Below are 57,671 nucleotides of genomic sequence, written 5' to 3' on the forward strand. Positions count from 1 at the left end.
CCTCAGACGATGACCCGGCAGTAGACGCGCTCGCCGCGATGCACGGCCCCCGCTGACAGCTCGACGAACGCGGAGAGAACGGGAACCGGCTCCTCCGAGGGTCCGCCCTCCTCGTCGATCGCCCAGACACGCGCAGCGGCGGCGACAGCGTCGGCATCCAGCTCCGCGAGCGCGTCACGCAACTCGTCGGTGACGGTGAGCACCAGGGTGTCCCCGTCGTCGCTCATGGCGACGAGAGACCCGTGGCGCGCGCCCGACGCCACCTCTTCGTACGGGCGAGCGGTGAGCGCGGCCTCGAGCCTTCCGAGCGCGACGACCGGCTCGACGCCCTTCAGCTGCAGGACCGGGGTCCCGCTCGCCGCCACCTGAATCCGCGGTCGGGGGGCCACGTCCGGGGAGGCGCCGCACGGGTCCTCGTTCGCATCGATCGTGTCGGGATCCAGGTCGACCAGATCGTCGAGTGCGGCGGTGGCGTGCCGATCCGAGGGCGCGGTGAAGTAGTCGAGGATGGCGGACATGGCGAGATCGTCGCATACACCTACGACGACGCCCCGTGGTCGTTCCGTCAGTCGCAACTATCCGAGATATTGATACTCACAATTTTCCTACCGCGTGGTCAGTTCTTCGTGTTACTCTTCGTTTCGCATACTTTCCATCGTCGCGAGAAAGCGAATTCATCTCTGCGTCACTGCGTTTCGCCTTCTCCGGCGCGTCCTGCCATCACCGGTCGCACAAGGAGCTCACCTTGAATCGAAAGACGATCACCCGCGGCATCTGCGCCGCCGCGTCCATCACCGCCGCCGCGGCGCTGGCACTCCCCGGCGTGGCCTCCGCCGCGGAAGCCGCCGTGCCTGCGCCCACCATCACGGCGAGTGCCGACGGCGACGTCATCAACATGACGGTCACCCAGAAGAGCGTCGGCCAGAACGCCCTCTGCCTGCCGATCGTCCTCGACGCGCAGGACGCACTGCCGCTCGCGGCGACACCCACGGACCAGTGGCCCGGCTTCATGGACCTCCTCGGCAAGGTCTACTACATCGGGAACCCGACCACGGACGCCGCACCCAAGTCGACCAGCAGCACCGGCCCGGTCGAGGGCGGCGTCAACACCGGCCTGCTCAAGCCGATCACGCCCGGCGCATATGCCGTGGTCGGCGCATGCTTCGACGCCACCAGCCAGGACGAGGTCCTGTCCTACGACTACACGGTCGTCTTCTCTCCCGGAGGATTCGGCAGCGTCGACCAGGCACTCGACCTCGGGAGCAGCACCCTCACGATGGACGGCGGAAGCAGCGTCGTCGCCGACCTGCTCACGAGCGGCACCGGCAGCAGCATCCTCTTCTCCAACAGCTGAGCCTTCATCCGCCCCGGCGACACGCCGTCTCTACACGGTGCGCCGCCGGGGCGGCTGCAACTGTCTCGAGGCCGCGCCGGTGTAGTGCGAATACCCCTGCGGTGGTGACGAGTACAGCCCCTCGGGTCAGCTACGACGCAGGCCTAGGTGACCCGCCGACGCCGTGCGTCCACACGCCGACAGCAGGACTTGTGGGCGCGGCGGGAGCGTTACCCGTCTCCGCGCGCCTCCCGCCAAGCGGCGCTCTGCCGATCGGCGATGTCGACGAGCCGGTCAAGACCGAAGTTGACGTCCAGCAGATGGGTGTCGAACAGGGGAAGTTCGTTGACGGCCTGCGGGACGACCATCTCGACCCGGTAGCGGTGGAAGCCGTTCGTGTCGGTGCATCGCCCGATTCCGCGCCCAGGGCCCGTGGTCCAGGTCGACGCCGACGTCGGCAACCCCTGAGGGAGTGTCGTGTAGTCCATCAGCAGCGAGATGATGCCGAACGAGTAAGGGGCGCTCGGTACGGTCGCGCCGACGGGCTCCGCGTTGCCGCTCAGCACGGCCGGATCCGTACAGGCCACCTGATAGTCGGGCCCGGTTGGCAGGCCGGCCACACTGCTGAGAACATCGAGTGAGCTGTTCCCGAACAGGGACGGAAGCCCGATCAATTCGGTGGAATAGGCAGTCACACAGCCATATTCATCAGGCTGAGTACACAGTGGAACCGACGCGAAATCGCCGCCGGTGGTACTCCCACGCGCGGTCGTGACGTTGCCCCCCATGAGGAACGCCCCCACCAACCGCTCGCGCAGTTCGGGATCCGGGTCGACGTGCTCTCGAATCAGCTTGCGGAGCATCATCGTGCCCTGCGAGTGCCCGATGAAGACCACCCCGCGTCCGTTGTTGTCGTTGGCGAGATAGTCGTCCCACGCGGCGAGGACGTCGCCGTAGCCGACGTCGAGCGGACCATCCACCCCGGCGATCACAGGGGGCAGCCCCACCAGCGGCACCTGTCGATACACAGGTGCGAACACCCGGCAGGTGTCGGCGAATCGCGCCGCCTGGAACCGCGCGATCGACTCGACCTCCGGGGACGCGACGGGGTCCGCGTTGAGGGACACCTGATTGCTGACCGTCGGATAGACGTAGAAGCAGTCGACGGGCTTGTCGGCCTCGGCGAGGCGTGGACGGGCCGCCGTCGTCTCGCCGGTGAACAGGTCGGTGGTGTCGGACGGCAGGTCGCACGGATCGGAGACGAGATCCGGACTGCACAGCCAGCGGGTCGTCTCGCCAGGCCCCGCCGCCGCGATTCCCGGCGCCCCGGCACCGACGATCATTGCCGCCGCCACGGCGAAGAGAGCGGCGATCCGGGTCCGCTGCCGCGTTCCTCCGCACACACTCCCCACATTGCGTCTGCGAACCGTCACAGTGCCTCCCCAATCAGTTGCGCACGCCGTCCCGACCCCTCGAAAGGCACACACTACAAATAATCGGCACTGCTGACTATCTATTCTTTTGATAAATTCTTCGCCTGAGCGATCTGCACGAGAGAAGGCGATGTGAGCGAACCGCTTGTTCCGGATTCAATTGCGGTGCACCCTGGGTGCGTGCTGCTCAGGCTCGGGCAGGTCGCCTTCCGGCTGACCGAGCGCCGTCTGTCGGAGCTCGGTCTGCGCACTCGTCACTACACCTTGCTGAAGATCCTCGAGGCCGAGGGCCCGCTGTCCCAGCTTCAGCTCAGCACCCGTTCGCGGATCGACGCCACCACAATCGTGTCCGCCGTCGACGACCTCGAAGGCGCCGGACTCGCCACCCGAACGCGGGACGAGACCGACCGCCGACGGTGGTTGGTGGCTCTGACCGAGGCGGGCCGGTCGACCACCGATCGTGCCGACGCGCTGATCGAGCAATTGGGAACCGAGATGTTCGCCGACCTCGAGCCCGGTCAGAGCCGTGAACTCGGAACACTCCTCGGAATGCTCAACAGCGGCACAGCGCTCGCGAAGCTGGCCGACGACCCGACCCGGTGAGCCCACCGATCGTGTTCCCGCTCAGTGCATGCCCCGCAGCCGCTGCGTCAACCGGTGCGCCTGCCGCAGCAGCAGTTCGCCGAGTTCACCGCGCCGCTCGGGCGGGAAGCGGGACTCGACCCCCGTCAGGCTGAGTGCCCACGCGGGTTGGTCGGCGGAGTCGAACACGGCGGCGCCCATCCCCCAGCTGCCTTCGACGAGCAGTCCGGGGTTGAGGCAGTAGCCCGTCAGCCGGGTCGCGTCGATGCGGTCGCGGATGCCCGCAATGCTGTGCTCGGCTCCCCAGTGCTCGGTGAGCTCTCGCCTGCCGAGGTAGTCGTCGATCTCGCGGTCCGGCAGGTGCGACAGGATCACCAACCCGGCGGACGCGACACCGAGCGGGAGCCGCAGTCCGACGTGCAGGACGTGGGAGCGCAGCGGAAAGCTGCCCTCCTCGCTTGCGATACACACCGTCTCGTCGCCGCGGCGCGCGGACAGGAACGCACTCTCGCCGGTGTCACGGGCCAACTCGCGCAGTACGTCGCGGGCCGCGTCGGAGATGTCGTACCTCGTCGAGGCCTGCGCACCGAGCAGGTACAGCTCCGGGCCGAGCGACCAGCGCCCCGTCTTGTTGTCACGGTCGACGAGGCCTTCCTCGGCCAGGGACGCCAGCAGCCGGTGGGCGGTGGGCCGGGCCAGTCCGGTGGCGCGCGCCAGGTCCGACGTCGAGGCTCCGGCCGGCTCGGCGGCAGACACGGCCCGCAGCAGGGCACCCACCCGGCGGATCACCTGAGGTTTGGCGTCGGTCTCCATGCGCCCGATCATACGTCCATCCAGTGAACACTTGGGCGTCCACTTTTCATCATCCGAACAGAATCCGCTCGAAGGTCCGTCGCCCTTGAACCTTGATTACCTGCTCGTTTAACTGGTCCGCAGAGACAATCCGCGGTGTCCGTTCGATGGACATGGCAGGGAGGAAGGAATCGGATGGGAACGACCGTGTTCGCCACACCGACCGAGGCCGTCGCCGACATCGGCACCGGCGCCTCGATCGCAGTCGGAGGCTTCGGCCTGTGCGGAATCCCCGACGCCCTGATCGCCGCGCTCGCCGCGTCCGGCGTCGGCAACCTGGAGGTGTACTCCAACAACTGCGGCGTGGACGACCACGGCCTCGGAATCCTGCTCGGCGCCAAGCAGATCAGCCGTGTCACCGCCTCGTACGTCGGCGAGAACAAGGAGTTCGCGCGGCAGTACCTCTCCGGTGAGCTCGAGGTCGAGCTGACGCCGCAGGGCACCCTCGCCGAGCGACTCCGAGCGGGCGGCGCGGGCATCCCCGCGTTCTTCACCCCCGCCGGTGTCGGCACCCGGGTCGCCGACGGCGGACTCCCGTGGCGCTACCACGCCGACGGGTCCGTCGCACTCGCGTCGCCGCCGAAGGAGACCCGCGAGTTCGGCGACAAGCGATACGTGATGGAGCTCGGCATCAACGCCGACTTCGCCCTCGTCCACGCCGTCCGCGGCGACACCGCGGGCAACCTGGTCTTCGACAAGACCGCCCTGAACTTCAACCCCCTCGCGGCGATGGCGGGCAAGATCACCATCGCGCAGGTGGAGGAACTGGTTCCGGCCGGCGAGCTCGATCCGGCCCAGGTGCACCTTCCGGGCGTGTTCGTCCAGCGGATCGTTCACACCGGACCCCAGAACAAGCGCATCGAGAAGCGCACCGTCACAGCTACCCAGGGAGTGTCGGCATGACCGGTTGGACCCGCGACCAGATGGCGGCCCGCGCGGCCGCGGAAATGATCGACGGCGAGTACGTCAACCTCGGCATCGGCCTGCCGACGCTGATCCCCGGCTACCTCACCGACGACGTGAAGGTGACGCTGCACTCGGAGAACGGCATCCTCGGCACCGGCCCCTACCCCACCGAGGACGCCGTGGACGCCGACCTCATCAACGCGGGCAAGGAGACCGTCACCGTCAATCCCGGTGCAGCGTACTTCGATTCGGCGCTGTCGTTCGGCATGATCCGCGGCGGCCACATCGACACCGCCGTCCTCGGCGGCATGCAGGTCTCCGCCACCGGCGATCTCGCCAACTGGATGGTGCCGGGCAAGATGGTCAAGGGCATGGGCGGCGCGATGGACCTCGTGCACGGCGCCAACCGCGTCATCGTGGTCATGGAGCACAACGACCGGGACGGCGGCGCGAAGATCGTCGAGTCCTGCAGCCTCCCGCTGACCGGTCAGGGCGTCGTGAACCGGATCATCACCAACCTCGCGGTGATCGACGTCGTCGGTGACGGCACCCTCGCACTCGTCGAGCTGGCGCCCGGCGTGACGGTCGACGACGTCGTCGCCGCAACCGGCGCCCCGCTCGACGTCCGACTCCCCGAACTCGTCTGAAAGGTCGAACACATGACGAACAACGTCTCCGTCATCGTTGCCGGAGCCCGCACCCCGATGGGACGCCTGCAAGGATCGTTGAAGGACTTCTCGGGATCCGATCTCGGCGGGGTCGCGATCAAGGGCGCACTGGACAAGGCCGGGGTTGGCCCCGAGCAGGTCGACTACGTCATCATGGGCCAGGTCCTCACCGCTGGCGCCGGACAGATCCCCGCCCGGCAGGCCGCGGTCGCCGCGGGCATCCCGATGAGCGTGCCCGCGCTGACCATCAACAAGGTGTGCCTGTCCGGCGTCAACGCCATCGCGATGGCCGACCAGATGATCCGCGCAGGCGAGTTCGACATCGTCGTCGCCGGCGGCCAGGAGTCGATGACCCAGGCCCCGCACATGCTCGAGAAGTCCCGCGCCGGCTTCAAGTACGGCGACGTGGCCCTGCGCGATCACATGGCGTACGACGGCCTCCACGACATCTTCACCGACCAGGCGATGGGCAACCTGACCGAATCCGCCAATGCCGGTGAGCGGTTCGTCTCCCGCGCCGAGCAGGACGCGTTCGCGGCCGCGTCGCACCAGCGCGCGGCTCGCGCCTGGAAGGACGGCCTCTTCGACGACGAGGTCGTGCCCGTCTCCATCCCGCAGCGCAAGGGCGACCCCATCCTCTTCGCCACCGACGAGGGCATCCGCGCCGACACCACCGCCGAATCCCTCGGCACGCTGCGCCCGGCGTTCTCGAAGGACGGCACCGTGACCGCCGGTTCGGCGTCGCAGATCTCCGATGGTGCGGCAGCGGTCGTGGTGATGAGCAAGGCCAAGGCACAGGAACTCGGCCTCGAGTGGATCGCCGAGATCGGCGCCTCCGGGCAGGTCGCCGGACCGGACTCGACTCTGCAGTCCCAGCCCGCGAACGCCATCGCGAAGGCGTGCGCGCGGGAGGGTATCGACCCGACCGACCTCGACCTCGTCGAGATCAACGAGGCGTTCGCCGCGGTCGGAATCGTCTCGGCCCGCGAACTCGGCATCGACGCGGAGAAGGTGAACGTCAACGGCGGCGCCATCGCCCTCGGCCACCCCCTCGGCATGTCGGGGGCCCGCATCGCGCTGCACCTCGCGCTGGAACTGCAGCGTCGCGGCGGCGGCGTCGGTGCGGCTGCCCTGTGCGGCGGCGGCGGACAGGGTGACGCCCTGATCATCCGGGTCCCGAAGAGCTAGCTCTCGAAAGGGCAAGGAACACAGGGAAAGACCCCCCGTGTCGGCGTGGAGGACGACGCGACACCGGGGGTCTTTCGCGTACTCGGGTTCAGAACCGCGTTGCTGGGGACGGTCCTACCCCTGAACCCGAGGGATCGGGTGACATGCCCTAGGTGACCTTCTCGGTGACCGCCTTCTCGGTGATGGCCTCCGCGGCGACGGCGACGTCGTCGGCGTCGGTGGTGACGACCGCCCCGCCGAGCTCGGGTGCCTCGACGGAGTAGGCGGATTCGCCGTGCACCGCGACGTCGAGGCCGTCACGCTCGACCTCGTGGTCGACGCGCAGGCCGGTGACCTTGTCGATGCCCTTGGCGATGAGCCAGGTGACGGCGAACGAGTAGGCGAGGACCGCAACCACAGCCACCGTCTGCTTGCCGAGGAGACCGAGTCCGCCGCCGTAGAACAGGCCCGCGACACCGTTCGGGGCCGCCTCGGTGGCGAGGAATCCGATCAGCAGGGTGCCGAGCACACCGCCGACGAGGTGGATGCCGACGACGTCGAGTGCATCGTCGTAGCCGAGCTTGAACTTCAGCGAGATCGCCACGCAGCACACCGCACCGGCGACGGCGCCGATGACGAGAGCGCCGATCGGGGAGACCGCACCACAGGCGGGGGTGATGGCGACGAGTGCCGCGATCAGGCCGGAGGCCGCACCGAGCGTGGTGGAGTGGCCGGTGCGGATCCGCTCGACGAGCAGCCAGGCGCAGATGCCTGCACACGACGCCGCGAGGGTGTTCAGCACGACCACCGATGCACTGTTGCTCGCCGCGAGCGCGGAGCCACCGTTGAAGCCGAGCCAGCCGAAGAGCAGGATGCCTGCGCCGAGCATGGTCAGCGGAAGACTGTGCGGTCGAGGCGGGTTCGCGAAGTTGTGCCGCTTGCCGAGCACCAGGATCAGCGCGAGGGCGGCGATGCCTGCGTTGATGTGGACGGCGGTGCCGCCTGCGAAGTCGATGGCGCCGAGGGTGTTCGCGATCCAGCCGCCGATGACGGAGCCGTCGGAGCTGTCGAACGCGAAGACCCAATGGGCAACCGGGAAGTAGACGAGGGTGAGCCAGATCGCTGTGAAGCCCATCCACGCGCCGAACTTGAGGCGGTCCGCGACGGCACCGGAGATGAGGGCGACGGTGATGGCGGCGAACAGCATCTGGAACGCCGCGAAGAGGGCGGGCGGCAGTCCGGGTTCGGCCGGGGCCTCGAGAAGTTGGCCGAGGCCGAGATATTCGAGCGGGTCGCCGAGCAGTCCGGCGCCGCCGAGCGAGTCACCGAAGACCGCGGAGTAGCCGAAGAGCACCCACAGGACGCCGACCAGTGCGAACGCACCGAAGGTCATCATCATCATGTTGAGGGTGCTGCGGACACTCACCATGCCGCCGTAGAAGAGCGCCAGACCCGGAACCATCAACGCCACCAGGCCGGTGGCGGCGAGGATCCAGGCGGTATTGGCCGCGGCAAGAGCCTGATCCATGCGGTCCACCTTTACGTTCGAAGGAGCCACCGCTCGATCGGCGGTGGGTGCGACGCCCGTCTTACGGAGGGAATCGTCGTCACCCGAGAGTGGACTGCCGCCTCACAGCACGCAAGCGGTGTGCGTGAACTCTGAGTTAACGCGGATCGGGTTGCAGCACTTGGCAACCCGACGGAATCATGACACCGGAAGTGGTAACGCAAGCGTCACACGAGCGTTGCATCTCCGGCACACGAAAGAGCCTGTGTCAGGCGTCGTCCAGCCACCGCGCGACCGGGATGGCCGCGCGTTCCGACGCAACCTCCGCGAGCGCCGCCCGGAAGGCACGGACCGCGGGATGTGCGGCCCGTCCGTCGCGCACGGCGGTGTGCAACGTCCGATGCGGGTCGCCGGGCAGGCCGATCAGCTGGACGCCGCCCTGATGCCGTCCGGCGATCAGCGCGGGAATGAAGGCGACGGCGTGCCCCGAGCTCACGAGGTGTGCCTGCAGGAGCGGATCGGAGTTCTCGAACGCGATCGGAGGCTCGAAACCTGCGGTACGACAGACGGCCCGCCCCCAGGCCCCGGTCGGAGAGTCCGCCGGGTCCAGGGCCCACGGCGCCGCACGCAGATCCGCCAACACATTCGGCGCCGACGCCCACGGTCCGGTGGCGGGGACGGCCAGGCACAGCCGGTCGCGGACGAGATCGGCTCGGTCGACGCCGACCCGGATCTCATCGGGCAGACCCGGATACTCCTCCCCGAGAATGACGTCGAACTGATGCGACAGGAGCGCACTGTAGGCGGGCCCGACCTCGCGATGACTGATCTCGACCCGCAGCTGCGGATGCCGCTCCGCCAGCAGGGTCAGTGCTGGCGGGGCCAACTCGACGACGACGGATTGGAACGACGCGACGCGCAGCGTGCCCCGGATCTGGGGCTGCGCGGCGGCAAGCTCGGATTCGGCCTGTTCGAGGCGGGCCAGCACGGCCTCGGCGTGCGCGACGAGACCGACGGCGTCGTCGGTGAGGCGCACTCCCCGGCCAACGCGCTCGAACAGCGTCACGCCCGTCTCCCGTTCGAGCAGCGACAACTGCTGCGACACCGCGGACGGCGTGTACGACAGTGCCTGGGCGACCTCGGCGAGCGTGCCGCGGCGGTGGAGTTCGCACAGCATCCGCAACCGCATGACGTTCAGCACGGCGTCCCACCTATTGATTAGTTCTACTGACCGAAATAGCGAAGAACAATTCGCTGGACTGATGATACGACGGTGGCAATGCTGAATGGGTGACCGTCCTCCCCCGCCCCACGACGACCGGCGCGAACACGCCCGCGGTGGCACTTGTCCTCGGATCGTGCGTCTCGCTGCAGTTCGGGGCGGCGACGGCCGCCCACCTCTTTCCCGTGATGGGATCGTGGGCGGTCACAGCGCTACGACTGACGATCGCGGCGGCGATCCTCCTCGTCGTGGTCCGTCCTCGCGCGGACAGGTGGACACGTCACCAGTGGCGGTCCGTGCTCGTCCTCGGCTGCGCCCTCGCCGGGATGAACGGGTTCTTCTACGCCTCCATCGCCCGCATTCCCCTCGCGGTCGCGGTCTCGATCGAGTTCCTCGGCCCACTCCTGCTCGCCGCGGTCCTCTCCCGACGCCGGCGCGACCTCGCGTGCGTGGCGCTGGCACTGGCGGGCATGACGCTCCTCGGACTCGAGAACGCCCTGACCGCATCGTCCCTGGACCCGGTCGGCATCGCCTTCGCTCTCGTCGCGGCGGTGTTCTGGGCGCTGTACGTGCTCGCGACGGCGAAGGTGGGCGAGACCGTGCCGGGCCACGGGGGTCTCGCGGTCGCACTGGCGGTCGCGGCGGTCTGCGTGCTCCCCGTCGGCGCGTCGGGTGCCGCGAGTGCGCTGACCGACCCGCGACTGCTCGCGATCGCGGCGGCCACCGCCGTCCTGGCGTCGGTGATTCCGTACACGCTCGAACTCGCCGCCCTGCGCCGCCTGCCCCGTCACGTCTTCGGGGTGCTCCTCAGCTTCGAGCCGATCATGGCGCTCGTCGCCGGATGGCTGCTCCTCGACCAGTCCGTCGGGCTCACCCGCCTCGCTGCCATCGCACTCGTCGTGGTTGCGAGCATCGGCATCACCGCGTCGGCGAGCGAACCCGCGCGGTTGCTCACTCCACACCCGGAGGAGCACCGTGTTCCGGCCCGGCAGTGACGGCCGCGCGCACCTGCGCAGGCCCTCCGCCCCAGGTAGCGGGGCCGCGCCATTGTCTGCCCTGCAAAGGTGCCCACACCTCACCCGCGTGGGATGAGGCCAGCGTCCTCCCGGACGCCCTAGCGTCGGAACCGGTAACCGACGGCACCGACGGAAGGGGTTCTCGTTGACCGCGAATCGACCCGGGCCATCCACCACGACGGTCGACGCGAAGCGACTGTGGGCGGGTGGGGCCGCAACGGCCCTGGTCGCGGCGCTCGCTGCGCTCGTGGGACTGCTCCTCGTCCGCGACGTCCTCGACGTTCCGGTCATCACGCCCGCGACCGGGATCGGGGACTCCCAGGCCGCGAACCTCGCCGGGCACGCGGTGGTCGCTGCCCTGATCGCCACCGCACTGCTCCACGTCCTGCTGCTCACCACGCCCCGGGCGACCAGCTTCTTCGGCTGGATCGGTGTGCTCGCGACCATCGCCGTCGCACTGCTGCCGTTCGCGGCCGCGGGGACGGCCGCGTCCCGGCTCTGCAGCGCGGCCATCTATTTCGTCGTCGGAATCGCCATCGTGACATTGCTGAGCGGTGTCGCGAGGTCCGCCCGAACCAACTGAACGAGGAGAACGATGACCGACCAGAAACCCGCTGTCGCGAGCATCGAGGCACAGCACGCCGAGTCGACGCGCGCCTTGCCGTTCTCGGACACCCAGGACTTCGAGGACGCGCAGCGCGGCCTGATCGCCTCACTCGAGCCGGGCATCGTTCGCAACGATGCAGGCGAGACCGTCTGGAACAGCGACGCTTTCGCGTTCCTCTCCGAGGAGTGCCCCGACACCGTCCACCCGAGCCTGTGGCGTCAGTCGCAACTGTGCGCCATGCAGGGCCTGTACGAGGTCGCCGACGGCATCTATCAGATCCGTGGACTCGACCTGTCCAACATGACCCTCGTCGAGGGCGACACGGGCGTGGTCGTGATCGATCCGTTGATCTCCGAGGAGACGGCCGCTGCGGGCCTGGCCCTGTACCGCGAGCACCGCGGGGACCGTCCGGTGACGGGCGTGATCTATTCGCACTGCCACATCGACCATTTCGGCGGCGTCAAGGGTGTCACGACCCAGGAGGACGTCGACTCGGGTCGCTGCCCCGTCCTGGCACCGACCGGTTTCGTCGAGCACGCGGTCGCCGAGAACGTCTACGCCGGAACGGCGATGGGGCGGCGGGCCGCCTACATGTACGGGGCGGCACTGCCGCGGGGGCCGCGCGGTTCCATCGGCGCAGGTCTCGGCCCGACGACGTCGACCGGAACCCCGACGCTGATCAACCCGACCCTCGACATCGACCACACCGGGCAGACGGAGATCGTCGACGGCATCACCATCGAGTTCCAGCTGACGCCGGGCACCGAGGCACCGTCCGAGATGAACTTCTACTTCCCCGATCTGCGGGCGCTGTGCATGGCGGAGAACGCCACTCACACCCTGCACAATCTGCTGACGCTGCGCGGTGCGCTGGTCCGCGACCCGCACGTGTGGGCGAAGTACCTGACCGAGTCGATCCACAGGTATGCCGGGCGCTCGGACGTGCTGTTCGCGTCGCACCACTGGCCGACGTGGGGGACGGAACGGCTCACCGAGTTCCTCTCGGTGCAGCGCGACCTCTACGGATACCTGCACGACCAGACGCTGCGGGCACTGAACAAGGGCGCCACCGGAATCGAGATCGCCGAGGACATCCAGCTGCCGCCCGGCGTCGAGCAGGTGTGGCACACGCACGGCTACTACGGCTCGGTCAGCCACAACGTGAAGGCCATCTACCAGCGCTACATGGGGTGGTTCGACGGCAACCCGGCGCACCTGTGGGAGCATCCGCCCGCCGAGTCCGCGGCGCGTCACGTCGAGTTCATGGGCGGCGTCGACACGGTCCTCGAGAAGGCCCGAAAGTCGTTCGACGAGGGCGACTTCCGCTGGGTGACGCAGGTGGTGAACTACGTGATCTTCGCCGAGCCCGACAACGCGGAAGCCAAGGCACTGCAAGCGGACGCGTTCGAGCAGCTCGGGTACGGGTCGGAGAACGGCACCTGGCGGAACTTCTTCCTGATGGGCGCCTACGAACTGCGCAACGGACCGGTCGGGACGCCGACGGCGACCGCGTCCCCCGACATCGCGAATGCGCTGAGTGTCGAGCAGCTCTTCGACGCCATCGCACTGCGCGTCGACGGGCCGAAGGCGTGGTCCGCGGACATCGCCATCGACTGGAAGGTGAGCGATTCCGACGTCGTGCACCGCACCCATCTGCGCAATGGGCTTCTCGTCCACTTCGATGTGACCGGTGACCTCGCGAGCCCCGACGCGACCTTCACGCTGTCGAACGCCGCCCTGCACTCCGCGCTGATCGGCGGTGGTGACATGGCCGCGATGATCGCCGACGGCACGATCACCGTGGGCGGCGACCCAGCGGTGCTGGTCGAGATGGTCGGTTACCTCGACGAGCCCGACCCGGACTTCGCAATCGTCACCCCGTAGCCCGACCGTTCTCGCCGCCGCCGCGACGCACAACACGGCGGCGGCGAGAACGGGAATAGTGGGGCCCGTGCGCGTACTCGTGGTGGACGACGACCCCGGCGTGGCGGAAACGGTCTGCCGCATGCTGGTCGCGGAGGGCTGGGTCGTCGACGTCGCGCACGACGGGCGTGCCGGTTTCGAGAAGGCGAGTACGGAACACTTCGACGTCGTGATCCTCGACATCATGATGCCCGGGCTCAACGGGTACGAGGTGGTGCGGGAACTCAGGACAACGGGCGTCTGGACTCCGGTGTTGATGCTGACCGCGAAGGACGGGGAGTACGACCAGGCGGACGCCTTCGACTTCGGCGCCGACGACTACCTGACGAAACCCTTCTCGTTCGTGGTGCTGACGGCGCGACTGCGTGCGCTGGTACGTCGGGGGGCGCCGGCCCGACCGACCGTGCTGACGGCCGGATCGTTGACCGTCGACCCCGCGTCTCATGTCGCGATGCGCGGCGACACCGAATTGACCCTGACACCACGAGAGTTCGGGGTCCTCGTGTACCTGACGCGACGCAAGGGCGAGGTCGTGACGAAGGCGGAGATCCTGCAGGCGGTGTGGGACGTCAACTACCGGGGCGACGAGAACGTCGTCGAGGTGTACATCAGCTATCTGAGGCGCCGGATCGACACCCCGTTCGGCTGCAAGGCCATCGAGACGATCCGTGGTGTCGGCTACCGGCTCGCGGCCGACGGCGGCGGCTGATCCGCCCACGTCTGCAGCGGCAGGTCGAACCCGACCGCCGCGCCGCCGCTCGAGGCGCCCGCCACGGTGACGTGACCGTCGTGCGCACGGACGATCTCGGTGACGATCGCCAGACCGAGACCCGACCCGCCGCGCGCCCGATCGCGGGTGGCGTCGAGGCGAACGAACCGCTCCAGGACGCGTTCCCGGTCGGACTCGTCGATTCCCGGTCCGTCGTCGGAGACGACGACGCTCACCCGTCCGTCCCGGACGGTCATCGTGACGTCGATGCTGCCGTCGGCGTGCCTGACCGCGTTGTCGGTGATGTTCCGCAGGGCGCGCGCCAACTTCTCCTCGTCGCCGCGAACACGCGCCGCGACGATGTGCGCGGTCACCACCCGCCCGCCGAGCGCTTCCAGGCGGGCGACATCCGCGGCGACCACCTCGTCGAGATCGACGTCCGCCACGCGCAGCGGCACGCCGTTCTCGTCGGCGCGGGCCAGGAACAGCAGGTCCGCGACCATGCCCTGCAACCGGAGCGCCTCCGGCATCATCACCGTCTCGACGGTCTCCGGGTCGATCGGGCGGTGCATCGTCCGCGACAGGTCGAGCAGACCGACGAGGGTGGTCAGCGGACTGTTGAGCTCGTGCGACGCGTCGTTCACGAACCGCATCTGCTCGCTGCGCGCGGTGTCGATCCGGTCGAGCATCGCGTTCATCGTGACGGCCAGCGTTGCGATCTCGTCACCGGTGTCCGGCACCGGGACCCGCTGGTTCAGGTCGCCGCCGGAGATCTCGTCGACCTGCCTGCGAATGTCCCTCACCGGTGTCAGCGCGCGGCCGATGACGTAGTAGGCAAGCAACGCGGTCCCCAGCACGACGAATGGGATCACCACGGCACTGAGCGCGCCGAGGAACAGGACACGCGAGTAGAGCCGGGTCTCGTCGGCGCCGACCTCCACCGTGACCGGGCCCGCGTCCGGCGTCGAGACACCGATGAACGAGACCCGGTACCGGGTTCCGTCCGGAGCGGCGCGCACGCCTGCGATCCGGTCCGAACCGCCCGGCAGCAGTGCAGGACCCAACGCCCCCGACGGGTACCGCTGACCGCTGACGATCACGCGGCCGTCACCATCGACGACCTGGACGACGTCCACGTGCCTGCCTGGCGTCAGCACCGACTCGTGAAGGGCTCCGATACCGTCCGAACGCGCGACGTCCTCGATCTGCCTCGCCCGGGCCGTGGTCGCGACGTCGGCCGAGTACCCCGCCGAGCGGTAGAGCGCGACGAGCACCGCACCCGCGGCAAAGGTCACGGTGACCGCGACGAGCAGCGTCGCCAGCAGCGTCAGGCGGACACGTACCGGTCGAGCCCACCGCCGGACCCGACCCGTCAACGTCGAGATTCGGGGTCGCACGACAACGACAGTAGCCAGGACGACCTGCCCGGCGAACAGCTACTCAGCGTCCGCTAAGCATGGCGGGGCCAGCATGGTTCAAGGCGCGCACCGCGTCCCGAGAGCCCGAGCCGAAAGAGTCCGATGCCGACGATGCCCGACCGTGTCCACTCCGCATACGAGGCCGAGATGTACGACGCCCGCACCGCGAGCACCGACGCGGCGAAGTGGGATCACCTCGAACTGGCCCACCTGATGACCGAGGCGTTCCCGTGGCCCCACGTCCGCACACACCTGGCGATGCTCGGGCTCGCGCTGCGTCTACGCGACGGCCGCGAGGTCACCGCGCAGGTCGGAGCCGTGGTCGCCGTCGTCACCTCACGCGGCGGGCACGGAGCACGGTGTCGTGCGAGTGGTGCGTCCCGGCAGGCGCAGGCGCGGTCCGCGCCCGGGTCTCGTTGATCTCCACCGTCCACTCGTCGCCGAGGAGGTCGGCGATGTCGGCGGGCGCGTAGAAGTCGGCGGGGTCGAAGTCGAGTTCCTCGCGCGGTGGCAGGTCCCCGAAATCGTGATGGCCGATCAGCAGGGTTCCACCCGGAGCCACCGCCGCGAGCAGTCCGCGGACAGTCGCGTGATCGTGCTGCCTGACGACCGGAAAGTACTGCGCGGAGACGAGATCGAACGATCCCGAGGTGGGTGCGGACGCCGTCAGGTCGGCCTGCCTCCACTCGACGCGGCCGTCGACGTCCAGCGCCGCAGCGCGGTCGAGGGCGACCTGGGACACGTCGAGTGCCGTCACCCGCCAGCCCTGTTCGGCCAGCCACAGCGCGTCGCCGCCCTCACCGCACCCGACATCCAGTGCGCGTCCGGGCGTCATGCCGGCCACCTCGGTGACGAGCACCCCGTTGACTGCACCGCTGAACAGCTGTTCCGTGCCTGCGTACCTCTCGTCCCAGAACCGGGCGTCCATCTTCATCCGTCACTCCTCTGTGGATCTCCCCGACAACCTTGCCGCGAGTGCGGCACTACGGCAATGAACCTTGCTCAATCAGCAAGAGCGGTTCCGAAGCGAATCGCCACCCGCCGTCCGGCACGTGCCGGACACTGGAAGTGCGCGTGCAGTGGCGGGGTACGGCGACGCGACCGGAGGTTCAGCCGATGGAGCCCACGACCGAGCAGTTCGACGCGGTGATCGTCGGAGCCAGGTGTGCGGGCTCGGCCACGGCCATCGCCCTGGCCCAGCGTGGACTCCACGTCCTCGCGATCGACTCGGCGCGATTCCCCTCGGACACCCTCTCGACCCATCTGCTGTGGCCGACGACCCTGGCGGAGATCCAGGCGATCGGCGCCCTGCCCGCCGTCGAGGCCATCGGCGCCCCGCGGATGCCGATCGCGCAGGCCGCCCTAGATGACATCGTCTGGGAGACCGGCTATTCCGCGGTGTCCGGCATCGACTACGCGATGTGCGTGCGCCGCACGCGCCTCGACGCCGTCACCCTCGGGGTCGCGATCGACGCGGGCGCCGTTGTGCGGCAGCAGTGCACCGCCACCGCGCTCGTCCGTACGGGCGGCCGCGTCGCCGGACTCCGCTACACCGATTCCGACGACCGGGAGCACGAGGTGCGCGCACCGATCGTCATCGGCGCGGACGGACGAAAGAGCTTCGTGGCGAAGGCAGTCGGCGCCGACGTCCCCCTCCTGGCGCAGCCGAGCGGGCGCGCCTGCTACTTCGCCTACTGGACGGACCCGCACGCGGATCTGCGCCACATCGCGAGCCAGTGGCGAGTGGACGGACTCCTCGGCACCGCCTTCCCCTGCGACGACGGCAAGGTGCTGTCGCTGCTGCAGCCACCGATCGACCTGATCCCCGAATTCCGCGGACGCAAGGTGCGCGAGGCGTACCTCGCGGGCGTCGACGCCCTGCCCGGTCTCGCGAAGCGGCTCGCCGGATGCGAACTCGTCTCGCAGGTACGGTCGTGCACCGGAATCGAGTCCTACTTCCGCCGGTCCAGCGGCCCGGGTTGGGCGCTGGCCGGCGACGCAGGCCACTTCAAGGATCCCGTCACCGCGCAGGGCATCCGGGACGCCTACCGCTACGGCCGACTCCTCGGTGAGGCACTCGCGCCGGTCCTCGGATCCCGCACGGGCGTCATCCCCGACAAGGTCGACGCGGCGACCGCGCGCTGGGCGACGCAGCGGGAGCGGGACTGCATCGAGATCTACCAGTGGACGAATGTCCTCGCGGCAGGCCAACCCCCGTCCCCCATCGAGTACGAGCTGTACTACCGCGCGCAGTCCCGCCCCGACTACGCGGCGACCCTCGCCGACATCTACAACCGCGTCGCCGCGCCGTCCGAGATGACCCCGCCCCGGACCATCACTGCCGCGGTCGCGAGCGCCCTGCGGCGTCCCGGTGTCGCGGGGCGGGACGTCGCAGGCGACGTTCGCGACCAGGTGGGCCGGGTGGGCCGGGACCTGTTGCAGCGCCGCAGATTCCTTTCCACCCGGTGATCACCTGATCGCCGGGTCGCATCAGCCCGGGATCTGCCGGGCCAGGTCGTTCCGGTCGAAACCCGAGAACTGCCGGGTGTCCGAGCAGTACCCGCAGTTCTGGCCGAAGAACTCCGCGCGGGCATTGGGGTCGTCGAGCAGCCAGTACCTCAGCCAGGCCGTGCTCGGGCCGCGCATCGCGCCGCCGGTGATGCCGGTACCGAAGTGGCTGGCGCCGCGCAGTTCCAGGTACTCGGCGGGTACGTGGTCGGCGTCGCGGTACATCGCGCGCACCACCGACGGCCAGACGACGAGGTCGACCTGACCCGCGAGATAGAGCACCGGCTCGTCGATGAGGTCGACGTCGTTGAGCGGTCCGGGCTGGATGGCGACGACGGTGTCGACCCGGTCGTCGATGGCGGCGTTGATCGCGCCGGACCCACCCTGCGAGTGCCCTGCCGCACCGATGCGGTCCAGATCGACCTTGCCGTAGAACACGCTCCCGGGGTCGGCCGCCTCGGCCGCGACCAGATCGATGCCGGACCGCATGGTGATCGCGAAGTTGCTCGTCGGGGTGTTGGCCGCGACCACGATGAATCCGTGGCTCGCGTAGTGACGCAGCAGCGAGGTGTAGGCGCCGGGAACGACGCCGGTCCCGTTGCCCCAGAACACAACCGGATGCTTCTCTCCGCGGGCACCGAGCTCACGCGGGTAGTACAGGGTGTGCACGACCCCGATCGAGACCTCCGGGGTGTACGGTCCCGCATCGGCCCAGCGATGCCCCACCTCGGGGATCGCGGACGACTGGGCTGTGGCCGTGCCCACCGGCACGGTCATCCCGAGTACCGCGCACACGGCGGCGGCGATAGCGGTCCTGCGGAGCATCACACGCGCTTTCGGCATTGCTGGTTCACCTTTCGGTTCGAGGGTCATTCGGTCAGGCTTGCGTGCATCCGCGCCGAGTCCGCACCGACGCGCCGAGCGGCGAGGTGGATGAACACAGCGGTCAGCGCGAGCATCAGCGGCACCAGGTACATCGCGGAGTTCAGGCCGTCGCCGGCGAACGCCGTGACATCCTGCACCCCTGCGCTTTCCGCTGCTCGCTCGGCGAAGAGGTCGGAGAGCCCGCCGACGACAACGGGTCCGGCAAACCCGCCGAGGAGATACATCGCGGCGAAGAACAGGGCGGTCGCCGTCGCTCGCAGTCGCGGCACGACGACGTCGTGGATCGCCGGGTACACGCTGATGTAGAAGCCGTAGGCGAGCAGCCAGCCGAACGCGAACAGGGCGGTGAACGCGGCGACGCTCCCACCGTTCTGCATCAACGCGAACACGGTCAGCGGCGCCGCGGCTGCGGTCGTGACGACCCCGATGGTGAGCCGAGCCCGCGGCGACGTGGCCGAGGCGCGGTCCGCGTAACGGGCACCGAGCAGCAGACCGAACAACCCGGTCAGCCCCACGATCACGCCGGTGAGGACGGCAGCGGACGTCAGCTTCAGCTCGTACTGCCGCATCAGGAGCGGGACGGTGAACGAGTTGACCGCGTAGGCCGCGAAGTTGAAGGTCAGCCCGGCGAGGATCAGCCACCGCAGTGTGGGGATCGACAGCAGGTGCCGGATCGGGTTCGGAACCGGACCGGAGTCGGTTGTCGAGACCTGTTCCGCGGCCCCGCGTTCGGGGTCACGCATGCGGAGCATCACCAGCGCGAGGACGACGCCGGGGACCGCGGCGAAGAAGAACGGCGCCCGCCACGAGTCGAAGGTCTCGGCGATCCGTCCGACGGTGAAGTACGCCAGCATGAGACCGACCGGAAGCCCGAGCATGAAGATGCCGACCGCCCGCGAGCGGCGATCCGCGGGATAGAGGTCGCCGATCATCGAGTTCGCGGCGGGCGTGAAAGCGGCCTCCCCCACCCCGACGCCCAGCCGGGCGAGGATGAACAGCACGTAGTTGCCTGCGGCGCCGGTCGCCGCAGTCAGACCACTCCACACGAGCAGGCCGACGCCGATGATCCCCGGGCGGTTCCCCCGGTCGGCGAGCCTGCCGAGTGGGAGTCCGGCGATTGCGTAGACGACGGTGAACGCCGACGTGACGAGGCCCAGTTGCAGATCGCTGAGCGCGAATTCGGTCTTGATGGGTTCGGCGACGACCGAGGGGATCGCGCGGTCGAAGAAGTTGAGGAGATTGGCGAGGAACAGCGCGACCAGCGCGCCGGACAGGATGGTGGTGCGGCCGGTGGCCGGGGCATGGGTGATCGTCGCGGGTCGCGTCATGGGGAACCTCGGTGTCGACGGGTCGGGGAGACTTGGAGGGAACTGCGGGTCAGCGGAGTTGGTCGGCGACGTACGCGCCGATCGCCTGCATGCCGAGCGCGGTCGGGTGCAGCGGCGCTGCGGATTCCGCCGGAACGGCACCGGCGTAGTGCGCCCGGCTCGGATCGGCGCAGATGTCGTGCCCGGCCGTGACGGTCCGGATGTCGACGAAGGTCATTGCGCGGGAACGCACCTGCTCCGCCATCGCGTCGTTGACGGAATCCATCACGCGCTGCAGGTAGTCGGCGTCGCGCGGCCACATCGGCTGCCGGTCGGGGCATCCGCCGGGGCGGGTGTAGGTGCCGTAGCCGACGACGACGATCTCGGCATTCGGGGCGTGCGCCCGGATCTCGTCCAGGGTCTCGCCCCACTGCGGAGCGGCGCGGTCGACGAGTCCGCGCATCTGGTCGACGCCACCTGTGGTGAACGTGTCGGCGCACGAGGTGCCCGACGGTTCGGGCAGCGGGTTGAGGCACCGCAGCGCCGTCGTGAACAGGTTGACGTCGTTCGCGCCGATCGTGACGGTGACGAGGTCGGTGTCGGCGGTGAGCGCGTCGACCTGCCGTGGGACGGCGCCGGTGAACGTGGTCTGCGCGACGTCCGCGATGTGGCTGCTCCGCGCGGACGAGCACGTCACGTCCGTGAGGCGGGCGCCGAGGGACTGCGCGACGACGGACGGGTAGTTGTGCAGCGACCGCAGGCAGCCCGGGGTCGCGGGGTCCTGGTCCGGGATCAGCGGCCCTGCTGCGGCCGAGTCGCCGAGCGCGACGTAGTCGAGTGTCCCGGCGGGCTGCGCCACGGAACCGCCTGCCGAGGCGGCGAGCAGGCAGCCTGCGGCTGCGACGACGACTGCCGTTCGGGTCCTGAGGTGCACGAGACTCGTCTCCTTCGGTTCGGTGACGCCGGATGCACGGATTTGTCTGATCCCGAGTGGCGTGGATTACATACTGGCCAGAAAGCAGCAGGTGGTCGTTGTGCGTCCGAATCGACAATCAAGGGGATTTTGTGTCCACAGACAAACCGATCGTCGTGGGTGGTCGCCCCCTCGCGGATCATCTGGCCCAACGCACCCACGCGATCACCACCGCCACCGTCGAGGCGGTGTGGACGCAGGTGCCCTACTACCGGTCACTGCCCGATGAAGCGGTGCGCGGCGACGTAACCGCGATCATTCGGCGCAACCTCGAGGTGTTCGTCGCCAGCCTGCGGTCCCTGAGCCCGCCCGGCGTCAGCGAGTTGACCGAGGTCCGGGAATCGGCGCGGCGACGCGCCGAGGAACTGGTGCCGCTGGCCGAGGTGCTCCGCGCGTACCACCTCGGGGTCGAGCATTGGTGGACGGCGATCGGCGACCTGGCCGGGCCCGAGGACACCGGCGACGTGGCCCGCGCGGGCACCCTGCTCCACTCGCACCTGCTCGCCGCGACGACAGCCGTGCTCGCCGGCTACGGATCCGACCGGGCGCTGCCCGGCGACGACGACTCCGCACGGCGCGCCCTGTTCGTGGCGTTGACGTCGGGCGCGGACCCGACGGTGGCCGCGCAACGCGCGGGCGCCGAACTACCGAGGCTCTACTGGGTGGTGGCGCTGCACGTGGAGCCGCACCCGGACGAGCAGTCCGCTGCCGTCGACGCCGTCGTCGCCGAGCGCCGCAAGGTGCGGCGCCTGCAACGCGAACTCGACACCCTCGGCCGCGACGAGGCGCTGAGCAACCTGTCGGGCAGCGGCGGTGGTGTACTCATCCCGATCCTCGCGGGCGAACCCGGCGCCGGAGACTGGCAGGACAGCGCGCAGTACACACAGCTCAGCCGGAGCCTGCGGGACATGGAGCGGGCCATCGGCGCCGCCGTCCTGGCCGGTGTGGCGGTGGCGGCGCCTGCCGACGTCCCGCAGGCCTACGTGCACGCCCAGGAGGTCCTCGACGTCGCGCTCCGCTACGGCCACCGCTCGGGCACGATGCAGTTGCGGGACGTCGCACTCGAGTACCAGCTCACCCGGCCGACCACCGCGTCCCCGGTCCTCGCGAACCTGTTGTCGCCCCTCGACTCCCACCCGGCTGTGCTGGAGACGCTCGAGGCGTACCTCGATGCGGGATGCGACCGCGCGGCCGTGGCGTCGACACTGCACGTGCACCCGAACACCGTGGTCTACCGTTTGCGGAAGGTGGCCGCGCTGACCGCGTTGGACGTCGCGTCGGCACCGGACGTGGTGCGACTCGTTGCGGCGCTGGCAGCGCGGCGGGCGACGTACCCGGGGCCGCCCACCTGAAACGCCCGCTACCAGACCAGCGTGTGCCCGGGAATCCGGACACGTCCGAAGAAGCGCGGCGTGCCGTCGGGACCGCGGTCGTTGTATCCGTTCACGACCTCGGCGAGCCGATCCGCGAGGGCCTGCAGTTCCGGGCTCACCGACTCCACACCGCCGTCGTCCACCCATCCCCAGGACTGCGGAACGCCCTCGATGGTGACGACGATCGCGCACTCGCCGTCGGCGGCCACATCGAAGGTGACGCCGTCCGGTGCGTCCCGGATCAGGTCGCGGACGGCGACCCCCGGCACCGCCGACACCGGGCGCACGGTCCGGGAAAGCGTGATGTCGGTTCGGATGGCATCCACGATGGGATCGATCCGCACGTGCCTGCCGAGTCCGGCTCGGCGCGCACCGGACGGGCCGGAACCTGCCGTCCCAGGGGTCTTCGCGAGCAGTCGGTCGAGCATCCGCTGGGCGGCATCTCGTTCCTCGGCGCCGGTCCTCGGATGCTCGATCAGCGAACGCAGGCGGCCGATCGTCGCGAGCGAGTTCATCGGCGCAGCGTATCGGCCGCGCCACGACCCAACCGCTGCGACACGGCGCTGAACAGGGTCTCGGCGCGGGCTCGCCGCGCGTCGGTCCGGCAAATCCGTTCACCAACTCGCAAACTTGACGTGAGAGAACCACGCGAACAGCCGGCGAGGTCACGACTTCGCCGGCACGAGGCCCGCCGACCATGAGAGACACTGGTCAGGGGACTCGGTAGCCACGAGAGAAGGAACCACCGGCGTTGCACCTGCAATCACCTTCGGATCGCTCCCAACAGATCCCGGCCGCGTACCTTCGGTCGCCACTGGCTCCTGCACCCCGCACCCTCGTCGACATCGTCACCGCGACCGCGACCGCGTATCCCGACGCCCCGGCCATCGACGACGGTGACACCACCCTCAGCTACGCCGAACTGCTCGACGAGATCCAGAGGGGCGCGCAGTGGCTGGGTGACCTCGGAGTCGGCGCAGGCGACCGCGTCGGCATCCGCATGCCGTCCGGCTCCCACGCCCTCTACACCGCGATTCTGTCCGTGCTCGCCGCAGGCGCGGCCTACGTCCCGGTCGACGCCGACGACCCCGACGAACGCGCCGACCTGGTCTTCGGGGAAGCCCAGGTCGCGGCCGTCCTCACCGGCAAGGGCGTCGAAGCGGGCACCGCACCCGCCCGCGAGAACACCCCACACCCCCCGGCCCTCGACGACGACGCCTGGATCATCTTCACGTCCGGGTCCACCGGGACGCCGAAGGGTGTCGCCGTCACCCACCGCAACGCCGCCGCGTTCGTCGACGCCGAGGCCCGCATGTTCCTGCAAGGCGAACCGCTCGGCCCAGGCGACCGCGTCCTCGCAGGCCTGTCCGTCGCGTTCGACGCGTCCTGCGAGGAGATGTGGCTTGCGTGGAGGCACGGCGCCTGCCTCGTTCCCGCCCCGCGCTCGCTGGTCCGGAGCGGCATGGACCTCGGCCCGTGGCTGGTGTCCCGCGACATCACCGTCGTCTCCACCGTCCCGACACTGGCTGCGCTGTGGCCCGCCGAAGCCCTCGAGGACGTGCGGCTGCTGATCTTCGGCGGCGAGGCCTGCCCGCCCGAACTGGTGGAGCGGCTCGCGACGCCGGGCCGGGAGGTGTGGAACACGTACGGTCCGACCGAGGCCACGGTCGTGGCATGCGCCGCCGAGATGGACGGCACGTCCGCCGTCAGCATCGGACTCCCCCTCGACGGCTGGGACCTCGCCGTCGTCGACGGCGACGGCAACCCGGTCCGGGTCGGTGAGGTCGGCGAACTCGTCATCGGCGGTGTCGGGCTGGCCCGCTACCTGGATCCGGCGAAGGATGCCGAAAAGTACGCGCCGATGCCGTCGCTCGGCTGGGAGCGCGCCTACCGCAGCGGCGACCTGGTGCGCCTCGAACTCGAGGGACTGCTGTTCCAGGGTCGCGCCGACGACCAGGTCAAGATCGGCGGGCGACGCATCGAGCTGGGTGAGGTCGACAACGCGTTGCAGAACCTGCCCGGCGTCGCCGGTGCCGCCGCCGCGGTCCGGAAGACCTCGACGGGCCACTCGATCCTCGTCGGCTATCTCGCCAGCACCGACCCCGACTTCGACCTCGCGGCCGCACGCACCCACCTCGCCGAGCAACTGCCCGCCGCCCTCGTCCCACGCCTGGCATTGATGGCCGAGCTGCCGACCCGAACGTCCGGGAAGGTCGACCGGGCGGCGTTGCCGTGGCCGCTGCCGGGCGCCGACGACTCCGCCGTGGAGTCCGGACTCGACGGAACCGCCGCCTGGGTCGCGGGCCTGTGGTCGTCGATCCTCGGTGCACAGATCACCGGCGCCGACGACGACTTCTTCGCCGCGGGCGGCGGATCGCTGTCGGCCGCGCAACTCGTGACGGCGTTGCGTGAGCGATTCCCCGAGGTCACCGTCGCCGAACTGTACGACCACCCCCGACTGGGTTCGCTCGCCGAACACCTCGACTCCCTCGCCCCCACCGACGCCGTCGAGATCCGCACCGTCGAGCCGACACCGCGGTCGGCGCAGTGGAAGCAGATTCTGTGGACGATCCCGCTGACCACCCTGACCGGGCTGCAGTGGGTGACGTGGCTGGCCGTCGTGAACAACGTCCTCGCCTGGTTCACCGACGTGCCCTGGGCACCCGCGGTGTCGTGGTGGTGGGTGCTCCTCGGCGTGCTCCTGTTCATCACACCGATCGGCCGGATGGGCATCGCCGTCGCGGGCTGCCGGATCCTGTTGCGCGGCCTGCAACCCGGCACCTACCCGCGCGGCGGGCGCGAACATCTGCGGCTGTGGGTCGCGCACCGGCTCACCGAGGCCAGCGGTGCCGCCAACCTGTCGGGCGCGCCGTGGATGATCTACTACGCCCGCGCGCTCGGCGCCACGATCGGCCGCGGCGTCGACCTGCACACCCTGCCTCCCGTCACCGGGATGCTCGAACTCGGCGAAGGGTGCTCCGTCGAACCGGAGGTCGACCTGTCCGGGCACTGGATCGACGGCGACGTCATCCACATCGGCGGCATCCGCATCGGCGACGGCGCCGCCATCGGCTCCCGCTCGACCCTCTTCCCCGGAGCGAAGATCGGCAAGAACGCCGAGGTCGCTCCCGGATCCGCCGTCATCGGGCGCGTGAAGGCCGGCCAGAGTTGGGCCGGCTCACCGGCGGTCAAGGTCGGCAAGGCCGAGCATCCGTGGCCGACGCAGCGGCCGCAGCAGGCCAGCCAGTGGGTTCCCGTGTACGGCCTGACGTCGCTGGCCATCGCGTCCCTGCCGATCATCGCCCTCGCCGCGGGCATCGCCGTGATCGGCGGCGCGGTCGCGGACGCCCCCGACCTCGGCGCCGCGATCCCCCAGGCCCTGCTCTGGCTGCCGGTCGCCACGCTGCTCGCCCTCTTCGTGTTCGCCGCCCTCACCGTCGCCGCGGTCCGCGCCCTCGGCATCGGACTCACCGAGGGCTACCACCCCGTCCGCAGCCGCGTCGGCTGGCAGGTGTGGGCGACCGAACGACTCCTCGACTCCGCGCGCACCTTCCTGTTCCCGCTCTACGCCAGCCTCCTCACCCCGGTCTGGCTGCGACTGCTCGGCGCGAACATCGGCAAGGACGTCGAGGCGTCGACCGTCCTGCTCCTGCCGAAGTTCACCACCGTCGCCGACGGCGCGTTCCTCGCCGACGACACCATGGTCGCGTCCTACGAACTGGGCGGCGGATGGCTCCACATCCAGGAGGCCAAGGTCGGCAAGCGCGCCTTCCTCGGCAACTCCGGCATGGCGGGACCCGGGCGTCGCGTCCCGAAGAACGGCCTCGTCGCGGTGCTGTCGGCGGCACCGACCAAGGCGAAGTCCGGCTCGTCCTGGCTGGGCAGTCCGCCGGTGAAGTTGCGGCGCGCGGCCAGCGACGGCGACGCCGAGCGCACCTTCGCACCGCCGATGCGGCTCAAGGTCGCGAGGGCCGCCGTCGAGACGTGCCGCCTGCTGCCGGTCATGGTGACGTTCGGCATCGGATTGGGCGTGCTGTTCGCGCTGCAGGCGCTCGCGGGCGCCGTCGGATACTGGGCGGCGGCCCTCCTCAGCGGTGTCGTACTGCTGGTCGCCGGCGCCGTCGCCGGTGTGATCTCGGTCGCGGCGAAGTGGCTGACGGTCGGCCGGATCGGCCGCACCGAGCACCCGCTGTGGAGTTCGTTCGTGTGGCGCAACGAGGTGTCGGACGCCTTCGTCGAAACCGTTGCGGCGCCGTGGTTCGCACGGGCCGCGACCGGCACCGCAGTCCTGAACGTGTGGCTGCGAGGAATGGGCGCGACCATCGGCCGCGGCGTGTGGTGCGAGTCGTACTGGCTACCCGAGGCCGACCTGGTGTCCCTCGGCGACGGCGCCACGGTCGAACGCGGATGTGTCGTGCAAACACACCTTTTCCATGATCGGATCATGGCCATGGACACCGTCACCCTCGGCGCGGGCGCGACCCTCGGGCCGCACTGCGTCGCGCTGCCCGCATCCGGAATCGGCGATGGCGCGACGGTCGGCCCGGCCTCACTGGTCATGCGCGGTGACGTGGTGCCGCCGAGCACCCGCTGGCAGGGCAACCCGATCGGCCCGTGGACGGGTGCCTGAGATGAAACCGGGCAAGATGGCTGTCCCCGGCGGCGGCAAGTCCGCCGCCACCGGCGGTACTGCAAAAGCCGTTGCCACCGGGGGCTCAGGCAACAAGTTCTACGAGGAGCCGATCGACCCGTACATGCCGAAGGCGGGCAACCGGGGTTACCGCGTCTCGCGCTACGAACTGGACCTGACGTACAAGGTCGCCAGCAACCGACTGTCGGGGAAGGCGATCATCACGGCGGCAACGACGCAGACGCGCAACAAGTTCGCCTTCGACCTGTCGCAGACACTGGCCGTGTCCAAGGTGACGGTCAACGGTTCCCGCGCCGCCAAGTACACGCACCAGAACGGCAAGCTCACCATCACGCCCGCCCAGAAGATCCCGTCGGGCGGAGCGCTGTCGGTGACGGTCCAGTACTCGGGCACCCCGAAGCCGGTCCGCGGGCCGTGGGGCGAGGTCGGCTGGGAGGAACTGAGCGAGGGCGCTCTCGTCGCGAGCCAGCCCAATGGTGCGGCGTCCTGGTTCCCGTGCGACGACCATCCGAGCTCCAAGGCGAGTTATCAGATTTCGGTGACCACCGATTCTCCCTACCATGTGGTCGCCAATGGCGCGTTGGTGCGCAAGCAGATTCGCGCCAGCCACACGACCTGGGTGTACGAGCAGAGCGAACCGATGGCGACGTATCTGGCGACCGTCCAGATCGGCCACTACGAACGGCGCCGGGTCGCCAACAACACGTCGGTGCCGATGCACGCCGTGCTGCCGCAGCGTCTGCGCACCCGATTCGACCACGACTTCGGGCGTCAGCCGAAGATGATGGAGACGTTCATCCGACTGTTCGGACCGTATCCGTTCGCCGATTACACCGTCGTCGTCACCGATGACGAACTCGAGATTCCTGTCGAGTCACAGGGAATCTCCGTGTTCGGCGCGAACCATTGCGACGGCAGGCGCGGATCGGAGCGGCTCGTCGCTCACGAACTGGCCCACCAATGGTTCGGCAACAGCCTCACGCTCGGCGCGTGGCGCGACATCTGGCTGCACGAGGGATTCGCCTGTTACGCGGAGTGGCTGTGGGCGGAGAACTCCGGCGGACCCACCGCCCGGGAGATCGCTGCCGCGGTGCATCGGACACAGTCGGGGCTGCCGTACGACCTCGTGCTCGGCGATCCGGGACCGACGCTGATGTTCGACGACCGGGTCTACAAGCGGGGTGCGCTCACCGTGCACGCGCTGCGCACGGAACTCGGCGACGACAACTTCTTCGCGCTGCTCCACAGGTGGACCGCCAAGCACCGGTACGGAACCGTCACGACCGAGGACTTCACGGACCTGGCGGCGCACTTCGCCGATCACTCGCTGCGGCCGCTGTGGGACGGCTGGCTGTTCGACAGGAACCTGCCCGCGCTTCGGGACGGCGCCTGAAGCTACCCGCGCACGGCCGCGCGACCTCGGATCAGGCCGCGCAGACGAAGTACGGGTACCGCTCCCCCGGCTCCTCGTGGGCGAACCGGACGCGGACCCGGGCACCGGACCGCGCGGGCGGGCGCCCTTCGATCCACGCATACGTCCACGGTCCGTCGTCGAGTTCGACGATCGCGATGGTGCAGGGCACCTCGACCGCGGCCGGGCCGCGTCGTGGGCGGCTGGTGACGACCGTGCTCGAGACGATCGACCCGACGCCGCACGACGGGACGCGGGACAGCGAGGTTCCGCCGCAGTCCGAGCAGTGAGCGCTGCCCGGAGCGGACAGCGCGCTGCAGTCGTCGCAACTGCGGAGCATCAGACGGTCCGCCGCGACGTGGGGAAGAACGGCGACATGTGAGCCTTCGATCATCGAACGCACCTCTGCCTGGAGCACTGGAACTGTCATGTTCCATGTTCCCGATCCATGCACCGATCGACGACGGCAGAAGTACCCGTTCGCATACCTGTTTTTCCCGACAGGGCACCGTACCCGAATCACCTCCGGTGGCCATTTCTAGTGGTCGGAGCGCTTTCGCTGCTTCTGCTCGGCGACCCAGGCCGCGAGCTGACTGCGCGACCGGAACCCGAGTTTGGTCAGCGCGTGCTCCACATGACCCTCGACCGTCCGGGGCGAGATGACCAGTCGCTCCGCGATGGCCCGGTTGGTGAGACCGTCGGCAACGAGGTCCGCGACCTGCCGTTCGCGGCGCGTCAGGTCGTCGGCCGGCGCTGCCACGTCGACGGTGGCCTCCCGGAGCGCGTACGCGACCGAATCCTCGGTGCTCGACTCCAGTCCGCGCCGGAACGCCGCCGCGTACGCGGCCACGCCGAGCGCGCGGGTCGTCCGCTCGACACAGTCGTCGTGGAAGGCGCGCATCGCCAGGACGTTCACGGTGCCGCTGCCCACGGCGTTCCACATCGACTGAGCCGATCCCAGCAGCACCGCCGCTCGCTGAGGCTCCCCGTCCGCCTCTGCGACCCAGGCCAGCGCCTCGACCGCCACCGTTGTCCCCAGGAGGTCGCCGATATCCCTTTCGAGGCGCACGACCTGGTCGAGGAGTGTCCGCGCCCGGTCGCGATCGGTTCGTACGAGCGCCAAGCCGAGCACGAGGAGGCAGTACGCGCGGTAGACCGAGTCGTCGTGCGCCTCCGCGATGGCCAGCGCCTCCTCCTGGTATCGCACCGCCCGGGCGACGTCGCCCAGGATCCCGGCCGCCAGACCGATACCGAGCAGCGCCGACACCAGCCGCAGCGGATCGCTGGCACGGAAGACGTCGAGGCAGGCGGCGAACCGGTCCAGCGCTCCGCTCACGTCACCGGAGAACAACGCGAAGTATCCTTCGGCGTGCGCGAACTGCGCGTCGATGACCGGATCGCCCACAGCTGCGGCGACGGCACGCGCCTCGTCGAGGCTGGCGCCCGCCGCATCCGTTCTGCCCTCGTTGCTGGACAGCAGGATGTACGCGCACAGCGCACGCGCCCGCACGGCAGTCGCCTCGCCACCCTGATGGGCAAGCGCCCGCTCCAACCAGTACCGGCCCTCCTCCAACTGCCCGCGAGACAACGCGTAGGGCCACATCGCGGTCGCGATCCGCAAGCCGGACTCGGCCTCCATCGGATCGGCGAGGCAGAACTCCATCGCCGCCCGCAGATTGGGGCGTTCACTGTGCAGCCGGGCGAGCCATTCGGCCTGCCCCGGACCGAGCAGTTCCTGCTCGACCGGCACCACGAACGCCTCGTACCAATCGCGGTGGCGGCGGCGCAGGCGGGGACCGTCACCGGTCAGCTCGAGCTTCTCCCGCCCGTAATCGCGGAGTGTCTCGAGCATCCGGTAGCCCACTCCGCCTGCCTCCTCGTCCCGGATCAGGATGGACTTGTCCACCAGGGACGTCACCACGTCGAGCAGTTCGTGAGATGCGAGCGTCTCGGCGCAGATCGCCTCGGCCGCATCCAGTTCGAACCGCCCGCTGAACACAGCCAACCGACTCCACGCCGCCTGCTCCCGCGGGGTGCACAGGTCGTGGCTCCAGTCGATGCACAACCGCAGGGTCTGTTGCCGCGTCGGCACTTCCCTGCCACCCGCACTGAGCAGCATGAACATGTCCGCGAGGCGCTGAACGATCTGATCCGGGGACATCGCCCGCAGCCTTGCCGCGGCCAGTTCGATCGGGAGTGGCAGACCGTCGAGGCGCTGACAGATCCGGGTCACCGCGGCGCGGTTGGTGTCGTTGAGGTCGAAACCGGGGACCACCGCGCCCGCACGCTCCTCGAACAGCGTCACCGCCTCGGAATGAATCAGGCCACGACGGCGAGGGTGATCCGGATCGGGCACACCGAGCGGCGGCACGCGGAGCACCGTTTCCCCGGTCACCCCGAGCGGTTCGCGGCTGGTGGCGAGGATGTGCAGATTCCGGCAGCTCCGCAACAGGCGGCCGGCAAGTTCGGCGACGGCGGCGACGAGGTGCTCGCAGTTGTCGAGCACGAGCATCAGGCTTCGATCCCCGATGTGGTCGACGACGGAATCATGCTGCCCCGGCATTATCTCCCGGATCCCGAGTGCGGCCGCGACCGCGTTCTCGACGAGGTCCGGTGCCGACAACCCGCCGAACTCGACGAGCCACACCCCGTCCGCGAACGCGCGTTGCGACTCGTGCGCCACTCGCAGCGCCAAACGTGTCTTGCCGACACCACCGATGCCTGTGAGGGTGACCAGCCGGGAGGAGGCGAGGCAGCGCCGCGCTTCGGTCACCTCGCGGCGCCGACCGACGAAACTGGTCAGCTCGTGGGGTAGGTTTCCGACGCTCCGCGCCGCGGACGATGCGACCACGGCACCTCACTCTCACGTTCCCCACCTGCAACGCTACGCCCGGCAATGTGGCCGCGTGGTCGCCGAAAGGTCGCGATCAGCCCACGATCCGGGCGCTCGTCCTAACGATCCGGATTCCCTCTGTCACTGCCTGTTTCCGGGAGATGCGCCCGGCTGTTACCGATCACCAGCACCAGACTCGCGGCGGCCACGGCCGCTCCGAACAGGAACATCACCGGATACCCCACCGCGGGCCAGTTCTCGACGACCAGCGCGAGGATCGCCGGAATCGCGAACCCGATGTACGTCAGCGAATAGAACACCGCGGTCAGCCCGGCGAGGTCGTCCGGTCGCGCAATGCGCTGGATCTCCTGCAGACCGGACACCAGCGCCATGCCGTACCCGCAGCCGAGGACCGCGGCCGCGAGCACAGCCAGCGGCACGGTCAACCGGCCGGCGGCGACAGCGCCCAGCGCCATGCCGACCACCAGGAAGGACAGTGCGACGATCACGGCACGAGCGCTGCGTGGGGTGTCGATGCGCCGTCCGAGCGCCTGGATCGCGAACCCGCAACCCAACGCGACAACGCACAGGAGTGCGGAGAACGCGATGGGACGGCCGCCGCTGTGGTCCGCCATCAGCGCGGGCATGACGGCATACGCACAGCTCGCCGCACCGAACACCCACGGCGCCACCGGGGCGATGACCAGCCAGAACCTGCGGTGGGACGCGGCCGGGATCTTCAGGTCGTCGATCAGCCGCGCCCGCTCACCCACAGGGGTCGCCGGGCGCGATTCGGGTGCCGCGACCAGCGCGATCCCGGCGCCGATGGTGATCGTGATGTGCAGTGCGTACGCCAGTCCGCTCGGCCACGGCGCCCACTGTGCGAGCACACCCGCAGTTCCCGCACCGATCGCGAACCCGGCCGTCAGGCTCATCGCCGCACGTCTGGCGCCCGCGCCGGGCCCGGCGGCGGTGTCCCACGGCGGCACCGACAGTTCCTTGAGCCAGCTGCCACCGACCGCCATGCCGAGCCCGAGCGCGATCCCGCTGAGGATGCGTCCGACCACGAGCAGCAGCGCGCTGTCCGCCCCGAACGCCAGCACGAGCGAACCCGCGGCCGCGATGACGGGCGCAGGGAGCATGACCGGACGGCGACCCAGCCGGTCCGACAGGGGTCCGCCCAGCAACAGTGCCGGCACGATGCCGAGCACGTACGCGAACAGGAAGGCGTCGACGACAACCGGCGAGAACCCGTGGTCGAGCCGGTACATGACGAGCAGCGGCGTGAACTCGTTGCCGCCCCAGGCCACAGCGAACATGGCCGCCGAGACCAGCGCCCACGGCGCGATCCGCGACCGCGACGGGGCCGGGGCATCGACGGCGGTGTCGAACCGGACGCTCATCGCGCACCGTCCTCGATTGCGATGGGGAGTCCATGGACACGGCGCATGTGGGCGTCGTCCGATGCTGTGAAGGCGTCGGCGTCGCCTGCCTCGATCAGGTCGGCGAGACGGATGTGGTCGTCGATGATCGACTGCAACTGCCGGGGGTCGCGGACCAGGGACTTCGCCGTCATCCGGCGCTGACGCTCGCGCAGACCGATGTAGAAGCTCACCAGCAGCGGGTTCCCGCCCGCACGGACGATCAGCCCGTGGAAGTCGGCGTCGAGGCCGCTGAACTCGGCGACATCGGCGTTCGCTGCAGCCGTTCGCTGGGAGTCGAGGTTGGCGCGCAGCGCTTCGACCAGGTCGGTGCGCAGGTGTGCCGGGCCGCGAACGACCGCGTGCGCGGCATCGGATTCGAGGAGCAGACGCGCCGCGAGAACATGCTCGGTCTCGCCGTCGGCGACCGGGACGACGAGCGCGCCGCGCTTCGGGAACAGCCTCATCCAGCCTTCGGCCTCGAGACGCAGAAAGGCCTCGCGGACAGGGGTGCGGCTCGTCCCCATCTCGGACGCGATCTCGCCCTCGCTGATCAGCTCCCCGCCGGGGAGGGTCGCGGACAGGATCCGCTCCTTGACCTCCAAGTAGACCTGCTCGGACGCGGAACGCAACTTAGACACAAGATGTATTTATACGCTAGGCGAACGACTTCCCGGAGGCTGGGTGGGTCACGGTCAGGGGACCCAGTACTTGGCGGCGAGCTCCTCGATCACCGGGTCGCCGTCCTGAGCGCGGTCGAGGACGGCGAGATCGTCGTCGAGCGAAATGAGGCGCGGATCGTCTTCCGCACCCTCCCACGGCCCACCGCCGTCCTCGGCGATCTGGCGCAACAACTTCTCACGGACCCGGTCACGCAGTGATTCGGCCATGATTGAGCATGGTCCGTTCTCGTGCCTGTGTCGAGAGTGGTGGCGCGGTGGCGCGTTACTCGTCGCGCTTGCCGAAGACGCGCCGCGCCACCGGGATCAGCATGACGAGCGCGCCGATCAGCACGATCAGCGAGAAGATCTGCATGGCCATCGAATTCCTCCTCGGATTCGCACGGTCGAGGGTCAGCCGGGTGCGAGGACCGAACCCCACGGGGTGTTGCGGACGACGGTGAAAACGGCGAGTGCACCGAGCACGACCGCTGTCGCGACAGGCCCCAACACGATCATCCTCCCGTTCTCGCCCCGCCACCGCTTCCCCACCCATCGCACCCACGCGACGGCGAGGACCAGCACCAGAGGCACCACGAACACGTTGCTCGACAGCGACGCCACCACGTCACCGTGGGTGAGGTCGTGGACCGCGCGCAGGCCGCCGCAGCCCGGACACCACAGCCCGGTCAGCGCCTGGAACGGGCACAGCCCGTAGGCCCCCGGCCGGTGGGGGTCCCGCACGTACAGCAGGGTCGCCCCGGCCAGCGCCGCGGCGGCGACCGTGACCGGACCCGCCCAGCGTTTGGGGCCGGCACGCCCGGTCGGCGCCGCGGTGTCGAGTTCGCCAGTCGTGCTCACGCCGTCCGGATCACCACCGTCGAGACCAGCATGTCGTGCCAGCACCGTTTGCGTTCCTCCCACAGCGGCCACAGGAAATTCAGGAAGCACAGATCGCCGAGGACGATGAGCAGCAGCCACCGCACGAAGGCCATTCCCGCGCCGAGCGGTCGCCCGTCCACCTCCCGTACGACCGCGATGTCCATCCACGACTTCGCCACGGTCTGACCCGTTCGCCCCTGACGGAAGACGTTGTTCCACACCACGAGCGCCACCGCGAGCACGAACCCCGCGACCATGATCGCGATTCCGGCACCGTTGACGCCGTCCAGGTTCGTCGTCTCATCGTAGTAGTCACCGCTGTAGGTGACGGTGGTGGAACTCGCGTCCTTGAAGGCGAGGAACGCACCGATCCCCGCGATCACGTACCCGACGAGGGGAATGACGATCCCGTCCAGCAGGTAGGCCGCGAACCGAGACGCCCACGACGCGTACGGGTAGACGGGCATCGGCGGCGCCGCGTACTGCGGCGGATAGCCGGGCGGGGGGTAACCCTGCTGCGGGTAGCCCGGCGGCGGAGGGCCCTGCTGCGGGTAGCCGGGCGGCGGGTATCCCTGCTGTGGATAGCCGGGCGGCGGAGGACCTTGCTGTGGGTAGCCCTGTTGCGGAGGGCCCTGTTGCGGAGGGCCGGGCGGCGGTTGCGCCGGGCCCGGGGATTGCGCGTCCGGGTGTTCGGGATCGGTCATCACAACCATCCTTTCCGTCCCGGGATGTCCGGTAGAGGAAAGGTAGCCCGAATCTGTGCGCCCTGCCGGTCAAGTTGTCCACAGCTGTGGAACGAACAACTCACACGGCCTGGTCAGCGTGTGGACAGACTGTGGATAACTGTGGATAGCGCCCGGGATCACTGAAGAGAAACGGCACCGACCTGCGCATACCCGTTCATTCGTACCTGTTGACAACTTTTCTTTCGGCACCGATCGGGCAAACTCGATCGGGCGTCGTCCGTGGTCGCCGGACCGCCCGGCCGAGTTGTCCACAGGCAGTGGCTACAGGGTGCCGTCAGCTCACCGACAGATCGACAACCGTCACGGCCGTCGGATCCGGACCTGCCTCGTTGAGGAAGGCGAAGAGCCTCGGCACCGCATCGGCGGGAACCTCGAACACCCAGCGGATCTCACCGCCGGTGCCGGGCGCGACCTGGTCGCCGCACGGCCGGTTGCCCTGTACCGACTCGAGGTCGTCGATCACGTTGTGCTGCCGCTTCTGTGTGTCGAGAAGTCGGGTTCCGATCGTCGTGCCGCAACTCAGGTCGATCGCGGAGGTCGTTCCGTTCGCGATGTCGGCGTCGAGGACGACGAACTGCCGACCTTCGGGCGCCGTCCGATCGCTGTATCCACCCGCGCCATCCGAGACCGCGACGGCAGGCACCGTCTCGACCGACGCGATCGTCACCGTGAGCCCGCCGTTGTCGACGGGTTGCCCCACCTTGAACACGCCCGGCGTGCCCGACGGTTGAGCTGCTGTGGACGTCGTCGCCGCCGCCGTCTCCGGAGTGGCCGAGTTCCCCTGGGCGGCCGGCGAGTCCTGGGTGGCTGGCGAGTCGTCGCTGCTGCACCCCGCCACGAACAGCATTCCGAGACCGACCGCCGCCACCATCAGCTTCTTCACACCGGCAGGCTAACCAGCGGCAAGGCAATCAGGTTCGAGAAATCAGAAAACCCCAGGTGACTTGTACTCTCACCTGGGGTTTCGCTGAGCTGCCTGAGAGAATCGAACTCTCGACCTTTTCATTACGAGTGAAATGCTCTACCGACTGAGCTAAGGCAGCGCGCCCGGCCTGTCGACCGAGCAACGGAAGTCTAACGGCTCGGCCTCGGAATACGAAAACGGGGTCCGTCAGCCCAGCTCGGCGCCGAGCTTCGCCATCATGGCCGCCACCGCGAACTGGGGTTTCACGTTGGTGTCGAGCGCCTCGCGGCAGTCGAGCACCGCCTCGATACAGCGCAGCAGTGCGTCGGGACTGCCGACGCCTGCCATCTTCCTGGCCTGATCGGCGCGGTCGGGATGGTTCGCCGTCGCGGACGATCCGAAGGCCGCGGCGAGTGCGTCCCGGTACAGGCCCGCGAGGTCGATCAGCGCCCGATCGAGTGCGTCGCGCTTCATCCGTGTCTCGCGTGACTTCTGTCTGCGCTCGAGGTCCTTGAGGACACCGGCCGATCCGCGGAGGGCGCCGGCCGCGCCCTTGCCCGTGCCGCCTGCCCCGAGGGCGGTGCGCAGTTCCTCGGTTTCGCGGTCGTTGATCTCGGTGTTGAGCTCCTTGGCCTCGACCTCGAGTTCGCGGACCAGTTCCTCGGCGAGGGAGTAGCGCGTCGACCATCTCGTCGCCGCCGACGCGAGGCCGAGCCCCTGGTCGCGTCGCCGGCGGGCGGCCTCGTCGGTGGCCAGTCTGCGGGCCCTCCCGACATGGCCTCCGCTGATCCGCGCCGCATCGAGCGCGGTCTGCTCGTCGAGTCCGTCACGCTCGCGCAGGACCCCGGCGATCGCATCGACCGAGGGGGTGACCAGCCCCACGTGCCTGCACCGCGACCGCAGGGTCACCGAGATGTCCTCGGGGTCGACGGACGGCGCGCACAGTAGGAACACCGTCCGCTCCGGTGGTTCCTCGACGACCTTCAGGAGTGCGTTCGCGGCGCCTTCGGTGAGGCGGTCGGCGTCCTCGATGATCATCACCTGCCAGCGTCCGGTGCTGGGTCGCCGCGCCGCGGTCTGCACGATCTCGCGCATCTCCTTGACGCTGATGCTCAGGCCCTCGGGGATCACTCGGCGCACGTCGCCGTGCGTGCCCGCGAGAACGGTGGTGCAGGCATGGCACTGCCCGCAGCCGGGGACGCCGTCGCTCGTGCACTGGAGGGCCGCGGCGAAGCACAGCGCGCCGACCGAGCGACCCGACCCGGGCGGGCCGGTGAACAGCCACGAGTGCGTCATCCGGGAGCCGGAACCCTCGGGGGCGGTCGCGTCGACGCTGCCTCGCGCCGCGGTGGCGGCAGCGATCAGCCCGACCTCGACTTCGTGCTGGCCCACCAGCCGATCGAACACTCCCGCCATGCGCCCACCCTATCGAGCGGCCACGACATCGTGTCAGCGGCGCACGAGGTCGATCGGCTGACCGTCGCTGGGGAACGGCAGCGAATGGTTGTTGATCGGCGCGACGTAGCCGGGGTCGACGCGCCATTCGTATCCACGCAGCAGGTGGTGCATGACGGCCTTCACCTCGCCGCCCGCGAAATGCATGCCGAGGCACTTGTGCACGCCGCCGCCGAAGGGCTCCCATGCGTAGTGGTGGGAACGGTCCTCCCGACGCTCCGGCCCGAACCGCTCGGGGTCGAAGCGTTGCGGGTCGGTCCAGTACGCGTCCATCATGTGCGAGAACTGCGGTGTCACCACGACGTCGGTACCTGCGGGAATGCGGATGCCGCGCACCTCGACGTCGGTCATGCTGCGGCGCACGACGACCGGCACCGGTGGCCGCAGTCGCAGGCACTCCTTCATCACGAGGTCGAGCGATTCCAGCGCCTCCAGTTCGGCGAGTGCGGGCCGCGGCCCGAGCGCGAGCGACTCGTCCCGGCACCGCTGCTGCCAGTCGGGATGCTGGCCGAGGTACTGGAGCATCGCCGACAGGGTGCTCGTCGAGGTGTCGTGCGCGGCCATCAGAAGAAAGATCATGTGGTTGACGACGTCGTCGTCGCTGAAGCGTTCGCCGGCCTCACTCTCGATGTGGCACAGCACGGAGAAGAGATCGTCGGTGCGGGTCGCGCGGCGCGACGGCAGGTAGTGGCGGAAGAACCGTTCGAGCCTGCGCCTGCCGCGGTGCGCGCGACCCCAGCGGGTCAGCGGGATGTCGAGGCGGACGATCCCCGCCGCCGACTGGACGCAGTCGATGAACGCCCGGTTGATGCGGTCCATCTCGGCCGGGGTGGTGTCGGGCGCCCCACCCATGAATGTGTCGGTGGCGATGGACAGTGTCAACTGTTTGAGCGCGGGGTAGGCCTTGAATCCCTTGGTGCTCCCCCACTTTTCGAGTGCCGTCTCGATCGCGGGGTGCATCGCCGTCGTGTAGGCGTCGAGGCGCGCGCGGGCGAACGCCTGCTGCATGATGCGCCGGTGCAGGAGGTGCTCGTCGAAGTCGAGGAACATCAACCCGCGCCGGAAGAACGGACCCACCACGTAGGTCCACGCCGGACCGTTGGCGAAGGCCTTGCTCCGGTTCAGCAGGATCTCCTCGCACGCGTCGGGACCGAGCGCGACGACCCAGGTGCGGCCGATCATCCGGATCGGGGTGATCTCGCCGTAGTGGTCCCACTGCCGCTCGAACATGACCATCGGCGACCGGGCGTAGTCGAGCGCGCGACCCAGCACGGGCATCCCGCGGTCGGCGCGGCGGATCGGCGGCAGGTCCCGTGCGGGCGACTCCGCGGTATCGGAAAGGCGACTCGACGATCCGACCATCGCAAACTCCCCCTTCGGTGCCGTGTACAGGCCAAACGAGTGTGATCGGCACCACTATCATTCAGGAAGGATGCTCTGTCAATATGTGGCCCGCGACGTCGTCGTGCAAGGCTGTTCGGCATGGCCGTGCAGTCGGGTACATACCGCGGAGTGAGCGCCGAGGACCGCGCTGCCCAGCGTCGATCCCGTCTACTCGACGCGACGCTGTCCGTCTGGTCCGGCGACGAACGCGTCACGATGACGCGGATCTGCGCCGAAGCCGGCCTCAGCGAGCGCTACTTCTACGAAAGTTTCCGCACCGTCGACGACGCCCTGACCGCGGTGATGGAGACGATCGCCACCGAGATCGAGCAGACGAGCACGGCAGCAGCCGACGCCGCGGGAGACGACCTCACCGCCCGCGTTCGCGCGTCCGTCCTCGCCTTCGTCGCCCTCGTCGAACGTGACCCGAGGAAGGGGCGGGTCGCGATCATCGAGTCCGTCGCGATCCCCGCACTGCGCCGGCGTCGCACCCAACTGCTCCGCCACTTCGGACACCTCGCAGCCGAGGAAACGCACGGAAAGTGGGGCACCGGCGACGAGAACCGCAACCGCAGCGAGATCGCGGGCCTGCTGTTCATCGGCGGCATGGCCGAACTGGTCACAGCCTGGCTCGACGGCGCCGTCGAGGTGACCGGCGAGGAACTGGCCGACGCCGTCGCCCTCATGTTCACCTGATCCTGCTCGCCCACCGGCCACTCCCGTCGCGACATCCCTCCCGCCCGATTGGGGGGATGACGGGCTGCGGTGTCCGAAACGTTCAAGACGCCGCGGTGCCCGGCGCCTACCGTCGAGGCATGACCCCGACTTTCTCCGTGATCGGCCTCGTCTCCGCCGACCTCGCCCGTACCTTCGCCTTCTACCGCCGCCTCGGCCTCGACATCCCGGAGGAGGCGGCGGCGCAGCCGCATGTCGAGGTCACCCTGCCCGGCGGTCTGCGACTCGCGTTCGACACGGTCGCCACGATCCGCTCGTTCGACCCCGACTTCGTCCACACCACCGGCGGTGGCCCGTCACTGGCCTTCGACTGCGGCACGCCGGACGGCGTCGACTCGACGTACGCGGACCTGCTCACCGTCGGTGGCACCTCGACGCTCGCGCCCTTCGACGCATTCTGGGGTCAGCGGTACGCGACGCTGACCGACCCGGACGGCAATCACGTCGACCTGTTCGCCGCACTGCCCGACTGAGACAGGAGTTCCGACAGTGACCCACCAGTGAGCGCGCGCACTTCGCGCGCCAGGTGCGACTGGTCGGCGTATCCGGCGTCGGCTGCGACGCGCGCGAATCCGACGCCTGCGCGGGCCGCCGACAGCGCGCGGTCGAAACGCAGTACCCGGTCGAGTGTCTTGGGGCCGTAGCCGAAAGCCACCAACGATTTCCGGTGCAGCTTTCGGGCACTCCAACCGAGTGCGGCCGCGACTTCGGCGACGGACGCGCCCGCCGCCAACCGGGCCGCGATCGTCGCCTCGACCGGCGGGTCCGCCGCACCGAGCCTGCGTCGGACCTCGCCGGTGAGGGCGTCGAGCGGGTCGCGTTCCGCCGCGTCGGACAGCCGACGAACGGCGGCGTCCGACCAGAGTTGGTTCAATTCGACTCTGGTGTCGCGCAATTCGTCGGCCGCGACCCCGAGAATTGTCGGGCCGAGCCCGGGAGCGAACCGCAATCCGATCGCGCGCGGGCCCGCCGCCGTGGTGCGGTGGGCCCGGGTGTCGGGTCCCGCCACCAGGATGCCGCCCTCGTGCCAGATCAGGTCCATGCAGCCGTCGGGCAGCACGAACGACCCGCCCGAGCCGACCGCGTCCACCGACCAGGCAACCGTGCCCGGTAACGCGATCGACAGTTCCCGGTACACGGCGACCGCGTCAGTCCTCGGTGCCGGATGCCTTCTTGGCGGGCGCCTTCTTGGCCGCGGCCTTCTTGGCGGGCGCCTTCTTGGCCGCCGCCTTCTTCGCCGGAGCCTTCTTGGCGGGCGCCTTCTTGGCCGCCGCCTTCTTCTTCACCGGACCACGAGCACGCCTGTCCGCCAGCAGTTCCGATGCACGCTCGTCGGTGATCGTCTCGACCTCGTCACCCTTGCGCAGGCTGGCGTTGGTCTCGCCGTCGGTGACGTACGGCCCGAAGCGTCCGTCCTTGATGACCATCGGCTTGTCGGTCGCCGAGTCGTTGCCGAGTTCGCGCAGCGGCGGCGTTGCGGCACCCTGACGTCCACGACGCTTGGGCTCGGCGTAGATCTTCAGCGCCTCCTCGAGGGTGACGGTGAACATCTGCTCCTCGTTCGCGAGCGAGCGAGAGTCGGTGCCCTTCTTCAGATACGGGCCGTAGCGCCCGTTCTGCGCGGTGATCTCTTCCTTCGACTCGGGGTCGACGCCGACCACACGCGGCAGCGACAGCAACCGCAGCGCATCCTCGAGCGTCACCGTCGCAACATCCATCGACTTGAGGAGCGACCCGGTGCGCGGCTTGGGTCCTGCGACCTTCTTCGCGGCCTTCTTGACCGCCTTCTTGGCAGGCGCCTTGGTCGCGACGGCGGCGGCACCGTCCACCGAGGCATCGGCGACCGGCACGGGGACGATGTCGGGTTCGGGGGTCGGTTCGGGCTCAGGCAGGATCTCGGTGACGTACGGCCCGAATCGTCCTTCCTTCGCGACGATTTCGTGCCCGGTCAGCGGATCGACACCGAGGCGACGGCCGTCCTGCGGGGTCGCGAACAGCTTCTCCGCGTACTCGGGGGTGAGCTCGTCGGGCGGCAGATCGTCGGGCAGGTTCGCCCGCTGCGAGATCGGATCGCCTTCGGGATCATCGGGATTGACGACCATCCGCTCCAGGTACGGACCGAACCGGCCGACGCGGACGTGAACCTCGCGGCCCTCGGCGTCGTCGAACAACCGGATCGAGTTCACCTCGCGGGCGTCGATGCCCTCGAGGTTCTCCCCGACCATCTTCTTCAGGCCACCGGCGCGGGCAACGGATCCCTCCGGGCCCTCCTGGCCTCCGAAGTAGAAGCCGGACAACCAGTTCCCGCGCTGCTCGCGCCCCCCGGCGATCTCGTCGAGGTCGTCCTCCATCGCAGCGGTGAAGTCGAAGTCGACGAGCCGGCCGAAGTGCGCCTCCAGCAGGCCGATGACGGCGAACGCCACCCACGACGGAACGAGCGCGCTGCCTCGCTTGTAGACGTAGCCGCGGTCGAGAATGGTCTTGATGATCGACGCGTAGGTCGAGGGCCGGCCGATGCCGAGTTCCTCGAGCGTCTTGATGAGGCTGGCCTCGGTGAATCGGGCGGGCGGATTCGTCGTGTGACCGTCCGGATCGAGCTTGGTGGCCGTGACACCCTGCCCCGCAACGAGAACCGGCAGGCGCGACTCGGCGTCGTCGGACTGGCCTCCCGCTTCCTCGTCGACCGACTCGACGTAGGCCTTGAGGAAGCCGGGGAATGTGATGGTCCGGCCGGACGCCGAGAAGGTCGCCTCCTGCCCGGAACGAGCGGTGCCGGTGATGCGCAGCGTCAGTGTCGTGCCGCGGGCGTCCTGCATCTGCGACGCGACGGTGCGCTGCCAGATGAGTTCGTACAACTTGAACTCGTCGGTGCCGAGCTGGCTGTGCAGCTGACCCGGCGTCGCGAAGACGTCGCCCGCGGGACGGATCGCCTCGTGCGCTTCCTGCGCGTTCTTCACCTTGCGCGTGTACTGGCGCGGCGAGGGGCTCACGTACTCGGCGCCGTACAGCTCGGTTGCCTGCGCCCGGGCCGCATTGATCGCCGACTCCGACAGCGTCGTCGAGTCGGTACGCATGTAGGTGATGTGGCCGTTCTCGTACAGCCGCTGCGCGGTGCGCATCGTCCGCTCGGACGAGAACCGCAGCTTGCGCGCGGCCTCCTGCTGCAACGTCGACGTCATGAACGGCGCGTACGGCTTGCGGGTGTACGGCTTGTCCTCCGCGGACGCGACCGTGAGGTCGACTCCGTGCAACGCCTCCGCGAGGGTGCGCGCCGCCGCCTCGTTCAGGACGGTCACTCCGCCGGACGCGGTCCCGCTGCTCGCAGCCTTCAGCGCACCGTCGGCGCCGAAGTCGCGGCCCGTCGCCACCCGGTTGCCGTCGACGGCGACCAGGCGGGCGCCGAACGTGCGCGGGCTGGCCTGCGCACCGGCGTCGAGGGTGGCGGAGATGTCCCAGTATTCGGCGGAACGGAACGCCATCCGCTCACGTTCACGCTGGACGATGACGCGGGTCGCCACCGACTGGACGCGGCCCGCCGACAGCTTCGGCATGACCTTCTTCCACAGGACCGGGCTGACCTCGTAGCCGTAGAGACGGTCGAGGATGCGGCGGGTCTCCTGCGCGTCGACCAGGTCCTGATCCAGGTCGCGGGTGTCCTCGGCGGCGGCGAGGATCGCGGGCTTGGTGATCTCGTGGAAGACCATCCGGCGGACCGGGATCTTCGGCTTCAGGGTTTCGAGGAGGTGCCAGGCGATGGCCTCGCCCTCACGGTCGGGGTCGGTGGCGAGGAAGAGTTCGTCCGCGTCCTTGAGCAGGCTCTTGAGCTCGGTGACCTTCGACTTCTTGTCGGGACTGACCACGTAGAGGGGCTCGAAGTCGTGGTCGACGTTCACGCCGAGACGTGCCCACGACTCGCCCTTGTACTTGGCGGGGACGTCCGCGGCGCCGCGCGGCAGGTCACGGATGTGCCCGACCGAGGCCTCCACGACATAGTCCTTGCCCAGGTATGGGGCGATTTTGCGGGCCTTGGTCGGCGACTCGACGATCACGAGCCGACGCGTCCGGCCGGCAGCAGTGGTGGTGTCCCCTGCTGTGTCCTTGTCCCGAGTTGCCACGTCTCTGCCTGCACCTTTCTCGCCCAATGTTCGGCGATCACCCGGCTACCAGAGTGACACACCGCGGAACAATCCTTGCAGATCAGTTCCGTGTCGACCGTTTTACACCCGCGGCCACGCGGCCACCGCCTCCGCCCCTGGCGGTGGTTCACCGATGTTCTCGACCAGTCGCAGCAGGCGACGGTGCCCGACTATCCGCAGTCCCGGGCCGGTGCCGCGGGTACCGAACAGGGTCGGAGCGACACCGGCCCGCATCAGCGACTGCGCGAGGACGGGATGGGTGTCGGGCGCATGCGGGTCGAGGCCGAGCACGAATCTGCTGCCATCGTTGTCCGCGCGCCCGGCGGCCAACGCCCAGGCCCGCAATGCACGAGGTCCGGGTACCCATCCGCTCGGAACCGATTTCACGGCGCCCCTCGTCCAGCGCGCGGCGAGCACCGCCAGCTCCGGCACCGACGCCGTCCGGACGAGCGGGCTGCCCTCGTCGGATCGCGTCAGTTCGGCGACGAGGCCGGCGTCCTCGATCATTTCGGCGATCGCGTCGGCTCGCCACTGCGCGTCGACGACCACCGACACCCGGGCACGGTCGGCGGTGGCCACGATCTGACCCGGCCCGGCGAGCAGACCGTCGAGGTCCGCAATCTCCGGTGGGACGGTGTCCGCAGAGAAGAAGGACAGCTGGTTCACCTTCAGGACAGTAACCCCGGTCGCGGGGTTTCTTCAGCGGATGCAGGTGCGACCTACCGCGCGAACATGTCCCGAATTGCTCCGGACACGACTCGTCCCCCGCTACCGCATGGCGGCGGGGGACGAGAGATTCGAACCTGTTGCGGTACTCGAATCAGATGGCGCGAACGCCGGTCGCCTGGGGACCCTTGGTGCCCTGGCCGACCTCGAACTCGACGCGCTGGTTCTCCTCGAGGGTGCGGAAGCCGCTACCCTGGATCTCGGAGTAGTGGACGAAAACGTCAGCGGATCCGTCTTCGGGGGCGATGAAGCCGAATCCCTTTTCCGCGTTGAACCACTTCACAGTGCCCTGTGCCATGCTGTTCCTTCTCTTTCTAACACCGGATGCGGCGGGCGGCGCTCACAGCCCACCGGGCCGGTTCCGACCGCTGTACCGCTGATTCCCCCTCAGGAAAGCATCGCGCACCGCGCTCGCAACATCGTCCTGCGAGCGCGTACACGAACACAGAAGCTGCGACCGGGAGTTAGTCAACCACGCTTCGTGCGAGTGCAACAGCCTAAAACCACAATGAAATGATCTTGTTGCATTGTACTCGCGGGTAACCCCAGTTCAGGACCCCCAGGGTCCGCGCTCCGGGGCCGACACTGACACGCCCAGACGCCGGCAGTAACATCAAAAACCCAGGTCGACCGCACGACCCGGCCGATACAGAACGCGGAGAACAGCGAGTGGACGAGAGTTACGGACGTCAACTCCTGAATCGAGTCCTTGCGGGCACCCCGAACCACGAAGAGCCCGTCACCCATATCGCGGAACTGCCTGCCCGCGCGTCGAGTTACGGCCAATGGCCGGCCTGGGCCCACCCAGAAGTGGTCGCCGCACTCCGCGACTCCGGCATCCCCCTTCCGTGGACCCACCAGGAACACGCCGCAACACTCGCCGCCGGCGGCACCAACGTCGTCGTCGCCACCGGCACCGCATCCGGAAAGTCCCTGGCCTACCAGCTACCGGTGCTGACGGCGCTTGCGGAGGATCCGCGAGCGACGGCGTTGTACCTGGCCCCGACGAAGGCCCTCGGCGCCGACCAGATCCGCGCCGCAGTCACGCTGTGCGATGGCGTCGACGCACTCGTCGACGCCTATCCGAGCGCCTTCGACGGAGACACCCCGACCGAGGTCAGACAGTGGGTGCGCGCCAACTCACGGTGGGTGTTCACCAACCCCGACATGCTGCATGTCGGCATGTTGCGGTCACACCAACGTTGGGCGCACTTCTTCCGACACCTGCGCTACGTCGTCGTCGACGAATGCCATTCGTACCGTGGAGTTTTCGGCTCAAACGTCGCACTGGTCCTGCGTCGCCTCCGCCGGATCGCCCACCGGTACGCCGCCGACCCGGTGTTCGTCCTTGCCAGTGCCACCACCTCCGACCCCGGAGCCGCGGCCACCCGATTGGTCGGCGCTCCCTGCGCGGAGGTCGTCCACGACGGATCCCCGCACGGGCCTCGAACGGTCGCACTGTGGGAACCCCCACTGCTCACCGACGTCACCGGCGAGAACGGCGCACCGGTGCGGCGCGCGGCGGGCAGCGAGTCCGCCCGGATCATGGCCGACCTCGTCGTCGAGGGCGCTCGAACCCTCACCTTCGTCCGCTCACGGCGAGGCGCGGAACTGACCGCGATGGGCGCCAAAAAGGTTCTCGCGGAAATCGATTCGGATCTCGTCGATCGTGTCGCCGCCTACCGCGCCGGCTATCTCGCCGAGGACCGTCGCGACCTCGAGGCGGCCCTCGCCGACGGCACCCTGCTCGGGGTGGCGACCACCAATGCCCTCGAACTGGGCGTCGACATCGCCGGACTCGACGCCGTGGTCGTCGCCGGGTTCCCCGGAACCGTCGCGTCCTTCTGGCAGCAGGCGGGACGCGCCGGGCGACGCGGCGAAGGCTCCCTCGTCGTGCTGGTCGCCCGCGACGACCCCCTCGACACCTACCTCGTCCACCATCCGGCGGCCCTGCTGGACAAGCCCGTCGAGGCCACCGTCACCGACCCGACCAACCCGTACGTACTCGGCCCGCAACTACTGTGCGCCGCAATGGAACTGCCCCTCACGGACACCGAGGTCGCCGAGTACGACGCCGTCGACCTGCTGACCGACCTCGCCGCGCAGGGCCTGATCCGGCGTCGCGCACACGGCTGGTTCGTCACCGCCGATTCCAACCCGCACGCCTTCGTCGACATCCGCGGCGGAATCGGCGTCCAGGTCGCGATCGTCGACGCCGACTCCGGCCGCCTGCTCGGCACCGTCGACGGCGGCCGCGCCCCGGCGACCACCCATCCCGGAGCCGTCTACCTGCATCAGGGCGAGACGTTCGTCGTCGACACGCTCGACCTCGAGGAGGGGTTGGCCCTCGTCCACCCCGAAACCCCCGAGTGGACGACCTCCGCCCGCGAGACCACCGACATCACCATCACCCGCGTCGTCGAACGCGCGGATCACGGCGCTGTCGCCGTCGCGCTCGTCGAGGTCGAGGTCACCCACCAGGTGGTCGGCTACCTCAGACGACTCCCGTCCGGCGAGGTCCTCGACTCCGTCGAACTGGACATGCCCGAGCAGACCCTGCCGACGCGAGCCGTGATGTACACGGCAACAACGGAACTACTCGAAGCAGCCGGGATTCCCGCCGACCGGCTCCCCGGAGCACTCCACGCCGCCGAGCACGCCGCGATCGGACTGCTCCCCCTCGTCGCGACGTGCGATCGCGGCGACATCGGCGGGGTGTCCACGGCCTTGCACGCCGACACCGGCCTGCCGACGGTCTTCGTCTACGACGGGCATCCGGGCGGCGCCGGATTCGCCGACCGCGGACACGGCCAACTGCGTCCGTGGCTGACCGCGACCCGCGACGCCATCGACGCCTGCGAATGCGTCGCCGGCTGCCCGTCGTGCGTGCAATCCCCGAAGTGCGGCAACGGCAACAACCCTCTCGACAAGGCAGGAGCGGTACTCCTCCTCACCGCCGTCCTCGGCGCCCTGTCCCGCTGACCTACCTCCGCCGCGGGCTCCCTGATGTCACATCGGCTCACTTGGTGACCCCCAATGTGACATCAGGGAACCGCGGGCGGGGTCAGACCAGGTCGTTGCGCTGCAGCCAGCGCAGGGTCGGCCACCCGATGAACACGGGCAGCCAGCAGGTCAGTACCCGGTACAGCAGCACCGACGGGACCGCGACCGAGGCGGGAACGCCGAACGCTGCGAGGCCACCGATCAGTGCCGCCTCGACGGCGCCCACACCGCCGGGTGTCGGCGCGGCGGAGGCGAGTGTTCCACCGACCATCGTCACGATGGTGACGGTCACGAAGGCGACGTCCCCGCCGAATGCCTCGACGGACGCCCACAGTGCCAGTGCCGCTCCAACGGTGGTCATGGCGCAGCCGCCGACGATGATGAGGAAGCGTCCGGGGTCGCGGGCAAGGTCGACGAGTTCGGTCGTCAGGTCGGCGATCTGGGGACGCAGGTCCTCGCGCAGCCAGCGTCGCAGCTTCGGCACCACCATGAACGCGCCGACGGCGCCCAGCAGGATTCCGACGATGAGGTAGATGACGGTCGCGCTGGGGATGAAGTGGGACAGGTCGGCGTTCTTGCCCGCGACGACACTGAACACGATCAGCAGACCGAGGTGCGTGACGACCTGCACCGTCTGCTGCAATGCGACGGCCGCGGTCGCGCGTACCCCGCCGAGCCCGTTGTGTTGGAGGAATCGCACGCTCAACGCGAGGCCGCCCACTCCTGCGGGGGTCGTCGTGGCGGCGAACGTGTTGGCGAACTGCATGATCGTCAGGTGCCGGAAGTTCACCGTTTCCGTCGCGCACGCCCACAGGGCGGCGGCGGCCCCGATGTACGTCAGGCCGGACACCGCGAGACCGAGCAGCACCCACCACCAGATCACGGATCCCATCTCCGTCAGGAAGGTCGGGACCTGACTGACGAAGGGGTACGCGACGTAGACGAGTCCGATGAGCAGGCCCAGCTGGATGAGCTGGTTGCGAGAGAACCGGGTGACCTGCTGGTCGCGAATGACGTCGGTGTCGGTGCGGGCCCGGACTTCTGCTCTGGTGGCGGCCATCAACTGTCCCGGGTCGCGCACGGCCCGCCGGATCCTGCTCGGGGTGGCGGTGCGCGTCAGTCGCCCCGACGCCGACACGACCCGGTCGGCTCCCATCACATCGATCGCCGCCGACACCGCGCGCTCCACGCCGTACATGTCGGCGGTGACGAGGAGTAGTTGCGCGACGTCGGACAGGAGCAGGGAGTCGGATGCGCCGACCTCGGTCCGCGCGTATCCGTCGAAGTGGGCCGCGCCGTCACTGATGCGGATGTTCTCGGGGCGCAGGTCGCCGTGGGACATCTGGTGCGCGTGCAGCCGCCGCAGTCCGTCCCACGCGATGTCGAGGTGGGCGGGATCGTGCCGGTCGAGTGGGGCGCCGCGCGAGGTGGTGTGGGCGTACATCATCCAGCCCCGGTCGAGAACGGCGACCGCGACCGGGACGTTCGCGGCGAGCCCCAACGACCCGAAGGCCGTCGACATCAGGGCCCGGTGTTCGACGGAACGACGCAGTGACGCGAACGGGGGCAGTGTCTCGGTGCTCCTGAAGGTGAGCCACCGGCCCGCTTGCCGCAACACACCCTCGCTGCGCTGATGCTGCCCGAAGAGGTCGAGAACGAGGGTCGTCTCCTCCGGTTCGCCGTCTCCCGGCGGCGTCCGATCCCCGACCGGTTCGACGGGCGGAAAGGGTCCGTGTCCGACGTCGAGGCCGGGTTCGAGTTTGCAGCGCGCCGCGAGGACGAGCGGTCCCGGCCCGGCGGGGCTCAGGACGGTGAGTTCCTGCACGCCGCGTCCACGTCTGCCGAGGACTCGCAACGCCAGATCGACGGGCACCTCGAGCGCGGGCGTGCCGACGAAGAGGACGACGAGTGCGCCGACGAACCATCCGACGGTCAGTCCGAGCAGCGCGCGGGCCGGGACGACCGCGCTGACGAACAGGTGGATGGGGATGAATGCGAGGAGCAGCACCCACCACAGGCGACGCCACCGGCGCGGCAGCCACGGCCCGCACACCGTCAGCACGGCGGCGAGCATCGCGATCCACCGCGAGTCGTCCAAGAACTGGGACAGGAACGTCGCACGATTCTCGCGCAGGTCGAGGTTCCACTGCGGGGCCGCGATCCCGTCACCGGTGATCGAGAGCGCGATCCCAGCCAGTAGCGCGGCCGCCGCGTAGCCGGCGAGAAGCTTCCACCGGCGCCCGAACACGATGCCGACGAGGATCGCGAACGGCAGGGCCAGGATCGCCACCCCGTACAGGGTGTAGACGCGGTTGGACAATTCGGGTGACGCGACCCCGATGAGGTCGGAGATCGAGTTCTCCAGCGACTCCCAGCGGCCCTTGGTGTAGTAGGACACGAGCACCACGGCCACCACCGCGAGCCCGGACACCGCAACCCGGATCTGGTCACTGGTCCGGCGCCGCAACGGTTGCAGCAGGCTCCCGTGTACCGGGATTTCCCGGCCGTCGACCTTCATTCGGCCGTGCCTGGTACCGACCTGCGGCGCCCGAGTGGAACGGCATCTTCCGGGAGCGGGCGCGGAGCGGGTCGGTGGACTGTCACATCCGGCATCCTGCCATTTTGCTTCCGAGGCGCCGCGCCGGTGTTGCGCGCGTGTTGCGCGAGGGGCTGCTGGTACAGCCGTCAGGTCTCGCCCGCGGGCCCCGCACGCGCCGCGGCTGTCGCCACGCCCGATCCAAGTCCCACCGGGACGGTCACCGTCACCACGACATCCCAGCCGTCGATCCGGCAGTCGCGCACGGTGGCTCGGACGCGTCCGGCGACCTCGCCCGCCGCGGAACAGGCCCGTTCCGCGCCGCGCACCGATTCCGCAGCCGCAGCCAGCGCCGCCAGGTCGGCAGCCGACTGGGCGCGGTGGCGCGCGACCACCCCGGAACCGACGTGAGCCAGGGCCACGGTCACCGCGATCAACGCCAGGATCGCGAAGCACGCCGTCACACTCGCCGACCCTCGGTCGTCCCTCATCGCGGCGCCGGCCCGGCGCTCGGTTCGGTCGCCTGCTCCTCCATGGCGGCCACCGCCTCCGCCGACACGTCGAGTCCGGGCAGCAGTGCGGCGTCGACCGTGACCCGGGCGACCGCGTGACCGTTCTCCTGACGGACCTCGATCCGGGCACCGGACGGCGCCACCCGCTGCGCCGTGGACAGCGCCTCGTCGGCGTCGCCCCGCGCGACGAGCCGCGCCGCCTCGCGAGCAGCGTCGACGCACCGCACCTGGGCCGTCACTGCGACGATTCCCGCAATGCACAGCGCCACCACGACGACGATCGCCGCCAACGCGATCGCCGCCTCGACGGTGACCGCGCCCCGGTCGTCTCGGACCGGGGCGCGGTCCACGCTCAGACCGCGGTGTCCAGTGCCTTGTCGATGATCTCGGTGAGCCCCGATACGATGGAATCGCCTGTCACGACCGAGTACAGGACCGCCCCGAAGGCCGCGGCGGCAATCGTCCCGATCGCATATTCCGCGGTGGACATGCCGTCGTCCGCCGTCGCCGCGGTGAGCAGCCGGGCCCGGATCGTCCAGACCACGCGCAGTGCGCTGTTCCTCATCTTGTTCCCCCTTGTTTCGCGTCACGGCCGATCCGTGACGACGTGCATGTGGTGTCACAGCACTCCCTCCCCGAGCACGTGCGCGGCGAGCCCGATGACGACCGGCGCGATGCCGAGGCACAGAAATGCGGGCAGGAAGCACAATCCGAGCGGCCCACTGACGAGCACCCCGGCTCGTTCCGCGGCGGCCGCCGCGGAATCCTCGACGGCCGCGCGCTGCTGCGCGGCGAGTTCCGTGACGGCATCGGCCAATGCGCTGCCCGATCGGGCGGAGCGGCGCGCAAGGCGTGCGAGAGCCTCCGTCTCGACGTGCGCGCCCGCGTGCTGCCACGCGACGTCGGATTCGCCGCCGAGAGAGAGCAGGTTCGCGGCGCGCCTCAGCGCTTCACCGAGCGGCTCGGGGGCCTGTTCGGCGACCGCGGTCGCGGCGGACGCCACCGGCATCCCGGCTCGTAGGCACGCGGCGAGCAGGTCGTAGGAGCCTGCGAGTGCCAGCGGATCCGACGGGGACGTCGTCGGCTTCGAGTCGCCTGCCTCGGCTGCGGGGCCGCGCAACCGCGCGTGGGCGGCGCCTGCGCCCGGCGCGACGACGAGCGCGACACCGAGAACGAGCACGGCCGCGGCGCTCACGCCGTCACCGCCCGGGTCATCCGGTCGGCCCATGCCAGCCCGATGCAGGCGAGGGCGGTCCCGACGACGAGCAGGACACCGCCGATCCCTCCCGACAGCAGGACGCCGACCGGGCCTGCGCCCATCATCTGACCGAGCACGATGCCCAGGACTGGCAGGCAGGCGAGCACGGCGGCGGTGGCGCGCGCACCCGCCATTCCCGACTCGACACGTGAGCGAAACCTTCTTCTTCCCAACAGGTCCACTCGAGCAGCCTCGAGAAGTTCGGCGAGTGGGATGCCGTGGCGTTCGGCGATCCGCCAGGCCACGGCGATACGCCCGAGGTCCGAGGCGACGCCGGAGGCGTCGTTGTCTCCGCGCTGCGCCCCGGTGAGCAGCCCAGCTGCCGCACTGCCGCCTAGCCGGGCGGTCGCCGCCGCGGATCGGAATGCCTCGGCAGGCCGGCCCGTGGACTCGGCCGCTGCAGCGAGGCAGGCGGATTCGGGGTGCGCACCCACCCGGAGATCCGCGACCGCGACGTCGAGGCCCGCGAGCAGCGCCCGGACCTCACCGTCCCGACGGCGGTCCCGATGTGCGCGGCGCACCCGGTGTGCCACGGTGCCGGCGACCATCGCCGCCGCGATGCCGACGGTCGGCACCGTCAGAACGGCACCCGCGACGACGGCCACCACCGCCGCGACACCGACCCGGGGCCGGGTGGTGCCGGATCGACATCCACCGGACGTCGGCGGTGTCAGCCTGCGACGTGCCGCGGACGTCGGTGCACAGAGCACCGCGAGCGCGGCGAAGAGAAACGCGGCCGTCACCTGTTCGCCCGGTCCAGGAGTGCGCGGAGGCGGTCCGCACCGGGTCCCCACCCGTCACGCCATGCAGGCACGACGACGACCTCGTCACCGGAAGGGCGTTCGAGCACCGCGATCTCGGCGAGTGTGCGCCTGCCGCCCGCGTCCCGCCGGCAGTGCAGCACGACCTGGACTGCGGCGGCGAGCTGACTGTGCAGCGCCGCCCGGTCCATTCCACCCAGTGCGGCAAGCGCTTCCAACCGGGCGGGCACCTCTTCCGGCGAGTTGGCGTGTACCGTGCCCGCGCCTCCGTCGTGTCCGGTGTTCAACGCGGTCAGCAGGTCGACGACTTCGGCGCCGCGGACCTCGCCGACCACGATCCGGTCGGGACGCATCCGCAGGGCCTGCCGAACCAGGTGCCGTACCGAAACCTCACCCACTCCTTCGACGTTCGCGGGCCGCGCGACGAGGCGCACCACGTGCGGATGGCTCGGCGCCAGCTCTGCCGCGTCCTCGACGCAGACGATCCGCTCTCGGGACGACACCGTGCCCAGCAACGCGGCGAGCAGTGTCGTCTTGCCCGCGCCGGTACCTCCGACGACGAGAAAGGCCAGACGTGACGTGATGATTCGCTGCAGCAGCTCGTAGGCCTCGTCGCTCAGGGTGCCCGAACGGTGCAACGCGTCCAGTCCCTGCGTCGCCGGACGCAGTACGCGAAGCGACAGGCAGGTGCCCGCCTGCGCGACCGGGGACAGCACGGCGTGCAGTCGGACTCCGAAGTTCGCGCCGGGCGTTCCGGGAAGCCGGCCGTCGACCCACGGTTGCGCATCGTCGAGCCTGCGTCCGGCGGCCAGGGCGAGCCTCTGCGCGAGTCGGCGCACTGCCGCTTCGTCGGCGAAGTCGACATCGGCACGTTCGAGTCCGTGACCGCGATCGACCCACACCTCGTCCGGTGCCGTCACCAGGACGTCGGAGACGTCCGGTTGGGTCAGGAGCGATTCGAGTACTCCCGCCCCGGTCAACTCCGTCTGCAGGGTGCGCAGCGCGTCGAGCAGGTCGGTGTCGCCGAGCACCCCCGAAGACTCCGCACGGATGGCCGCGGCAACGGTTGCGGCGGTTGGTGTGTCGGACGTCAGCGCCAGTCGGGTCCGCACCCGGTCGAGCAACGCGGCCGACACGAGCCCGCTCATGCCGCACCCCCGGCCAGGATGTCGAGCACGGCGCCGGCCGCGCGGCGCAGTGGCGACCGTCTGGCCAGCCGCAGCCCACCGCGCTCGAGTGCGGCAGCCAGGCCCGGTTCGGGCCGCATCGTTGCCAGGACGGGCAGGCCGAGCAGGTCGGCCACCTCGCCACCGCGCAGCCCACCCGGAGACGGACCACGCACCACCACAACGACATTCGGATGATCTGGCGCGATCCCCGCGATCAGGGATCCGGCGGCCGCCACAGCACGAACCTGCGCCCGCACCACCACAACGACAACGTCGGCGAGCCCGAGTGCGACATCGGCGACGGAGCGGGACTGTCTCGGGACGTCGCACACCACGACGTCACCCGCGGCGCGGCCTGCCTCGACGACCGCGGTCAGCGCGGCTTCTCCCGGTTCGACCGGTCCGGACCCGCGACCGCACGAGAGAACCGAAACGCTGCCCCCGACCCCGGGTAGCGCCGCGTGCAGCGCGGACGCCGACACCGCGCCCGCCTCGACGATCAGCGACGGCCACCGGAGTCCGGGGCGGTGTTCGATCCCGAGCAGCAGATCGAGACCTCCCCCTGTCGAGTCGCAGTCGACGAGCAGCGCCCGGCGGCCGGGAAATCGCGTCTCGGCGGTCAGTGCGAGCGCTGCGGCCAGGGTGGACGCACCCGCGCCGCCGCGGCCTCCCACCACGGCGACGACGGGGCCGCTGCCGCTCGCGGCCTCGACGCGGCGGGCGAGTGCGACGACGAGGTCAGGTTCACCGCGGGGAAGGACCAGGACGGATTCGGCGCCCACTGCCGCGGCGGTCTGCCACTCGGCGAGGCCCGCCACGCTCGCGGACACCAGGTGTACCCCGGCGCGCCTCGGCAGGTCGGCGTCCCGGCAGACCCGGGCCGCGGCGGGATCCAGCACGACGTGCGGAGCGCGGGCCCACACGCGTCGGGGTACGGGTGCCGGATGTTCCTGGACGTCGCGGTCCGCGGCGGCGCAGGCGCGTCGGATTCCGGCAGCGAGTTCCTCGTCGGAGGTGATCGCCAGCACGGGCGACCCGGCGTTCGTGGTGTCCATGAATCGAGCGTGCGGCCGCAGCGACGCCGTCACCAGGGGGTGTACGGCGATTGTGGACAACTTCGCCGGCTGTGGACAAACCGTCCGGGCACAGCCCGAGGACGGGAATCACGGCGGAGGCACTGCCCCGACTCGGGGGGGAGAGAACAGAGAAGACCCCCGCCTCCTCCCCCCCTGGCGGGGGTCTTCGGTGTTCAGTCCCGGGGGGTCGGACTGAACACACCTAGATCAAGTCCAGGTGTCGTTGATACTACACCTGGGCGACCGAGAATCTGCAAGTTCATCTGGTCACATGTCCACTTCCGGTCGCCGCCCCACCCCGGGACCGCGTCCCGCCTATCCTGAGGCGGTGACGGCGAACGCACACGACAGGCTCGGTGAACGACGGGTCGCGGCCTTCTTCGACCTCGACAAGACGGTCATCGCTCGATCGAGCACGCTCGCCTTCAGCAAGCCGTTCTTCGACCAGGGGCTGATCAACCGGCGTTCCGTCCTCAAGAGCAGCTACGCCCAATTCCTCTTCCTCGTCTCCGGCGCGGACCACGACCAGACCGAGCGGATGCGCGTCCACCTGACGAACATGTGCGCCGACTGGGACGTCGACCAGGTCCGCGCGATCGTGGCCGAGACCCTCCACGACGTCGTCGAACCGTTGGTGTTCGCGGAAGCCGCCGACCTCATCGCCGACCACAAGGCGCGCGGACACGACGTGATCGTGGTGTCCGCGTCCGGCGACGAAGTGGTCACGCCGATCGCGGCGATGCTCGGCGCCGACCATTCGGCGGCCAGCAGGATGGACGTCGAGGACGGCCGGTTCACCGGCGAACTCGAGTTCTACTGTCACGGCGAGGGCAAGGCGGACGTCATCCGCGAACTCGCCGCCAGGTACGGCTACGACCTGGACCGGTCGTACGCCTACTCGGATTCGTCGACCGATCTTCCGATGCTGAAAGCCGTCGGCCACCCGACTGCGGTGAACCCCGATCGCACCCTGCGACGTACTGCGTCCGAAAATGGTTGGCCCGTACTGACTTTCTCCAACCCGGTTCCGATCAGGTCCCGAATTCCAACACCTGACACCACGTCGACCGTCGCCACCGCGGCAATGGTGCTGGCCACGATGACCGCAGGCGCGCTCGTGTACGCGGCGCTCCGTAAGCGTCGCTGACCGGCCCGGAAAACTCGAGTCGATCCAACGCGTTTAACCCTTGAAGTGGACGGAGCCACAGGGTACAAAGGAGTTACGGACGAACGGCAGGCCAGGATCGACTCGGAAGAGAAGGGGCGGTCTCCCAGTCGGAAAGTCCCAGCACGGACACCAGGCACCCACGCGGAGCGCAAGCCACTATAAGGGCAGAGTCATTGTGGGCCTGCGTGACTCGGGTACACGTTGGCGAGAACCTTGCACATGTTGCAGAGGCGAACCGACGGTTCCCGCGCCTACGCCGAGGCCGGAACACAGGCCACTTTTGCACGCATGGTAACCAGGTAGTCCGTGCTAGCGGGCGGCGAAGTCGACGGAAGTCGGCAGCGTCGCCCGTTTCACGTGAATCGCGAACCACCCAGCAGCGCAGTACGATTCGCAGTTCACATCCACACGGCCAGGCGGGTCCAGATCAGGGAGCCGCCGACTCCGCAATCGAAAGCGCTTCCCTGGCACCGGCTTCGAGGGCTCCGCAGCACAGCACAACCCAGCTACCAACCCCGTGAGCCGTGCCCGCGGCGAACCCGACCGCCGCGTCCAGATAGGCCTGCCGACGTCGCAGCCAGCTGACTTCGGGCACGCCCAGATTGTGCGGGTCGAGTCCCGTCGAAACGGCCACCAACCGCGACGCCGCGCGTGCAACGACACCGTCGGCCGTCCCGAACGGCTTCAGCGCCATCAATTCGCCGTGCACCACTGCCGCCAGCACCGGGGCGGGGGCCTTCGTCCCCCCTGTCACGAGCTGGGCGAGCAGATCCAGCCGCTCCGCCACTCCCGGGTCCGTTCGAGGGCGCCCGAGATCCGACTCGTCCTCGACGAGTCCCGCCGCCGCCAGCACGTGCAGCTTCGCCAAGGCCTGGAGCGGCGCCCGTTGCCAGGTCGAGACCGTGATCGTCAACGCGTCACCGTCGAGTGCCTGCGCGACCCGCAACGCCCCGGTCAGTACCGGATCCCCCGCAACACCGGCGGCGGGCAGTTCGGTGCTGCCACCGTCGATCGACGCGGACGCCCGCGCCGCACGCACAGAGGCCTCCGCCGCGGTCGTCGGCCATCCCCGTCGATTGGTCTTGTGCCGGTGCACCTCGCCGAGCGCGTCGCGCGCACGATCGGACGCCTCGCGCACGCCGGGCAACTCCACCAGGGCCTGGAGCGGATCATTCACATCGGTCGACGCTACCCGTGCGACCGGTACCACACGCAGTAGGGCCTACCCCTCGAACACGACCGTTCCATCGTCACGAACCACGAGTCCCGGGTTGTGGACAACCTCCCAGCGAAAGCCGTCGGGATCGAGGAAGTAGCCGCTGTAGCCACCCCAGGATCTGCGCGCCCCCGCCACGAGCACCGTGCCGCCCGCCCGCACCGCGTCGGCGAGGACGGCGTCCACCTCGGCCTCGTCCGCGACGTTGTGTCCGAGCGTGACGGCCGCCCGACCCTGCTCGCCGTCGGGCCGCGCGGTCGCGCCTGCCTCGGAGGTCATCGCGTCGACGGACCACAGTGCGAGCAGGACTCCGCCACCGATCTGAAGGAACAGCACCTCCCCCGGCACGTGCAGCGTCGCGGTCCATCCGAGGCCGTCGACGTAGAAGCGGTGCGATCGCCCGACGTCTGCCACGCCGAGAGTGACGACATTCACGTGCTGACGCATGTCTCCACCCAACCACACCCGTGCCGCCACCCCGCCGGACCATTCGTCGCGTGGCGCCACCATCGGTCGCGCCGAAACGACCGGCCATCGCAGGAACGCCGTTGCAGCGGGATGCAACGATGCGTCCGGGATGCCATGTGACTACCCTCACAACTGCGCCGACAACCGCATCACGACACCGAAACGAGGGTACG

General features: G+C 69.5%; 53 protein-coding genes and 1 tRNA gene. 18 read left to right on the forward strand and 36 right to left on the reverse strand.

The annotated features are described in order from the left end of the window. Positions 1-2: 2 nt before the first annotated feature. Positions 3-518 carry a hypothetical protein gene (locus FFS72_RS12185; protein ID WP_137874181.1) on the reverse strand — a complete coding sequence of 172 codons (516 nt, stop codon included), beginning with the start codon at positions 516-518 and terminating at the stop codon, positions 3-5. 227 nt (positions 519-745) lie between these two features. Between FFS72_RS12185 and FFS72_RS12190 the strand changes: the two genes are divergently transcribed. Continuing rightward, positions 746-1,354, forward strand: coding sequence for a hypothetical protein (locus tag FFS72_RS12190; protein ID WP_137874182.1), 609 nt, complete (start codon positions 746-748; stop codon positions 1,352-1,354). A gap of 209 nt (positions 1,355-1,563) precedes the next feature. Here FFS72_RS12190 and FFS72_RS12195 read toward each other — a convergent pair whose 3' ends face one another. After that, entirely contained in the window at positions 1,564-2,676 is a 1,113-nt protein-coding gene (locus FFS72_RS12195; RefSeq protein ID WP_137874229.1) for a DUF3089 domain-containing protein, read from the reverse strand. Positions 2,677-2,946: 270 nt separating this feature from the next. Here FFS72_RS12195 and FFS72_RS12200 point away from each other — a divergent pair, with 270 nt between their 5' ends. Then, complete coding sequence (locus FFS72_RS12200; protein WP_171018647.1) at positions 2,947-3,369, forward strand: MarR family winged helix-turn-helix transcriptional regulator; 423 nt, start codon at positions 2,947-2,949, stop codon at positions 3,367-3,369. 21 nt (positions 3,370-3,390) lie between these two features. Here the strand turns inward: FFS72_RS12200 and FFS72_RS12205 are convergent, their stop codons facing one another. Further along, the gene (locus tag FFS72_RS12205; protein WP_137874184.1) at positions 3,391-4,161 is read right to left on the reverse strand and encodes an IclR family transcriptional regulator; all 771 of its coding nucleotides are present in this window, start codon (positions 4,159-4,161) and stop codon (positions 3,391-3,393) included. 174 nt (positions 4,162-4,335) lie between these two features. Between FFS72_RS12205 and FFS72_RS12210 the strand changes: the two genes are divergently transcribed. The 3 genes from FFS72_RS12210 to FFS72_RS12220 are packed head-to-tail and all read left to right on the forward strand — an operon-like array spanning position 4,336 to position 6,962. Next, positions 4,336-5,103: a CoA transferase subunit A gene (locus tag FFS72_RS12210; RefSeq protein ID WP_137874185.1), complete on the forward strand. Its 768-nt coding sequence runs from the start codon at positions 4,336-4,338 to the stop codon at positions 5,101-5,103. Next, complete coding sequence (locus tag FFS72_RS12215; RefSeq protein ID WP_171018648.1) at positions 5,100-5,753, forward strand: 3-oxoacid CoA-transferase subunit B; 654 nt, start codon at positions 5,100-5,102, stop codon at positions 5,751-5,753. The genes FFS72_RS12210 and FFS72_RS12215 overlap by 4 nt, the downstream gene beginning before the upstream one ends. 12 nt (positions 5,754-5,765) lie before the next feature. After that, a complete protein-coding gene (locus FFS72_RS12220; protein ID WP_137874186.1) occupies positions 5,766-6,962 on the forward strand; it encodes an acetyl-CoA C-acetyltransferase in 1,197 nt (398 codons plus the stop codon). Between the two features lie 148 nt (positions 6,963-7,110). Here the strand turns inward: FFS72_RS12220 and FFS72_RS12225 are convergent, their stop codons facing one another. Both FFS72_RS12225 and FFS72_RS12230 read right to left on the reverse strand, forming a co-directional pair. Then, positions 7,111-8,469 carry an ammonium transporter gene (locus FFS72_RS12225; RefSeq protein ID WP_050063525.1) on the reverse strand — a complete coding sequence of 453 codons (1,359 nt, stop codon included), beginning with the start codon at positions 8,467-8,469 and terminating at the stop codon, positions 7,111-7,113. A gap of 247 nt (positions 8,470-8,716) precedes the next feature. Beyond that, on the reverse strand, positions 8,717-9,649 hold the full coding sequence (locus tag FFS72_RS12230; protein ID WP_137874187.1) for a LysR family transcriptional regulator: 933 nt from the start codon (positions 9,647-9,649) through the stop codon (positions 8,717-8,719). Positions 9,650-9,738: 89 nt separating this feature from the next. On the opposite strand from FFS72_RS12230, the gene FFS72_RS12235 reads away from it, so the two are divergent. The 4 genes from FFS72_RS12235 (at position 9,739) to FFS72_RS12250 (ending at position 13,925) form a co-directional block, all read left to right on the forward strand. Next, complete coding sequence (locus FFS72_RS12235) at positions 9,739-10,665, forward strand: EamA family transporter (protein WP_137874188.1); 927 nt, start codon at positions 9,739-9,741, stop codon at positions 10,663-10,665. 166 nt (positions 10,666-10,831) lie between these two features. Beyond that, complete coding sequence (locus tag FFS72_RS12240) at positions 10,832-11,269, forward strand: DUF6069 family protein (RefSeq protein WP_137874189.1); 438 nt, start codon at positions 10,832-10,834, stop codon at positions 11,267-11,269. A 12-nt stretch (positions 11,270-11,281) separates the two neighbouring features. Next, positions 11,282-13,177, forward strand: a complete 1,896-nt coding sequence (locus tag FFS72_RS12245; protein ID WP_137874190.1) for an alkyl/aryl-sulfatase — start codon at positions 11,282-11,284, stop codon at positions 13,175-13,177. A 67-nt stretch (positions 13,178-13,244) separates the two neighbouring features. After that, on the forward strand, positions 13,245-13,925 hold the full coding sequence (locus FFS72_RS12250) for a response regulator transcription factor (RefSeq protein ID WP_137874191.1): 681 nt from the start codon (positions 13,245-13,247) through the stop codon (positions 13,923-13,925). Here the strand turns inward: FFS72_RS12250 and FFS72_RS12255 are convergent. Beyond that, positions 13,895-15,322, reverse strand: a complete 1,428-nt coding sequence (locus tag FFS72_RS12255; RefSeq protein ID WP_249353256.1) for a sensor histidine kinase — start codon at positions 15,320-15,322, stop codon at positions 13,895-13,897. The genes FFS72_RS12250 and FFS72_RS12255 overlap by 31 nt on opposite strands. Positions 15,323-15,454: 132 nt before the next feature. On the opposite strand from FFS72_RS12255, the gene FFS72_RS12260 reads away from it, so the two are divergent. Then, entirely contained in the window at positions 15,455-15,763 is a 309-nt protein-coding gene (locus tag FFS72_RS12260; RefSeq protein WP_249353257.1) for a DUF3703 domain-containing protein, read from the forward strand. Here FFS72_RS12260 and FFS72_RS12265 read toward each other — a convergent pair. Further along, the gene (locus tag FFS72_RS12265) at positions 15,675-16,277 is read right to left on the reverse strand and encodes a class I SAM-dependent methyltransferase (RefSeq protein WP_249353258.1); all 603 of its coding nucleotides are present in this window, start codon (positions 16,275-16,277) and stop codon (positions 15,675-15,677) included. The two genes, FFS72_RS12260 and FFS72_RS12265, sit on opposite strands and share 89 nt — an antisense overlap. A gap of 182 nt (positions 16,278-16,459) precedes the next feature. On the opposite strand from FFS72_RS12265, the gene FFS72_RS12270 reads away from it, so the two are divergent. Then, the gene (locus FFS72_RS12270; protein ID WP_137874193.1) at positions 16,460-17,812 is read left to right on the forward strand and encodes an NAD(P)/FAD-dependent oxidoreductase; all 1,353 of its coding nucleotides are present in this window, start codon (positions 16,460-16,462) and stop codon (positions 17,810-17,812) included. A gap of 21 nt (positions 17,813-17,833) precedes the next feature. Here FFS72_RS12270 and FFS72_RS12275 read toward each other — a convergent pair whose 3' ends face one another. From FFS72_RS12275 to FFS72_RS12285, 3 genes are read right to left on the reverse strand one after another with little or no spacing between them, the layout of a single operon-like run. Next, the gene (locus tag FFS72_RS12275) at positions 17,834-18,694 is read right to left on the reverse strand and encodes a poly(ethylene terephthalate) hydrolase family protein (protein WP_249353259.1); all 861 of its coding nucleotides are present in this window, start codon (positions 18,692-18,694) and stop codon (positions 17,834-17,836) included. A 26-nt stretch (positions 18,695-18,720) separates the two neighbouring features. After that, a complete protein-coding gene (locus tag FFS72_RS12280; protein ID WP_212744350.1) occupies positions 18,721-20,064 on the reverse strand; it encodes a spinster family MFS transporter in 1,344 nt (447 codons plus the stop codon). A 49-nt stretch (positions 20,065-20,113) separates the two neighbouring features. Then, on the reverse strand, positions 20,114-20,977 hold the full coding sequence (locus tag FFS72_RS12285; RefSeq protein WP_137874194.1) for an SGNH/GDSL hydrolase family protein: 864 nt from the start codon (positions 20,975-20,977) through the stop codon (positions 20,114-20,116). A 131-nt stretch (positions 20,978-21,108) separates the two neighbouring features. Here FFS72_RS12285 and FFS72_RS12290 point away from each other — a divergent pair, with 131 nt between their 5' ends. Continuing rightward, positions 21,109-22,368 carry a PucR family transcriptional regulator gene (locus FFS72_RS12290; protein ID WP_137874195.1) on the forward strand — a complete coding sequence of 420 codons (1,260 nt, stop codon included), beginning with the start codon at positions 21,109-21,111 and terminating at the stop codon, positions 22,366-22,368. Positions 22,369-22,376: 8 nt separating this feature from the next. On the opposite strand, the gene FFS72_RS12295 is transcribed toward FFS72_RS12290, so the two are convergent. Further along, positions 22,377-22,904 (reverse strand): hypothetical protein, encoded by a 528-nt coding sequence (locus FFS72_RS12295; RefSeq protein ID WP_137874196.1) that lies wholly within the window; start codon positions 22,902-22,904, stop codon positions 22,377-22,379. A 236-nt stretch (positions 22,905-23,140) separates the two neighbouring features. On the opposite strand from FFS72_RS12295, the gene FFS72_RS12300 reads away from it, so the two are divergent. Together FFS72_RS12300 and FFS72_RS12305 are read left to right on the forward strand one after the other, a co-directional pair. Beyond that, complete coding sequence (locus FFS72_RS12300; RefSeq protein ID WP_137874197.1) at positions 23,141-27,019, forward strand: Pls/PosA family non-ribosomal peptide synthetase; 3,879 nt, start codon at positions 23,141-23,143, stop codon at positions 27,017-27,019. A gap of 124 nt (positions 27,020-27,143) precedes the next feature. Beyond that, positions 27,144-28,433, forward strand: a complete 1,290-nt coding sequence (locus FFS72_RS12305; protein WP_249353267.1) for a M1 family metallopeptidase — start codon at positions 27,144-27,146, stop codon at positions 28,431-28,433. A 31-nt stretch (positions 28,434-28,464) separates the two neighbouring features. Here the strand turns inward: FFS72_RS12305 and FFS72_RS12310 are convergent, their stop codons facing one another. The 11 genes from FFS72_RS12310 to FFS72_RS12360 form a co-directional block, all read right to left on the reverse strand. Next, complete coding sequence (locus FFS72_RS12310) at positions 28,465-28,845, reverse strand: Zn-ribbon domain-containing OB-fold protein (RefSeq protein ID WP_249353260.1); 381 nt, start codon at positions 28,843-28,845, stop codon at positions 28,465-28,467. 144 nt (positions 28,846-28,989) lie between these two features. Then, the gene (locus FFS72_RS12315) at positions 28,990-31,302 is read right to left on the reverse strand and encodes an ATP-binding protein (RefSeq protein WP_137874199.1); all 2,313 of its coding nucleotides are present in this window, start codon (positions 31,300-31,302) and stop codon (positions 28,990-28,992) included. 101 nt (positions 31,303-31,403) lie between these two features. Then, positions 31,404-32,687, reverse strand: a complete 1,284-nt coding sequence (locus FFS72_RS12320; protein WP_137874200.1) for an MFS transporter — start codon at positions 32,685-32,687, stop codon at positions 31,404-31,406. After that, positions 32,684-33,346, reverse strand: coding sequence for a GntR family transcriptional regulator (locus FFS72_RS12325; RefSeq protein ID WP_137874201.1), 663 nt, complete (start codon positions 33,344-33,346; stop codon positions 32,684-32,686). Before FFS72_RS12325 ends, FFS72_RS12320 begins: the two co-directional genes overlap by 4 nt. 54 nt (positions 33,347-33,400) lie before the next feature. Then, complete coding sequence (locus tag FFS72_RS12330; protein ID WP_137874202.1) at positions 33,401-33,595, reverse strand: hypothetical protein; 195 nt, start codon at positions 33,593-33,595, stop codon at positions 33,401-33,403. 183 nt (positions 33,596-33,778) lie between these two features. Next, the gene (locus tag FFS72_RS12335; protein WP_137874203.1) at positions 33,779-34,225 is read right to left on the reverse strand and encodes a DUF2752 domain-containing protein; all 447 of its coding nucleotides are present in this window, start codon (positions 34,223-34,225) and stop codon (positions 33,779-33,781) included. Continuing rightward, on the reverse strand, positions 34,222-34,950 hold the full coding sequence (locus FFS72_RS12340; RefSeq protein ID WP_249353261.1) for an RDD family protein: 729 nt from the start codon (positions 34,948-34,950) through the stop codon (positions 34,222-34,224). Before FFS72_RS12340 ends, FFS72_RS12335 begins: the two co-directional genes overlap by 4 nt. Positions 34,951-35,266: 316 nt before the next feature. Next, the gene (locus FFS72_RS12345) at positions 35,267-35,875 is read right to left on the reverse strand and encodes a DUF4352 domain-containing protein (protein ID WP_137874204.1); all 609 of its coding nucleotides are present in this window, start codon (positions 35,873-35,875) and stop codon (positions 35,267-35,269) included. Between the two features lie 87 nt (positions 35,876-35,962). Beyond that, positions 35,963-36,035, reverse strand: a tRNA-Thr gene (locus FFS72_RS12350). Positions 36,036-36,103: 68 nt separating this feature from the next. Further along, complete coding sequence (locus FFS72_RS12355) at positions 36,104-37,312, reverse strand: DNA polymerase III subunit delta' (protein ID WP_137874205.1); 1,209 nt, start codon at positions 37,310-37,312, stop codon at positions 36,104-36,106. A gap of 33 nt (positions 37,313-37,345) precedes the next feature. Beyond that, complete coding sequence (locus FFS72_RS12360) at positions 37,346-38,713, reverse strand: cytochrome P450 (protein ID WP_249353262.1); 1,368 nt, start codon at positions 38,711-38,713, stop codon at positions 37,346-37,348. A gap of 120 nt (positions 38,714-38,833) precedes the next feature. Here FFS72_RS12360 and FFS72_RS12365 point away from each other — a divergent pair, with 120 nt between their 5' ends. Beyond that, the gene (locus FFS72_RS12365) at positions 38,834-39,430 is read left to right on the forward strand and encodes a TetR/AcrR family transcriptional regulator (RefSeq protein WP_050063509.1); all 597 of its coding nucleotides are present in this window, start codon (positions 38,834-38,836) and stop codon (positions 39,428-39,430) included. Positions 39,431-39,549: 119 nt separating this feature from the next. After that, positions 39,550-39,942, forward strand: a complete 393-nt coding sequence (locus FFS72_RS12370; protein ID WP_137874206.1) for a VOC family protein — start codon at positions 39,550-39,552, stop codon at positions 39,940-39,942. On the opposite strand, the gene FFS72_RS12375 is transcribed toward FFS72_RS12370, so the two are convergent. The 4 genes from FFS72_RS12375 to FFS72_RS12390 all read right to left on the reverse strand — a co-directional run bounded on the left by FFS72_RS12375 (position 39,909) and on the right by FFS72_RS12390 (position 44,629). Further along, complete coding sequence (locus tag FFS72_RS12375) at positions 39,909-40,607, reverse strand: helix-turn-helix domain-containing protein (RefSeq protein WP_137874207.1); 699 nt, start codon at positions 40,605-40,607, stop codon at positions 39,909-39,911. The genes FFS72_RS12370 and FFS72_RS12375 overlap by 34 nt on opposite strands. A 10-nt stretch (positions 40,608-40,617) precedes the next feature. Then, on the reverse strand, positions 40,618-43,584 hold the full coding sequence (gene topA / locus FFS72_RS12380) for a type I DNA topoisomerase (protein WP_137874208.1): 2,967 nt from the start codon (positions 43,582-43,584) through the stop codon (positions 40,618-40,620). 102 nt (positions 43,585-43,686) lie between these two features. Continuing rightward, a complete protein-coding gene (locus FFS72_RS12385; RefSeq protein WP_050063505.1) occupies positions 43,687-44,271 on the reverse strand; it encodes a hypothetical protein in 585 nt (194 codons plus the stop codon). A gap of 154 nt (positions 44,272-44,425) precedes the next feature. Continuing rightward, positions 44,426-44,629: a cold-shock protein gene (locus tag FFS72_RS12390; RefSeq protein ID WP_005515803.1), complete on the reverse strand. Its 204-nt coding sequence runs from the start codon at positions 44,627-44,629 to the stop codon at positions 44,426-44,428. 371 nt (positions 44,630-45,000) lie between these two features. Here FFS72_RS12390 and FFS72_RS12395 point away from each other — a divergent pair, with 371 nt between their 5' ends. Then, a complete protein-coding gene (locus FFS72_RS12395; protein WP_137874209.1) occupies positions 45,001-47,313 on the forward strand; it encodes a DEAD/DEAH box helicase in 2,313 nt (770 codons plus the stop codon). An 82-nt stretch (positions 47,314-47,395) separates the two neighbouring features. On the opposite strand, the gene FFS72_RS12400 is transcribed toward FFS72_RS12395, so the two are convergent. The 8 genes from FFS72_RS12400 to ssd form a co-directional block, all read right to left on the reverse strand. Continuing rightward, positions 47,396-49,852: a lysylphosphatidylglycerol synthase transmembrane domain-containing protein gene (locus tag FFS72_RS12400; RefSeq protein WP_137874210.1), complete on the reverse strand. Its 2,457-nt coding sequence runs from the start codon at positions 49,850-49,852 to the stop codon at positions 47,396-47,398. Between the two features lie 167 nt (positions 49,853-50,019). Beyond that, positions 50,020-50,361 carry an Rv3654c family TadE-like protein gene (locus tag FFS72_RS12405; protein WP_137874211.1) on the reverse strand — a complete coding sequence of 114 codons (342 nt, stop codon included), beginning with the start codon at positions 50,359-50,361 and terminating at the stop codon, positions 50,020-50,022. Beyond that, the gene (locus tag FFS72_RS12410; protein ID WP_171018649.1) at positions 50,358-50,732 is read right to left on the reverse strand and encodes a TadE family type IV pilus minor pilin; all 375 of its coding nucleotides are present in this window, start codon (positions 50,730-50,732) and stop codon (positions 50,358-50,360) included. Before FFS72_RS12410 ends, FFS72_RS12405 begins: the two co-directional genes overlap by 4 nt. Positions 50,733-50,734: 2 nt before the next feature. Beyond that, positions 50,735-50,947, reverse strand: coding sequence for a DUF4244 domain-containing protein (locus tag FFS72_RS12415; RefSeq protein WP_137874212.1), 213 nt, complete (start codon positions 50,945-50,947; stop codon positions 50,735-50,737). Positions 50,948-51,001: 54 nt separating this feature from the next. After that, a complete protein-coding gene (locus FFS72_RS12420; protein ID WP_249353263.1) occupies positions 51,002-51,577 on the reverse strand; it encodes a type II secretion system F family protein in 576 nt (191 codons plus the stop codon). Beyond that, positions 51,574-52,383 carry a type II secretion system F family protein gene (locus tag FFS72_RS12425; protein ID WP_137874214.1) on the reverse strand — a complete coding sequence of 270 codons (810 nt, stop codon included), beginning with the start codon at positions 52,381-52,383 and terminating at the stop codon, positions 51,574-51,576. The genes FFS72_RS12420 and FFS72_RS12425 overlap by 4 nt, the downstream gene beginning before the upstream one ends. After that, positions 52,380-53,549, reverse strand: a complete 1,170-nt coding sequence (locus FFS72_RS12430; RefSeq protein ID WP_137874215.1) for a TadA family conjugal transfer-associated ATPase — start codon at positions 53,547-53,549, stop codon at positions 52,380-52,382. Before FFS72_RS12430 ends, FFS72_RS12425 begins: the two co-directional genes overlap by 4 nt. Next, on the reverse strand, positions 53,546-54,625 hold the full coding sequence (ssd, locus tag FFS72_RS12435; RefSeq protein ID WP_137874216.1) for a septum site-determining protein Ssd: 1,080 nt from the start codon (positions 54,623-54,625) through the stop codon (positions 53,546-53,548). The genes FFS72_RS12430 and ssd overlap by 4 nt, the downstream gene beginning before the upstream one ends. Before the next feature lie 292 nt (positions 54,626-54,917). On the opposite strand from ssd, the gene FFS72_RS12440 reads away from it, so the two are divergent. Then, positions 54,918-55,793 carry an HAD family hydrolase gene (locus FFS72_RS12440; protein WP_502704106.1) on the forward strand — a complete coding sequence of 292 codons (876 nt, stop codon included), beginning with the start codon at positions 54,918-54,920 and terminating at the stop codon, positions 55,791-55,793. A gap of 448 nt (positions 55,794-56,241) precedes the next feature. Here FFS72_RS12440 and FFS72_RS12445 read toward each other — a convergent pair whose 3' ends face one another. Together FFS72_RS12445 and FFS72_RS12450 are read right to left on the reverse strand one after the other, a co-directional pair. After that, positions 56,242-56,991, reverse strand: coding sequence for a Fic family protein (locus tag FFS72_RS12445; protein ID WP_137874218.1), 750 nt, complete (start codon positions 56,989-56,991; stop codon positions 56,242-56,244). Between the two features lie 45 nt (positions 56,992-57,036). Then, complete coding sequence (locus FFS72_RS12450) at positions 57,037-57,477, reverse strand: VOC family protein (protein WP_137874219.1); 441 nt, start codon at positions 57,475-57,477, stop codon at positions 57,037-57,039. Between the last annotated feature and the right edge of the window lie 194 nt (positions 57,478-57,671).

The organism is Rhodococcus sp. Q, from assembly GCF_005503035.1.
Classification (GTDB): Bacteria; Actinomycetota; Actinomycetes; order Mycobacteriales; family Mycobacteriaceae; genus Rhodococcus_G.

Excerpts from the sequence above, each read along its gene's own strand:
- FFS72_RS12370 (WP_137874206.1), top strand. The coding sequence starts at position 39,550 with ATGACCCCGACTTTCTCCGTGATCGGCCTCGTCTCCGCCGACCTCGCC.
- FFS72_RS12390 (WP_005515803.1), bottom strand. The coding sequence starts at position 44,629 with ATGGCACAGGGCACTGTGAAGTGGTTCAACGCGGAAAAGGGATTCGGC.
- FFS72_RS12270 (WP_137874193.1), top strand. The coding sequence starts at position 16,460 with ATGGAGCCCACGACCGAGCAGTTCGACGCGGTGATCGTCGGAGCCAGG.
- FFS72_RS12305 (WP_249353267.1), top strand. The coding sequence starts at position 27,144 with ATGCCGAAGGCGGGCAACCGGGGTTACCGCGTCTCGCGCTACGAACTG.
- FFS72_RS12215 (WP_171018648.1), top strand. The coding sequence starts at position 5,100 with ATGACCGGTTGGACCCGCGACCAGATGGCGGCCCGCGCGGCCGCGGAA.
- FFS72_RS12295 (WP_137874196.1), bottom strand. The coding sequence starts at position 22,904 with ATGAACTCGCTCGCGACGATCGGCCGCCTGCGTTCGCTGATCGAGCAT.
- FFS72_RS12195 (WP_137874229.1), bottom strand. The coding sequence starts at position 2,676 with ATGATCGTCGGTGCCGGGGCGCCGGGAATCGCGGCGGCGGGGCCTGGC.
- FFS72_RS12405 (WP_137874211.1), bottom strand. The coding sequence starts at position 50,361 with ATGAGGGACGACCGAGGGTCGGCGAGTGTGACGGCGTGCTTCGCGATC.
- FFS72_RS12185 (WP_137874181.1), bottom strand. The coding sequence starts at position 518 with ATGTCCGCCATCCTCGACTACTTCACCGCGCCCTCGGATCGGCACGCC.
- FFS72_RS12265 (WP_249353258.1), bottom strand. The coding sequence starts at position 16,277 with ATGAAGATGGACGCCCGGTTCTGGGACGAGAGGTACGCAGGCACGGAA.
- FFS72_RS12245 (WP_137874190.1), top strand. The coding sequence starts at position 11,282 with ATGACCGACCAGAAACCCGCTGTCGCGAGCATCGAGGCACAGCACGCC.
- FFS72_RS12440 (WP_502704106.1), top strand. The coding sequence starts at position 54,918 with ATGTCCACTTCCGGTCGCCGCCCCACCCCGGGACCGCGTCCCGCCTAT.
- FFS72_RS12430 (WP_137874215.1), bottom strand. The coding sequence starts at position 53,549 with ATGAGCGGGCTCGTGTCGGCCGCGTTGCTCGACCGGGTGCGGACCCGA.
- FFS72_RS12450 (WP_137874219.1), bottom strand. The coding sequence starts at position 57,477 with ATGCGTCAGCACGTGAATGTCGTCACTCTCGGCGTGGCAGACGTCGGG.
- FFS72_RS12210 (WP_137874185.1), top strand. The coding sequence starts at position 4,336 with ATGGGAACGACCGTGTTCGCCACACCGACCGAGGCCGTCGCCGACATC.
- FFS72_RS12400 (WP_137874210.1), bottom strand. The coding sequence starts at position 49,852 with ATGAAGGTCGACGGCCGGGAAATCCCGGTACACGGGAGCCTGCTGCAA.
- FFS72_RS12415 (WP_137874212.1), bottom strand. The coding sequence starts at position 50,947 with ATGAGGAACAGCGCACTGCGCGTGGTCTGGACGATCCGGGCCCGGCTG.
- FFS72_RS12275 (WP_249353259.1), bottom strand. The coding sequence starts at position 18,694 with ATGCCGAAAGCGCGTGTGATGCTCCGCAGGACCGCTATCGCCGCCGCC.
- FFS72_RS12225 (WP_050063525.1), bottom strand. The coding sequence starts at position 8,469 with ATGGATCAGGCTCTTGCCGCGGCCAATACCGCCTGGATCCTCGCCGCC.
- FFS72_RS12260 (WP_249353257.1), top strand. The coding sequence starts at position 15,455 with ATGCCCGACCGTGTCCACTCCGCATACGAGGCCGAGATGTACGACGCC.
- FFS72_RS12365 (WP_050063509.1), top strand. The coding sequence starts at position 38,834 with ATGGCCGTGCAGTCGGGTACATACCGCGGAGTGAGCGCCGAGGACCGC.
- FFS72_RS12205 (WP_137874184.1), bottom strand. The coding sequence starts at position 4,161 with ATGGAGACCGACGCCAAACCTCAGGTGATCCGCCGGGTGGGTGCCCTG.
- FFS72_RS12320 (WP_137874200.1), bottom strand. The coding sequence starts at position 32,687 with ATGAGCGTCCGGTTCGACACCGCCGTCGATGCCCCGGCCCCGTCGCGG.
- FFS72_RS12355 (WP_137874205.1), bottom strand. The coding sequence starts at position 37,312 with ATGGCGGGAGTGTTCGATCGGCTGGTGGGCCAGCACGAAGTCGAGGTC.
- FFS72_RS12330 (WP_137874202.1), bottom strand. The coding sequence starts at position 33,595 with ATGGCCGAATCACTGCGTGACCGGGTCCGTGAGAAGTTGTTGCGCCAG.
- ssd (WP_137874216.1), bottom strand. The coding sequence starts at position 54,625 with ATGGACACCACGAACGCCGGGTCGCCCGTGCTGGCGATCACCTCCGAC.
- FFS72_RS12340 (WP_249353261.1), bottom strand. The coding sequence starts at position 34,950 with ATGACCGATCCCGAACACCCGGACGCGCAATCCCCGGGCCCGGCGCAA.
- FFS72_RS12280 (WP_212744350.1), bottom strand. The coding sequence starts at position 20,064 with ATGACGCGACCCGCGACGATCACCCATGCCCCGGCCACCGGCCGCACC.
- FFS72_RS12360 (WP_249353262.1), bottom strand. The coding sequence starts at position 38,713 with ATGGTCGGATCGTCGAGTCGCCTTTCCGATACCGCGGAGTCGCCCGCA.
- FFS72_RS12310 (WP_249353260.1), bottom strand. The coding sequence starts at position 28,845 with ATGATCGAAGGCTCACATGTCGCCGTTCTTCCCCACGTCGCGGCGGAC.
- FFS72_RS12220 (WP_137874186.1), top strand. The coding sequence starts at position 5,766 with ATGACGAACAACGTCTCCGTCATCGTTGCCGGAGCCCGCACCCCGATG.